At 21.3% G+C, this 57,671-nt stretch carries 48 protein-coding genes and 8 pseudogenes (2 of these 56 running past the window's edge); 29 read left to right on the top strand and 27 right to left on the bottom strand.

Translation table 11 applies throughout. The features are described 5' to 3' along the window. Positions 1 to 172: the beginning of a hypothetical protein gene (locus RS022_RS04055; RefSeq protein WP_268849874.1), read on the bottom strand. Its footprint begins 995 nt before the window's first position; the window shows 172 of its 1,167 coding nt (coding positions 1-172); it begins with the start codon at positions 170 to 172; its stop codon lies off the left edge, out of view. Positions 173 to 967: 795 nt separating this feature from the next. Here RS022_RS04055 and RS022_RS04050 point away from each other — a divergent pair. The 6 genes and pseudogenes from RS022_RS04050 to RS022_RS04030 form a co-directional block, all read left to right on the top strand. Beyond that, a pseudogene (locus RS022_RS04050) lies at positions 968 to 1,647 on the top strand (sigma-70 family RNA polymerase sigma factor). Between the two features lie 291 nt (positions 1,648 to 1,938). After that, positions 1,939 to 2,031 (top strand): annotated as a pseudogene (locus tag RS022_RS04295) (single-stranded DNA-binding protein); the annotation flags it as partial. Between the two features lie 35 nt (positions 2,032 to 2,066). Further along, positions 2,067 to 2,357: an HU family DNA-binding protein gene (locus RS022_RS04045; RefSeq protein ID WP_268849873.1), complete on the top strand. Its 291-nt coding sequence runs from the start codon at positions 2,067 to 2,069 to the stop codon at positions 2,355 to 2,357. A 15-nt stretch (positions 2,358 to 2,372) separates the two neighbouring features. Next, on the top strand, positions 2,373 to 2,513 hold the full coding sequence (locus RS022_RS04040) for a hypothetical protein (RefSeq protein WP_268849872.1): 141 nt from the start codon (positions 2,373 to 2,375) through the stop codon (positions 2,511 to 2,513). Positions 2,514 to 2,545: 32 nt separating this feature from the next. Next, positions 2,546 to 4,264 (top strand): annotated as a pseudogene (locus tag RS022_RS04035) (AAA family ATPase). Beyond that, a pseudogene (locus tag RS022_RS04030) lies at positions 4,248 to 4,590 on the top strand (phase variable surface lipoprotein); the annotation flags it as partial. The pseudogenes RS022_RS04035 and RS022_RS04030, both read left to right, overlap by 17 nt. A 643-nt stretch (positions 4,591 to 5,233) precedes the next feature. On the opposite strand, the gene RS022_RS04025 reads toward RS022_RS04030, so the two are convergent. The 7 genes from RS022_RS04025 to RS022_RS03995 all read right to left on the bottom strand — a co-directional run bounded on the left by RS022_RS04025 (position 5,234) and on the right by RS022_RS03995 (position 10,349). After that, the gene (locus RS022_RS04025; RefSeq protein WP_268849871.1) at positions 5,234 to 5,389 is read right to left on the bottom strand and encodes a hypothetical protein; all 156 of its coding nucleotides are present in this window, start codon (positions 5,387 to 5,389) and stop codon (positions 5,234 to 5,236) included. Positions 5,390 to 5,519: 130 nt separating this feature from the next. Next, a complete protein-coding gene (locus RS022_RS04020; RefSeq protein WP_268849870.1) occupies positions 5,520 to 5,903 on the bottom strand; it encodes a hypothetical protein in 384 nt (127 codons plus the stop codon). Positions 5,904 to 6,311: 408 nt separating this feature from the next. Then, complete coding sequence (locus RS022_RS04015) at positions 6,312 to 7,418, bottom strand: metal ABC transporter permease (protein WP_268849869.1); 1,107 nt, start codon at positions 7,416 to 7,418, stop codon at positions 6,312 to 6,314. Between the two features lie 2 nt (positions 7,419 to 7,420). Then, positions 7,421 to 8,320, bottom strand: a complete 900-nt coding sequence (locus RS022_RS04010) for a metal ABC transporter permease (RefSeq protein WP_268850217.1) — start codon at positions 8,318 to 8,320, stop codon at positions 7,421 to 7,423. Between the two features lie 35 nt (positions 8,321 to 8,355). Beyond that, positions 8,356 to 8,493, bottom strand: coding sequence for a hypothetical protein (locus RS022_RS04005; protein ID WP_268849868.1), 138 nt, complete (start codon positions 8,491 to 8,493; stop codon positions 8,356 to 8,358). A gap of 42 nt (positions 8,494 to 8,535) precedes the next feature. Then, on the bottom strand, positions 8,536 to 9,273 hold the full coding sequence (locus RS022_RS04000) for a metal ABC transporter ATP-binding protein (RefSeq protein ID WP_268849867.1): 738 nt from the start codon (positions 9,271 to 9,273) through the stop codon (positions 8,536 to 8,538). Beyond that, positions 9,270 to 10,349 (bottom strand): metal ABC transporter solute-binding protein, Zn/Mn family, encoded by a 1,080-nt coding sequence (locus RS022_RS03995; RefSeq protein ID WP_268849866.1) that lies wholly within the window; start codon positions 10,347 to 10,349, stop codon positions 9,270 to 9,272. The genes RS022_RS04000 and RS022_RS03995 overlap by 4 nt, the downstream gene beginning before the upstream one ends. A gap of 594 nt (positions 10,350 to 10,943) precedes the next feature. Between RS022_RS03995 and RS022_RS03990 the strand changes: the two genes are divergently transcribed. Continuing rightward, positions 10,944 to 11,657, top strand: a complete 714-nt coding sequence (locus RS022_RS03990; RefSeq protein WP_268849865.1) for a hypothetical protein — start codon at positions 10,944 to 10,946, stop codon at positions 11,655 to 11,657. Positions 11,658 to 11,795: 138 nt separating this feature from the next. Beyond that, positions 11,796 to 12,434, top strand: a complete 639-nt coding sequence (locus tag RS022_RS03985; RefSeq protein WP_268849864.1) for a superoxide dismutase — start codon at positions 11,796 to 11,798, stop codon at positions 12,432 to 12,434. Positions 12,435 to 12,515: 81 nt separating this feature from the next. Here RS022_RS03985 and RS022_RS03980 read toward each other — a convergent pair whose 3' ends face one another. Then, positions 12,516 to 12,734: a hypothetical protein gene (locus RS022_RS03980; protein ID WP_268849863.1), complete on the bottom strand. Its 219-nt coding sequence runs from the start codon at positions 12,732 to 12,734 to the stop codon at positions 12,516 to 12,518. 182 nt (positions 12,735 to 12,916) lie between these two features. Between RS022_RS03980 and RS022_RS03975 the strand changes: the two genes are divergently transcribed. The 17 genes and pseudogenes from RS022_RS03975 to RS022_RS03895 all read left to right on the top strand — a co-directional run bounded on the left by RS022_RS03975 (position 12,917) and on the right by RS022_RS03895 (position 33,046). Further along, positions 12,917 to 14,212 carry a DEAD/DEAH box helicase gene (locus RS022_RS03975; protein ID WP_268849862.1) on the top strand — a complete coding sequence of 432 codons (1,296 nt, stop codon included), beginning with the start codon at positions 12,917 to 12,919 and terminating at the stop codon, positions 14,210 to 14,212. Beyond that, positions 14,205 to 15,080, top strand: a complete 876-nt coding sequence (locus RS022_RS03970; RefSeq protein ID WP_268849861.1) for a deoxyribonuclease IV — start codon at positions 14,205 to 14,207, stop codon at positions 15,078 to 15,080. The genes RS022_RS03975 and RS022_RS03970 overlap by 8 nt, the downstream gene beginning before the upstream one ends. Positions 15,081 to 15,373: 293 nt before the next feature. After that, on the top strand, positions 15,374 to 16,087 hold the full coding sequence (locus tag RS022_RS03965) for a hypothetical protein (RefSeq protein ID WP_268849860.1): 714 nt from the start codon (positions 15,374 to 15,376) through the stop codon (positions 16,085 to 16,087). Between the two features lie 153 nt (positions 16,088 to 16,240). After that, positions 16,241 to 16,882: a YqaJ viral recombinase family nuclease gene (locus RS022_RS03960; RefSeq protein WP_268849859.1), complete on the top strand. Its 642-nt coding sequence runs from the start codon at positions 16,241 to 16,243 to the stop codon at positions 16,880 to 16,882. A 75-nt stretch (positions 16,883 to 16,957) separates the two neighbouring features. Next, positions 16,958 to 17,410 carry a dTMP kinase gene (locus RS022_RS03955; RefSeq protein ID WP_268849858.1) on the top strand — a complete coding sequence of 151 codons (453 nt, stop codon included), beginning with the start codon at positions 16,958 to 16,960 and terminating at the stop codon, positions 17,408 to 17,410. Positions 17,411 to 17,747: 337 nt separating this feature from the next. Next, a pseudogene (locus RS022_RS03950) lies at positions 17,748 to 18,353 on the top strand (hypothetical protein). Between the two features lie 67 nt (positions 18,354 to 18,420). Further along, positions 18,421 to 19,875: pseudogene (locus RS022_RS03945) on the top strand (replicative DNA helicase). 12 nt (positions 19,876 to 19,887) lie between these two features. Further along, positions 19,888 to 21,219: pseudogene (locus RS022_RS03940) on the top strand (toprim domain-containing protein). A gap of 1,167 nt (positions 21,220 to 22,386) precedes the next feature. Beyond that, a complete protein-coding gene (locus RS022_RS03935) occupies positions 22,387 to 24,048 on the top strand; it encodes a DEAD/DEAH box helicase (protein WP_268849857.1) in 1,662 nt (553 codons plus the stop codon). A 112-nt stretch (positions 24,049 to 24,160) separates the two neighbouring features. After that, positions 24,161 to 25,549 (top strand): TldD/PmbA family protein, encoded by a 1,389-nt coding sequence (locus RS022_RS03930; protein ID WP_268849856.1) that lies wholly within the window; start codon positions 24,161 to 24,163, stop codon positions 25,547 to 25,549. Then, positions 25,542 to 26,873, top strand: a complete 1,332-nt coding sequence (locus RS022_RS03925) for a TldD/PmbA family protein (protein WP_268849855.1) — start codon at positions 25,542 to 25,544, stop codon at positions 26,871 to 26,873. Before RS022_RS03930 ends, RS022_RS03925 begins: the two co-directional genes overlap by 8 nt. Before the next feature lie 162 nt (positions 26,874 to 27,035). Continuing rightward, a complete protein-coding gene (gene dnaX / locus RS022_RS03920; RefSeq protein ID WP_268849854.1) occupies positions 27,036 to 28,766 on the top strand; it encodes a DNA polymerase III subunit gamma/tau in 1,731 nt (576 codons plus the stop codon). Next, a complete protein-coding gene (locus tag RS022_RS03915; RefSeq protein ID WP_268849853.1) occupies positions 28,759 to 29,070 on the top strand; it encodes a YbaB/EbfC family nucleoid-associated protein in 312 nt (103 codons plus the stop codon). The genes dnaX and RS022_RS03915 overlap by 8 nt, the downstream gene beginning before the upstream one ends. Before the next feature lie 48 nt (positions 29,071 to 29,118). Further along, entirely contained in the window at positions 29,119 to 29,658 is a 540-nt protein-coding gene (rpoE, locus tag RS022_RS03910; RefSeq protein WP_268849852.1) for a DNA-directed RNA polymerase subunit delta, read from the top strand. 99 nt (positions 29,659 to 29,757) lie between these two features. Then, a complete protein-coding gene (locus RS022_RS03905) occupies positions 29,758 to 30,450 on the top strand; it encodes a CDP-alcohol phosphatidyltransferase family protein (RefSeq protein WP_268849851.1) in 693 nt (230 codons plus the stop codon). A gap of 91 nt (positions 30,451 to 30,541) precedes the next feature. Next, positions 30,542 to 31,366 (top strand): phosphatidylserine decarboxylase, encoded by an 825-nt coding sequence (locus RS022_RS03900; RefSeq protein ID WP_268849850.1) that lies wholly within the window; start codon positions 30,542 to 30,544, stop codon positions 31,364 to 31,366. Positions 31,367 to 31,417: 51 nt separating this feature from the next. After that, positions 31,418 to 33,046 (top strand): CTP synthase, encoded by a 1,629-nt coding sequence (locus tag RS022_RS03895; protein ID WP_268849849.1) that lies wholly within the window; start codon positions 31,418 to 31,420, stop codon positions 33,044 to 33,046. A gap of 77 nt (positions 33,047 to 33,123) precedes the next feature. Here RS022_RS03895 and RS022_RS03890 read toward each other — a convergent pair whose 3' ends face one another. The 9 genes from RS022_RS03890 to RS022_RS03850 all read right to left on the bottom strand — a co-directional run bounded on the left by RS022_RS03890 (position 33,124) and on the right by RS022_RS03850 (position 46,752). Then, positions 33,124 to 33,582 carry a hypothetical protein gene (locus tag RS022_RS03890; protein ID WP_268849848.1) on the bottom strand — a complete coding sequence of 153 codons (459 nt, stop codon included), beginning with the start codon at positions 33,580 to 33,582 and terminating at the stop codon, positions 33,124 to 33,126. A gap of 143 nt (positions 33,583 to 33,725) precedes the next feature. Further along, positions 33,726 to 34,340 carry a DnaD domain protein gene (locus tag RS022_RS03885; protein ID WP_268849847.1) on the bottom strand — a complete coding sequence of 205 codons (615 nt, stop codon included), beginning with the start codon at positions 34,338 to 34,340 and terminating at the stop codon, positions 33,726 to 33,728. After that, positions 34,333 to 35,019, bottom strand: a complete 687-nt coding sequence (gene rnc, locus RS022_RS03880; RefSeq protein ID WP_268849846.1) for a ribonuclease III — start codon at positions 35,017 to 35,019, stop codon at positions 34,333 to 34,335. Before rnc ends, RS022_RS03885 begins: the two co-directional genes overlap by 8 nt. 13 nt (positions 35,020 to 35,032) lie before the next feature. Beyond that, entirely contained in the window at positions 35,033 to 36,052 is a 1,020-nt protein-coding gene (plsX, locus tag RS022_RS03875; RefSeq protein WP_268849845.1) for a phosphate acyltransferase PlsX, read from the bottom strand. A 30-nt stretch (positions 36,053 to 36,082) separates the two neighbouring features. After that, complete coding sequence (locus tag RS022_RS03870) at positions 36,083 to 37,312, bottom strand: DEAD/DEAH box helicase (RefSeq protein ID WP_268849844.1); 1,230 nt, start codon at positions 37,310 to 37,312, stop codon at positions 36,083 to 36,085. A gap of 340 nt (positions 37,313 to 37,652) precedes the next feature. Beyond that, positions 37,653 to 37,955 (bottom strand): hypothetical protein, encoded by a 303-nt coding sequence (locus RS022_RS03865; RefSeq protein WP_268849843.1) that lies wholly within the window; start codon positions 37,953 to 37,955, stop codon positions 37,653 to 37,655. Between the two features lie 1,240 nt (positions 37,956 to 39,195). Beyond that, entirely contained in the window at positions 39,196 to 43,836 is a 4,641-nt protein-coding gene (locus RS022_RS03860) for an AAA family ATPase (RefSeq protein ID WP_268849842.1), read from the bottom strand. Between the two features lie 219 nt (positions 43,837 to 44,055). Then, the gene (locus RS022_RS03855) at positions 44,056 to 44,703 is read right to left on the bottom strand and encodes an adenylate kinase (protein WP_268849841.1); all 648 of its coding nucleotides are present in this window, start codon (positions 44,701 to 44,703) and stop codon (positions 44,056 to 44,058) included. A 606-nt stretch (positions 44,704 to 45,309) separates the two neighbouring features. Further along, positions 45,310 to 46,752 (bottom strand): ABC transporter ATP-binding protein, encoded by a 1,443-nt coding sequence (locus tag RS022_RS03850; RefSeq protein WP_268849840.1) that lies wholly within the window; start codon positions 46,750 to 46,752, stop codon positions 45,310 to 45,312. A 602-nt stretch (positions 46,753 to 47,354) separates the two neighbouring features. Between RS022_RS03850 and RS022_RS03845 the strand changes: the two genes are divergently transcribed. The 4 genes from RS022_RS03845 to RS022_RS03830 all read left to right on the top strand — a co-directional run bounded on the left by RS022_RS03845 (position 47,355) and on the right by RS022_RS03830 (position 53,036). After that, positions 47,355 to 47,630, top strand: coding sequence for a co-chaperone GroES (locus tag RS022_RS03845; protein WP_268849839.1), 276 nt, complete (start codon positions 47,355 to 47,357; stop codon positions 47,628 to 47,630). Between the two features lie 67 nt (positions 47,631 to 47,697). Then, complete coding sequence (groL, locus tag RS022_RS03840) at positions 47,698 to 49,314, top strand: chaperonin GroEL (RefSeq protein ID WP_268849838.1); 1,617 nt, start codon at positions 47,698 to 47,700, stop codon at positions 49,312 to 49,314. Positions 49,315 to 49,543: 229 nt separating this feature from the next. Further along, entirely contained in the window at positions 49,544 to 51,262 is a 1,719-nt protein-coding gene (locus RS022_RS03835) for an ABC transporter ATP-binding protein (protein ID WP_268849837.1), read from the top strand. A 1-nt stretch (position 51,263) separates the two neighbouring features. After that, a complete protein-coding gene (locus RS022_RS03830; RefSeq protein WP_268849836.1) occupies positions 51,264 to 53,036 on the top strand; it encodes an ABC transporter ATP-binding protein in 1,773 nt (590 codons plus the stop codon). Here the strand turns inward: RS022_RS03830 and RS022_RS04290 are convergent. The 9 genes and pseudogenes from RS022_RS04290 to RS022_RS03800 all read right to left on the bottom strand — a co-directional run. Beyond that, complete coding sequence (locus RS022_RS04290) at positions 52,989 to 53,309, bottom strand: hypothetical protein (protein WP_478210012.1); 321 nt, start codon at positions 53,307 to 53,309, stop codon at positions 52,989 to 52,991. The two genes, RS022_RS03830 and RS022_RS04290, sit on opposite strands and share 48 nt — an antisense overlap. Positions 53,310 to 53,331: 22 nt before the next feature. Next, a complete protein-coding gene (locus tag RS022_RS04285) occupies positions 53,332 to 53,484 on the bottom strand; it encodes a hypothetical protein (RefSeq protein ID WP_420885778.1) in 153 nt (50 codons plus the stop codon). A 28-nt stretch (positions 53,485 to 53,512) separates the two neighbouring features. Further along, positions 53,513 to 53,794 (bottom strand): 2-hydroxycarboxylate transporter family protein, encoded by a 282-nt coding sequence (locus tag RS022_RS04280; protein WP_420885777.1) that lies wholly within the window; start codon positions 53,792 to 53,794, stop codon positions 53,513 to 53,515. 245 nt (positions 53,795 to 54,039) lie between these two features. Next, positions 54,040 to 54,453 carry a 2-hydroxycarboxylate transporter family protein gene (locus tag RS022_RS03825; protein ID WP_268849835.1) on the bottom strand — a complete coding sequence of 138 codons (414 nt, stop codon included), beginning with the start codon at positions 54,451 to 54,453 and terminating at the stop codon, positions 54,040 to 54,042. A gap of 200 nt (positions 54,454 to 54,653) precedes the next feature. Continuing rightward, a complete protein-coding gene (locus RS022_RS03820) occupies positions 54,654 to 56,252 on the bottom strand; it encodes a YidC/Oxa1 family membrane protein insertase (protein WP_268849834.1) in 1,599 nt (532 codons plus the stop codon). Positions 56,253 to 56,273: 21 nt separating this feature from the next. Continuing rightward, positions 56,274 to 56,609, bottom strand: coding sequence for a ribonuclease P protein component (gene rnpA, locus RS022_RS03815; protein ID WP_268849833.1), 336 nt, complete (start codon positions 56,607 to 56,609; stop codon positions 56,274 to 56,276). 281 nt (positions 56,610 to 56,890) lie between these two features. Next, a complete protein-coding gene (gene rpmH / locus RS022_RS03810; RefSeq protein ID WP_268849832.1) occupies positions 56,891 to 57,025 on the bottom strand; it encodes a 50S ribosomal protein L34 in 135 nt (44 codons plus the stop codon). Between the two features lie 98 nt (positions 57,026 to 57,123). Beyond that, positions 57,124 to 57,384: pseudogene (locus RS022_RS03805) on the bottom strand (peptidase M28); the annotation flags it as partial. 32 nt (positions 57,385 to 57,416) lie between these two features. Then, positions 57,417 to 57,671, bottom strand: the 3' end of a protein-coding gene (locus RS022_RS03800) for a zinc-binding metallopeptidase family protein (protein WP_268849831.1). 255 nt of this gene lie beyond the right edge of the window; 255 of the gene's 510 nt are visible here — the last part of the coding sequence; its start codon lies beyond the right edge, outside the window; the stop codon is at positions 57,417 to 57,419.

Genomic DNA, 57,671 nt, shown 5'->3' with positions numbered 1-57,671 from the left:
TTTTATTTAAAAGATTTTTATTTAAGAATTCTAGATTAGTTTTTTGATCTTTACTTGATTTGTTTAAATTTATGTAAAAATTATAAATAAAATAAATTAATAACATAATTATTAAAAAAAATAAAAAATAATAAATAAATTTGGTTTTTTTTTTTAAAAAAGAAAATTTCATTTTATTTATTCTCCATTCTCCATTCAATCCATTCAAAAAAGAAATCATTTACAAAATAACTATTTGATTTAATTTTCAATATGTTATTGAACAAGAAAATATATTTTTATAAATAAATTTTTTAAATAAACTCAAATTTTGAATTTATATTCTTTATATAATTTTTAAAATTAAAATCATTTTCATTATATATTATTTTTACATCATTATATACTGTTTTTACATTAATTAATAATTATTTTTTTATTTTATAAATTTTTATGTAAAAATTTAATACATTTTTTTTAATTTTAATCATAATTTATTTATATTAATTTATACTTATTACAAGTTTTTTTTATTTAATATTTTTTTAAAATTTATATTATATTTATAATAATTTTCAAATATAAATATTTTTATTTGTTTAAAATTATTTCTTAAGAATATTATTAAAAAAATTGAAATATCAATAAATCATATTTATATTTAACAAAATATAAATATAACTTGTTTCATTTTAATCAAAAACCTTTAATCAAAAACCTATATAATTATGTTACATTAGGCGTTTTTAATAAAAACATAAAATATAAAGGAGATTTTTTTAAATGTTCTCTTTAGAGGAATCAACTACATTATTTATAATTTGTTGTCTTTTACTTTTACACGCACTGTACCCTAAAAGTATCACAACTAAATAATTTATTAATAATCATAAAGATCAACTTTTTATCAGTTGGTCTTTTTATTTTTTTAAAAAGAATAAAAAGTTAATTTTCAACTTTTCTAAAAATATTTTTAGAAAGGAAACTAATGAATAGAAAAACATTATTTTTACTTTTTTTAAAAGATAAAAATAATTTTAAGTTACGCGAACAATTAATAACATTACATTTACCTTTAGTACAACAAATTGCCCGTTTTTTTAAATATTATCCTCGTTGTTTAACATGAGCAGATTTAGTGCAAGAAGGAGTTTTAGGATTAATTAAAGCCCTCAATAATTATGAAGATTTTGGTTATGATTTTTTGGCTTATGCTAAACCACATATTAAGAAAGCGATTAACGAAGTTATTCGTAAAATCACTAAATTTACCTGTTTACCAAATTTTTCAGAAAATCATATCATGATCCTTTCATTCCATATTCTTTAAACCCTCATCAATTATGTTTAAAACAAGTTAATCATGAAATTTTTTTAAAAAAAATGAAAGCTAAATTAAGCGAAAACGAATTCAAAATTATCCATTTAAGTTTTGGTGTTCTTTTAGGGAATATCAATTAAGATTATCAAACTCATTATTCTAATCCCGAAATAGCTCAAATGTTAAATTTATCTTTAAAACAAATAGAAAATATTAAAAACATCGCTATCAAAAAAATTAAAAAAAACAAAAAAAACGTTAAAACCTATCGCTCGTCCGTAATGACGTTAAACTATAAGTCTTTGACGTTAGACCAAGAGGATGGGTGGAAATTTAAAGTCCCATAACGTACATAAGGTAACAGTTACACCAAGTGTAAGATAACTGAGTTAACGGAAAAATTCCGCTTTCCGTGAATCGATCAATTATTAAAAAAATAAAATTTTAATTTAAACAGAAACAAGATTACTTTCAAAGTAATCTTTTTTTATATCAAAACCAAGCATAAAATTTTTGAAACAATAGTAATAAACGATTCCAATATCAACAAATCAGATAGTCGTTAAATACATTCGTTTTCAAAAGTTTTATTGATGAATAAATAAAAAAGAATATATATTAAAAATAAGGAAAAATAAAATATGGAAGGTCAAACTAAAATTAACACTAAAGTTATTCTTCAAAATGTGATCTTTTTATACAATAAACCTCAAGAAACTTTACCTTTTTAAAAAAATAGATTCATAAATAAAGGAACAAAATAACTATGACAAAAAAAGAATTAATTAAAAAAATCGCTTTAGCTAACAAAACTTCCGTAACTAAAACTGAAGAATTTTATAATATCTGCGAAAATAATTTAATCAACGCTATCACTAAGAACGAAGAAGTAGTTTTATTTCCTAAAATAGGCAAATTTAAATTAAAATCAAGAAAAGCCTACATCGGTAGAAACCCTAAAACAAAGAAAAAATTAAAAATCCCTCCCAAAACAGTAGTCACTTTCAAACTTTCAAAAACCATCAAAGACAAAGTTAAAACTTTAATTTTAAAATAAAAAAAGAGGTCAAAAATGGAAAACCAATCAGCCCAAATCCTTTGTAGGATTGTTTCAATCATTAGTTTTTTAATTACTTTCTTGATTATCTTTTTCAACTTCCAAGAAAAACCCAAAAAAGATAACAATAATAAACCAACCAAAGAAAAAAAGTAGTAAATTAAACAACCTAAGAAAGGAGGTTATCTATGTCATTAAATAAAAAAATTTATTTGAGTTTGATAGGATTATTAAGTTTAAGTTTCTTGATTTTATTAATTTTTGACTTTATTAATTCTCACCCATCAACTAAAAATCCAACATTAACTAATCAACCTCCATCAACACAACAACAAGAGATCGACAACCAAATCAAATTAGAACAAGCCAAAATCCAAGAACTCCAACAACAAGATCAAACCTTAAAAAATCAAATTGATGAAAATGTCAAAACTTTAACTGAAATTATTACTAAAATTAAAACTCTGCAAACTGAATTAACTAATAACCCTCAATTAAATCCGTCAATCAAATCCCAAAAACAACAACAATTAACGGAACTGAAAAATCAACAACAAACCCAACAAACCTTAGTCAATAATTTATTAGAACAAAGGAAAGCGTTAAACCAAAATCAAAAAGAAAAACAAGAAGAATTAGAAAAATTAGCGCAAGAAAAAACCCAACTTCAAACCCAAGAAAACCTCCAACAACAAATTTCTCAATTAAATCAAGCCCTTAAATTATGTCGAAGCTAATCAAAAAAGAATTGAAGAATTAAAAACGCAAAAAGAATATCAAAAAAATCAAACTGAATTAAAAAATTTAAATGATTTTCAACTTTTTTTAACTGATTAAAAATTCGCTTTTGAAAAACAAAAGAAAAATTTAACTATCCAATTAAATCATTTAAAAGAAAACAAACCTCTTTCTCATAATAAAAAACAAGTGACATTCAAAGACGTTTACGGCATGGAAAGTGAAAAAGAAGAATTAGAAGATTTATTAACTTATTTTCGCACGAATCAATCCTTAATTAACTTCGATCAAGTCCGTTCGAAAGGTTATTTACTTTATGGTCCGCCAGGAGCAAGGAAAACCTTTTTAATCAAAGCGCTTTGTGGGTAAGCTAATGTTCACTTTATTAATTTAATTCCTGCTAAATTCCCACAAAAATATAGTCGGCGAAGGGGAAAAAGAAGTTGATAAAGTTTGGCAAGAAGCCGAAAATCATGATAAAAAGATTATCTTTATTGATGAAATCGAAGGATTAGAAAATCATAATGATTCCAACATTTCTTCAGGAGGAGTTAATGTTATCAATACTTTATTAGATAAATTAGATGGGTTTAATAGTAGTAATAAAAAAATTGTCTTAATGGGAGCTACTAATAACTTTTATAAAATTGATTCCGCTTTACGCAGTCGTTTCAGTAAAGAAATCTATATCGGTAATTTAAAAGATAATGAAATCGAAGGTTATTTAAAACATATTATCATTACTTATCAAATTAGTTATCATACTTTTTTAGCTTTAAAAGATATTACCCAATTATGTCAAGGTAAAAACCCCTCTAATCGTGATTTAACCACTATCATCGAAGAAGCTTACAAAAAACGGCTAAATGTACTCAACAAAAACCTGAAATCCATGAAGTATCATGTTGCCTTCGGATATTTAAGAAGTCTTAAAATTAAAATTAAAAATGAAACCTGATCATCACCAAGTGAAATAACGCCAAGCAGATTGTTAAAATCAATACGCCCAACGGCGTCAAGGATTCAACCAATATTTAGATAAACCCAAAGATGAAACTAAAATAGAATGTCACTATACCTTTGATGGGTTAAACGGAATTAACTATTACCATCGTCAATATTCTCAAATCCAAGTTAAACTATTACTTTCAAGATTTAATACCTCTTAAAAGCCAAAAATAACCCTCTTAAAAACCTCTATCCTCTTTTTCAAATCAATTATCAAAACGAAACTAAAAATTAACTTAAAGAATTAATTGGGAAAATTGATGTCAATAAATTAGAAACTTTACAATTATATCAATTAGATTTTCAAAAGCGAGATAAATATAATAAACCCATGAAAACTAACTATAAGAAAGTGTTAAACATCATCTATTATCGCGAAGAAGATTTAAAATATCTTTAATCCTTTTTAACGAAAACTAAATAAGGTTATTGGGTGAAAAAGTTACGTCCTGATTATAAAAGATATTTAAAAAAAGAAAAATCATAAAATAATTAACTTTCTTTTTTAACTCATCATTTTATCATCATTTGTCTTTTAAAATAATCTATATAAAAATTAACTCATTTAAGGAGTAATATTTTATATCGATAATTATAATGATACTCGATATTTGATATTATCGAATTATCATTTTTCATATCATTGTTATTTATCGATATAATAAAATTTCTTTTTTGAAAAACAATTTTATTTTTTTAATTTATTTCAATCATTAAATAATTTTAATTTTTAAATTAATTACCTTACCAAGTATTGATATTTATAATATGAAACAAAAAGATGAACGCGCTAAAGCGCTTATTTAATAACTATAAATAGATAAAATAAATTTATTTAATTAAACCCTTATTTTATTGTCAATAATTTGATTTTTTAAAAAAGTTAAGGGACTTTGATAATTAATTTTTTTAATTAACCATTTTTGATTATAAAAATTTTTAAATTCTTGAATTTTTTTAATTATATTCGTAAAAGAATGTGAATATTAATCACCATAACGACTTTTTAAACCAACCTTTCAAATTACTAAACCAAGATTCAATAGGGGCAAGCATTATCATTGGGACAATCAGATCGTGATATACTAATTAAAAACTCTTTTTTTTGTAAAGTTTGTTGCCAAACCCGACTAGTATAAAACCCCATTACGATCAGAATGAATAATATAAGGGCGTTTTAATTTAGGAATAACCTTAAAAGTAGCTTGGATTAATTTTAAATTAGGACGTAAACTGGTTTGGACACTCAAAATTTGTTGATGAGAACCATCTAAAATTACAGACACCCATAAGAATCCTTGGTTAGTATTAAAACAAGTTAAATCGGTATAAAGTTTGGTTAAAGGTTGATCGGTGTGAAAATGATTTTTAATTAAATTAGGTTGATAAGTGAGATTTTTTTGAAAAATTTTATTTTTAGTGTGGGGACGACGCCATTTTCATTAACCAATTATTTTGGCGTATTATTTTTAAAATTACTTTATGATTAACGTTTTCTGAAAAAGTATGACGATATAAAATGGTAATTTTACGATGACCACAAGCGTAATGATATTTTTGACATAATAAACTTACTCTTTTAGTAATTAATTGATAATTATGTTGACGTTTTCTTTTCGGTTTTTGACTTTTTCGCCAATAATAATAAAGATGACGTTTAATTTTTAAAAGTGTTAAAATTCTCGTAATGGTTAAAGTTTTTTGATAAACTTTGACTAAAGGTAATATAATTTTTGATAAATCAGGACGTTGATAAAGAATTACCGTTTGTAACAACTCAATTTGTTTTTTAATTAACATTCAAAACCTTTTCCTTTATTTAATAAAGCACCATTTTACTATCCTTATGGAAAATAAATTAGCTAAAATTGAAAAATAATTTATTTTGGAGACGATTTTTTTATTTTTTTTGGTTAACTAATAAGTGAGAGTTAAAATGGTTTCGTCTTTTGTCTTGAAAAAAAATTTAAAATTAGGAAATTAAATTCAACAATTTCCGTAGTTCAAAAAAGTTTTTTTACGAGAAAAGATGAGGTTATACGACTTAAAAAGTGGTTTTGGTGATTATTTACAAGTTAAAAAGTTGTAACAAAATATGGGTTCAGTGTGAGTCTTTTCGGTTATAAAAATTTATAACAATTAAATTTAAATTATTAAAAAAGTTCAAATTATTAAGTTGAACTTTTTTATAAAATAACTTATAAAATTTTAATTAATATGAATTAATCCAAATTTTTGATTTTTTTTATATAAATATTTTCTTCCATAATCAGTAATAATTAATTCTGAATTTTTATTTATTATATATCCTATTTTTATTGCTTTATTCAAACATTTTTTGTAACGTTCTGAAGACCATTTTAAATCTTTTTTTACATCATTTATATAATTTTTTTCATTTTGTTGAAAATGATTTTCCAAATGCATTAATAAAATAATTATCATAAAAGATTTTTTATAAAAATAATTTTTAATAATTTTAGCTATAATTCCATTTTTTGGTTCAAAATATAAAACAATTAAAAAAATAAATAAAATAACTACTGAAATTAATCCAGAAACAGGAAGATCAAAATAAATTCCTAAATAATAACCCAAACTAGTACTTACAAAAGATATCCATAAAGATAATCCCCAAGCTATTGATAATCTTTTAGTTAACAATATAGCTGTAGCAGCAGGTCCTATCATGCAAACAATAGCCATTATTGTACCGACTATATCAAAAGAAATAACAGCTGTCAAAGATGTTAAAGTCATCAAATTATAATTAATGAAAAGAGAAGAAAATCCTAAAATATTAGCTAAAGAAGGATCAAAAATAAAAATTTTTAATTCTTTATAAAAAATAATAACAAAACATAAATTTAATATGAAAATAGTAATTATTTTATATAATTGTGAAATATGAGCTAATTCGATATGCCCTAAAAGAGCAGCGTCAGTATCTATATGAATATCTCTAATATATATGCTAATAATAATTATTGCTAAAGAAAAGAAAAAAGTAAAAATAATTCCGATAGCTGAATCTTTTGATATTTTACTATTTTTACTTATTAATTCTATTAAATAAAAAGTTAAAATTCCTATTAAAGTTGCTCCAATAATTAAAAAAGGAGAGTTCAAATCTTTTACTATTAAATAAGCAATTACAATTCCTAATAAAACACTATGACTAATAGCATCTATAACCATAGAAACTTTCTTTAAAACTAAAAAAACACCTAAATTAGCTAAAGACAAAGAACAGAAAATTAAAATTAAAAAAATATCTATTTCGAAAGAATTTACAATTTTATCAATAAAATACATAATCAAATTTCACCATTTATTAAATTTTCTACTAAATTAATTCCTTTGGGAGTAATTTTAATTTCTTTAGATTTTTTTGTTAAATATTTCTCATCAAATAAAAAAAAATCTTTTTTTTGAAATTCATCGTATTCTTCCTTATGATAAAAATGTATTAATTTTTTAAATTTTTTAATTTTGTTTTGATATTTTTTTTGTTTCCAAAATTTTTTCAAAACTCCATATTTAGGAGAGAATAAACAAGTTAACAAAATAAAAAGAGTATTTACAACTATAATAATAGGTCCTGTTGGCATATTAAGTATATTCAGACTAATGATTATTCCAATAAAACTAGATAAAAAAGAAATTATAGAAACAATTATTATGTTTGTTAATAATTTATCACTTATATAACGTGCTATTATTCCTGGCATAATTAAAAAAGCACTAGTTAAAATAATTCCTGTTATTTTTAAACTAATTATAACTAAACCTATCAATAAAGTATTTAAAATTAATTTTAAAATAATATTATTAAAGCCTATAATTTGAGAAAAAGACTCATCAAAAGTAAAAATTTTTAATTCTTTCCATAAAAATACTATAGTTAAAATAGTTAAAAAAGTTATAATACTAACCATTATAACATGTGTTTGTGAGATTAAAGCGATTTGACCTAAAATAAATTTTTCTAAAACAGCAATAGAACAATCATTAGTTCCTTTTTGCGCATAAGCTATCAAAACATTTCCTAAACCAAAAAAAGAAGCTAGAATTAAAGATAAAATAGTATCTGATTTAATTTTAGAATATCTTTTGATAACTTCCATTAAAAATAAAGATACTAAAGAAGCTCCGAAAGCACCTATCCAAATAACCCATTCACTAGTTTCCCGAAAATAGATATAAGAAAGAGCAATCCCTGGAAGAACAGTATGTGAAATAGCATCCCCTATTAAGGATTTTTTTTTAAATTAATAAAAATACCCAATATACCAGATGTTATTCCTAATAAAAAAGAACCTATAAAAATTTTAAAAGTAGTATAAGTATTTAATAAAGAAAAAAATGATTTCACATCATCAATATTCATTTAATTTTAACTCCTTTCAAAAATATTATTTTTTTGCATTTTTTATTTAGTTTTTGGATTTATTTGATAATTTTTATAAGTTTTTTTTATATTTTCTGAATTAAATATTTTATCAGTTTCACCACTAGCTATTTTTTGAATATTTAATAAAATAATATGATCAAAATATTGTTTAACAGTTTCTAAATCATGATGAACTACAACAATAGTTTTTTGTTGTTTTTGTAATTCTTTCAAAACAGTTATAATTTTTTTTTCTGTTTGAATATCGACTCCTTGAAAAGGTTCATCCATTAAATAAATATCACCTTCTTGTGCTAAAGCTCTAGCTAAAAAAATTCTTTGCTGTTGTCCGCCAGAAAGTTCTGAAATTTGACGATTTTTAAGTTCTGTCATTCCTACTTTTTCTAAAGAATCTAAAACTATTTTTTTATCATAAAGAGTAGGTCTCTTAAACCATCCTAAATGTCCATATCTACCCATCAAAACAACATCAAAAACAGTAGTAGGAAAATCCCAATCTACAGAATTTCTTTGCGGTACATAAGATATTTTTTTTCTTATATTTTTATATTTTTCGTTATTAAATAAAACTTTTCCTGAGATTTTAGGAATCAATTCTATCAAAGTTTTAATTAAAGTAGATTTTCCTGCTCCATTAGGGCCTAAAATAGCTGTTAAAGAACTTTTATAAATATCGATATCTATATCCCATAAAACAGGTTTTAAATTATAAGCAACAGTTAAATCTCTAATTTGAATTGATATTTTTTTTTTCATGATAAATATTTTTCTATAATTCTCATATTATTTAAAAAAGCGCCTACATAAGTAGAGTGTTTATAAAATCGCTTATTTAATTCTTCTTTTCCGTCTTTTCCTAAAGAATCAGAATATAATTCTTCATTTTCAGGAATCAATATAGGACTCAATCCTTTTTTGTTTCTAGATTTATCAACTTCTTCTTTTAAACTTTGTAAGGAATCTTTTGGCATTGAACTTTCTTTAAAAATAGCTTTCACATCATTAAGAGCTAATTTTTCTGCTAATTCTATTATGTTTTTCATATTAGCTTCTGTTTGTGTTGAAATCCCTTGTATAGAATTTAATTCAAATTCACAATCATTTTCTTTAGAAAATTTTTGCCAATAAGAAAAAGCATCATGAGCTGTTACTAAAATTAATTTATTATTATTTTTTTCTTTTAATTTTTTTAAATTTTTTGTTCTATAAATAATATTTTCTTTTAAATCTTCTAATGATTTTTTAAATAAATTATAATTGTTGTCTAATTTATTTTTATCTTCTTCGTTTTCATTAGTTATTATTTTTTCTAATCTATCTTTCAATTTATCAACTGCTTTCTTCCATAAATCAATATCAAACCAAATATGCGGATCACAATCTTTAGAATTTTCCTCTGTTAATATATTTTCTTTTTCTAAATTATCACCAATTGGGAATAATGTATCTTTTTTTAAAAGTTTAAAAGCTTCGACCATTTTAGCTTCTAAATGTAAACCGTTAACAACTACTAAATCAGCTTTTTGAATTTTTCTGCGATCTGATAATTTAGTTTTATAATTATGTGGATCTATTCCTACTCCCATTAAAGGATCCTTGAAAATAATACTTTCTATTTTTTTGTATTCAACATTTTCTTCTTTATCTACTTCGCCTATTAAATGTCTTATTGCATCATCTAAAATGGTAGTTGTTGCGATAATAACAATTTTGTTTTCGTCCTTTTCAGGATCTTTTTTTGATAAAAAGGATAAAATAGGAATTGTTAAAATCAAAAAAGTAATAAGAATAATCAAAAATTTTCCGAAATTTTTTTTAAATATTTTTAACATTATAATAATTTCCTTAATTTATTATACAATAAAGAAAAAAGAGAAATTAAAGCGATTATACTTGATTTTATTTATTCTAAAAATAATTAGAATTAATTATAAAAAATTTATTAATTTTAATAAAAACATTTTATTTTTAAATAGTTTAAAAAATAAATTGATTAAAAAATTATATATTAAAATAAGAATTGAATTAAAAACTAATAAAAATTTATTTTTGTAACATTAAATATTTAAAAAATAAAATATTTAGAAAAATTTCAAAATAAAATAACAAAATTTCGAATTTATAATTGCATTTTAATTATAATATATTTTTGAATATATTTTCAAATTATATTTACAAAAAATAAAATATTTTAATTATTTTAAAAATGTAATTTTATTTTATGATTGTTTTCGTTAAAATTTTAGAAAAATATTTTTTTAAATTATAAAATAAAATAATTTTCTAAAATTTTAAATACTAAATTTATTATAAATGGTTAATAATATATATAGTTATAAATAAAAAAATATCTATTAAATATTTTTTCTTTATTTTTAAAAATAATTTTCGAAATAAATTTAAAATAATAAAAGAAGGTTTTAATATTGAAAATCAAAAATATTTTTTATTTTTTTATTATTCCCAGTTTTATTGTTATTTTTTTTATTTTTGTGAAACAAATAGAAAAAAAACAAACAATTAAAAAAGCAAAACAAGAAGCTGAAAAAGAACAAACAATTAAAAAAGAAGAACAAAACACAAAAGAAATTATTAATCATGAATATGAACAAAAAAATGTTTTTTTAACTCCCAAAGAATTATTATCCAAATTTGACAATTATTCCAAAGCTTTAGCTTATTTAGGATTGAATCAATTTATTATAGGTTTACAAAATAATATAGAAAAATATAGAAATATATGGATAGGTGATAAAGAAATATTTATAGAACAAATTTTAAATGGTACTTTAAAGACAGCATCCACTCCTTTAATATGCGGAATTATTGATTTTTTAGGAGAAAAATTGAATAAAAAAATAGAATTATATGTGAATGATAAATTAAATTTGGATTCTATAAATCAATCTGATTCAAACACGTCACCTTTAATATTAAAACTTAAAAATGATAAAAATCAAACTCATTTTTTTATAAATTATTCTGATGATACAGTAGGAGATGGATATTGTTTTTTTAATGCTATTATATTTTTATTAGATGAAGTAATAAATAATTGGAAAAATATAATTTTTTCAGATATTTCATCTACAAAAATTTTAACAGGTAAAGAAATTTTAGAAATTTCCCAAAAGTTCTAAATTTTTTTGACAATACAATTATTCTTTTATACATTATTTATTATATAATAAAGATGTTACGATTAAAAATTTGATTTAATTGTTTTTTAATAAAAGATAATTGAATTTATAATTGTGAAAGGAAATGGTCTTAAATTAATGACAGACAATTTATTTAAATTACCACAATTAAAATATACATATGATTCTCTAGAACCTTTTATAGATTCAAAAACAATGGAAATTCATTATATTAAACATCACAAAGCTTATGTTAATAATCTTAATGCAGCTTTACAAAAACACCAAATAAGTAATAAAGATTTAGAATTTTTATTAAAAAATTTATCTTCTTTGCCAGCAGATATTCAACAAACTGTTTTAAATAACGGAGGAGGACATTTTAATCATTCTTTTTTTTGGAATATTTTAAAATTAAATGAGATTTGTGATTATTATTTTAAAATAAATCATTTAATTAAAAAATATTTTGGTAATTTAGAAATTTTCAAAGATCGTTTTTCAGAAAGCGCAATAAATCTTTTTGGAAGCGGTTGGACATGGTTGATTTGCGATTTTCAAAATAATTTAAAAATAGTTAATACTCATAATCAAAATACAGTTTTAGATATAGGGCATCCTTTATTAGGTTTAGATTTATGGGAACATTCTTATTATTTAAATTATCAAAACCGTCGTTTAGATTATATAGAAGCTTTTTATCATGTTATCAATTGGAGTCAAGTAGAAAAATATTTACAAAAAGCTATCGAAAATAATTCATCTTCGAAAAAATAATTTTTTAATTTTAAAAAAATAAATAGATTTAAAAAAACGAGCTTTTTTTAAAAGCTCGTTTAATTATTTTGAATTTATTTTTTACATATTTTTATTATATATTTTTATTGCGATAAGTATAAATGGTGAGGTTAAAATTAAAATTAAAAATAAAAAGAAAATTTTTGATTTCCAAGATATATTTTGTTTCATAGACGGATGATTAATTTTTTCTTTTTTTGTTTTTTTATCTTTCAATGGATGATTAATTTTTTTTTTTTTTGTTTTTGTATCTTTTCGAGAATCTAATTTTTTTTTCACTAATAAACCTCTTTTTTTAAACAATTTTTTTATATCAATTTTTTATATTAATTCTTTAATTTTTTATATTAATTATTTAATAAAGAATTAAAAAAATATTTCAATTATATATTAATTATAATATAAAAAATATTTAAAAACTAATATTTTAAATTGTTGATTTTTATAATAAGGATATAAAAATGGAAAATTATATTAAACAAAAATTAAAACAATTAAAATTTGAAAAAGTAACACCTATTCAAAAAGAAGTATTTGAAAATTTTTCAAAACCTTTTAATTTGGTAGGAAGTGCTCCCACAGGTACAGGAAAAACTCATGCTTATTTATTGCCAATTCTAAGCCAAATTGATTGGGATAAAAATATTATTCAAGGGGTTATTATTGTTCCGACTAATGAATTAATTTTTCAAGTCTTTAAAATGATCAAAGAAATCGAACAAAGAACTTCTCAAGTAAAAATTTTTTACGGAGGCATGGATAAACAAAAAATTTTAAAAAGTTTAGAAAAAAAACAACCTCCTTTGATTATAACTACTTTAAATAAATTAATTGAATATATTACTGTTTTTAAAAAACTTAATATTTTTAAATCTTCTTTTTTAGTTATAGACGAAGCGGATACTTTATTTGAACAAAATTCATTAGCTTTATTAGATGTTTTATTAGCAAAATGGAAACCTAAAATTTTATTATTTTCTGCTTCAATTACCAAAAATATGAATCCTTTTATACAAAAATATTTCGGAAAATCATTATTTTTAGATGTTCATTCTCAACAAAAATTAAATTTAACATATTATCTTTTACAAAGTTTTCCTAATAAACGTTTGAACGATTTAATTCATTTCATGAAAAATTTAAATCCTTATTCGGCTTTAATTTTTGTTTCTAAAAAAGAAGAACAATCTAAAATATATGAATATTTAAAGGGTTATAATTTTAATATTTTAAATTTTTCTTCTGATTTAAGTGTAAAAAAAAGAAAATATTTAATGTCAGAAATTAAAAAAAATAAATATCAATATATTTTGACTAGTGATTTATGTGCTAGAGGTTTAGACTTAGATATTGAGTGGGTTATTCACTATAATTTACCTTCAAAAAATTTAGAATTTTTTCAACATCGTAGCGGAAGAACAGGACGAATGGGGAAAGAAGGTAAAGTAGTTCTTTTTTACGATGATAAAGAACAAGTTTCTTTAATAAAAATTCAAAAAAATTATAATATTGTTTTTAAAAAAATAGCTTTAACTGCGAATGGTTTTAGCGAAATAAAAATAACAAATTCTCAAAATATTAATAACAAGAAAAATCATATTAATAAGAAAAATAATATTAATAAGAAAAATAATATTAATAAGAAAAATAATATTAATAAGAGAACTTTTTCTTTTTCGAAAAAGAAAAAGTTTATTTCAAAAACAAATTCTGTAATTCATAAAAAGAAAGGTATTTTTTCAAGAAAAAATGATTAAAATAGGTAGTCATGTATCATTTAAAAAACCTTTTTTTTATTTAGATTCTTTTAAACAAGCTTTATCTTTTGGCGCTAATACTTTTATGATTTACACTGGAGCACCTCAAAATACTCAAAGAACAAATATATCTCAAACTTATATACAAGAAGCATTAAAAGAAATGAAAATAAAAAATTTTGAATTAAATGATTTAGTAGGGCACGCTCCTTATATTATTAATTTAGCTAATCCTTCTTTAGAAAAAAGAAATTTTACTATCTCTTTTTTAACAGAAGAATTAAAAAGATTTTCTCAATTACAAATTCCACAAATGGTTTTACATCCAGGAAATCATCTTGATCAAACTAAAAAAGAAGCAATTCTATTAATTGCTATAGGAATTAATCAAATTTTAAGAAATACAAATTCTTTAAAAATTAAAATAATTTTAGAAACTATGGCTGGAAAAGGAACAGAAATAGGTTCTTGTTTTCAGGAATTAAAAGAAATTATTGATTTAATCGATAACAAAGATAGAATAGGTGTTTGTTTTGATACTTGTCATGTTTTTGATGCAGGTTATGACATTAAAAATAATTTTCAGAAAGTAATAAAAGAATTTGATAACATTATCGGATTAAAATATTTAACTATTCTTCATATTAATGATTCTAAAAATGATTTAGGTAGTAGAAAAGATAGACATGAAAATATAGGTTATGGAAAAATAGGTTTTGATGCTCTTATCAAAATTATTTATTATGATTGTTTTTCACATTTGCCTAAAATATTAGAAACTCCTTTTATCAATAATATGCCTCCTTATCAAAAAGAAATTGAAATGATAAAACAAAATAAATTTAACTTTTGTTTAAAGGAAATTTAATATTTTTTATTTATAACCAAAAAATATTTATTACAAAAAGATTTTATTTAATATATCTCTATAAATTAAAAAAATATAAATTTTTTATTAAAATATTAAAAAATTATTATAAATATAGTCTAATTTTTTATAATATTTTTTTGATTAAGATTAAATTTGAATTCAAATTTAATCTTAATTATAATATTGAAGTTGTGTTTTAATTAATTTTTATTTAATTTAATAATAAATAATTTATTTTTTTATTATTAAAATGTTATTTATATTTTATAAAGATATGAGATAATTTTATTATGAAAAAAAATATAAAAAATATTCAATTAACAAAAATAATTTTATCTTCTCTTATAATTTCGACTTCATTAGTGTTATTTCAAATCAATTTAGTTTATTTAAGTAAAACTAATTTTAACAAGATGCCTATTGTGCGTTCTAATTATTGGAATTTTTGGCATCTTCCTTTAATTTTTTTATGTTTATTTTTTTCATTAAGAGATGTTTTGTTTTTTATTTTTGTATATATAGTAGCAGACATTATTTTATATTCTTTGCCTCAATATTTAATGAGTATACAATGGATTCCAGACAGAGGTCCAATGACAATTGCTTTTTTAGTTTTTTATGGTACCTTTATTCCTATTTTAGCTTATATTTTTATTGCTATTTTTATGGATCTTCGTAAAAATAATTATAAAAAAATAATAATTTGTTTTATTTTAATTGTTCTGTTACAAAGCATATCAAGAGTATTAAGTGGATATTTATATTGGTATGAAGGCATTAAAAAAGAAATATTAAAAACAGATTGTAAAATATTATTAAATTGTTTTAAGGATGCTTCTAAAATAATGCAATTTATGGTGATTTGGTTGTTAAATTTAATTCCTGTTTTGATATCTAATATTGTTAATTTTATTTTATTTTTTCTTATAAAAAAAAGAGTTATTAAAACTTATGATTTTTATTTTGAAAATTACTCTTTTAAACAAAATATTTCTAAAAGTTAATATTTAATTTTGGGTTTTTAGTTGGTGGGGTGGGGGTTGAACTGTTCCGTTTTTTTAGACAATTTTAATTTTTAAAATTGTCTAAAAAAACGGAACAGTTCATTTTTCATTTCTTTTATTATTTAAGAAAATATTTAAGAAAGAATAATTATTATGCGCATCAAAAACTTAAATCAACGCACTAAATTATGGTATCAACATCGAAAAAAATACATTAACGCTTCTGAAATTGCTTCTATTACGGGTTTAGATCCCTTTCGTTCCATGAAACAATTAGTTCATGATAAACTCTTTGGGACAACCTTTACCGTTAATCAATATACCCTCCATGGTCAAAAAATGGAACCAATCGCGCGTCAATTTTTCATGCAAAAAACTAATTTAACTTTCGAAGATGCCATTTTTGTAGATGATGATTGCCAACAATTTTCAGCTTCTTTAGACGGATACAATGAACAACATCAAGTTGTCTTAGAAATTAAATGTCCCTTTGTGAATGAAAACAAAGAAGTCTCATCCACTTGGACTAGTTTTTTAACCAATCCTCAAATAGAAAATATCCCTCAATACTACTGGGCCCAAGTTCAATGTCAACTTTATTGTTCGCAAGCGAATTTCGCTTATTTTTTAGTTTATTTTGATGACAAAAACTTTCATGTTGTTCGGATTTATAAAGATAAAACATTTATCATTAAAATGATTCAAGATAGTCAAAAATACTTAGCCTTTTTCACCAAAGCCGAAGAAGAATTAGAAAAAACCACTTATTTAAAACAATTAAGTAAAATCAAATAATTAATTAATACTTTTAGACCTTCAAATGAAGGTCTTTTTTTATGCCCAAATTAAAAATCAAAGGATAAAACAATCATGAAATTAATCGTTTTTGAATGGTTAGATGGTAGTGGGAAAACTTCTCTTATTCACACCCTTCAACCCCAATTAAAAATCCTGCATCAACTTTATCAAGGTTTAGGAAGTAGTTCTTTTGGAAGGGAAATTAGAAATTTATTTTTAAATTTTCAACAAGTAGATTATCTCACTTGTTTTTATTTAAGTTTCGTGAATATGTCTCAAATCCAAGCGGAATTAATTTCCCTCCAATTAAAAAATTACCAATTAATTATCTTAGACTGTTGGTTACCATCTACTTATGCTTATCAATTATTTCCTTTTTTCAAAGAAAAGAAACAACTTTTACCTTTAAAAAAAATCTTTAAAATAAATCATGAAACTATATTAAGAAAACCCAATTTATTAATTTATTTAGATATTGACCCTCTTATCGGAAAAACCAGAAAGAAAAAACAAAAAAATCATTAAAGAGATCTTATTGAAAGACAATCATTAACTTATTTTCAAACCGTTCGCCAAGGATACTATTATTATTTAACTCATTACGCTAGTGTGGCATTAATAAATTAATCTTAAACGGAAGTGACCCAATTCCATCCAATATCCAAAAAATTATGAAATATCTAGGAGAAAGATAATGGTTATTGTTATTAAGAAAAAATGTCAAAACAGTAATCGCTATTTTTATTACCATAATGGGAAAATTAAAACGATTAAATCTGATATGGGACCGTTATTGGAAAACGAAAAAAATTAAGAAGAAAAGACCTTCGAAAAAGGTCTTTTTTTTGAGAAAGGAAGTAAGATGTTAACTAACGAAGATTTTTACCACATTAAACAATTTAACATTAACACTCAATGTGTCGCTATTTTAAAAAGATTATTTGTTAAAACCAGTTTTTTACTGGCTTTTAATGAATATATTAATCATAACATCCATCTACTTAATCAATATTTAACTGATAACAACTATTATTCTCAAAGTCAAAAAGTGATCCTCGGTAAAATCAATGAATATCTCATTTTATTCTATTTTTAAAACCAAGACATCATTCATTTATATCCTCAAGCTTATTTATTCTTCATTTCAGACATTAAATTTGATTTAGTGTTATTTACGTAAACAAAAAGAATCATCGCCTTTAGTATTAAAACTTGTCTGCATGATCGTTATCATCAAGCGATTATTGAAGCCCAACAACTGAAAAAACTCGATACCCTTTTTGAGTTCTATTTATTAACTAACAACATCGTGGAAGCTCAAAGATTAAATAAGAAAATCAATCAAGGGAAAATCCCAGGAATTAACCAGGTGATTGATTGTTTTTCGCCTCAAGCGAACATCTTTTTAAAAACATTGCTTACTAACCAATTCCTCCCTTTTAGGGATATTAACATGATTAAAAAATAATAAAGAAGTTAAAATCATGAAACTTTTAACCAACGAATAAAAAGCTTTAAAACAAATCATTTCATATATGAACCAAAATAAAGTTAACCAATTAAGTTTTTATTTTCAACTGATTGATTTACAATATTTTTTAGATAAACAACATAAAAAAATATTTACAATCTTAAAATATTTATTTTTAGAAAAACAAACAACACATCCCTTTGATAAAATAAAATCTCAAACTGAGATAATCAAAGAATTATTCACCTATCTCCAAACCCATTTCCCCCAAGATAACTTTAATAAAAAATCATTATCTTTTTTAAGTGATGATTTTATTGAGGAAAATAACCTTGATTTCTTAGATAACTTAAAACATACTTATACCCAAGAAAAACTTTTTCAACAACTTTTAAAAATTATTAGTCATTCTTTTGAAAATAAAGATCCTTATCATAAACATTTTTATTATCAAGAAATCTTTGATAAATTAAGAAAATTTCTTTTTTTCATTTCCCACAAATCAGACCAAACCTTATTAACTTTAAACCAAATGTTCTCTGTCCATCCTGAATTTTTTGAAACCGATCAGCAATCCAAATAAAAAATCCAAGAAGAATATTACCGTTTATCAGAAACTTTCAAAGGATTAAATCATGCCACGAAAGGATTTAAAAAGGGTCAAATTATCACCATTGATGGGTAGGTAATACAGTAATTAGGCAAAACCAATTTTGTTTATAATCTGCTGTTAGATATCACCAAAACTAAGCATCAAGAAACTCACCATCATCCTCATCTCTTAGTTTTTTCTTACGAAATGACTTTAGAAGAAAATTTAAGTCGGTTATTAGCCTGCCAAACTCAAATTCCCTTAGATGTTATTTTAGATAAAAATTTAGAAGATTGAAACATCGCACCACTCAAATACACGGAAAGGATGAAAATAGCAAAACAATTTTTTGCCAACATAAATTTATCATTTAGTTATGATAAAAGCAAAAATATTGATTATGTAATTGATTTAGTTTATCGTTTTTCTTTGGAACAAAAAGCAGAAATTATCGTCATTGACCACCTTCAAATAACCAAAACCACAAACCACTTAGAAAATGACCGTCTAGCAATTGACGAAATTATGACTAAATTAAAACAATTAGCCATTGAATTAAACATCGTTATTATCATTTTATCTCAATTTTCAAGAGATACATACAACAATTACCAAGGTAAATCACCAGAAATAACAGCTTTAAAAGGAAGTGGTGGAATTGAAACTAACTCAGATATCGTCTTAATGATGTCTAAATTCCAACCCAAAATATCCAAAGACAAAGAAAAACCATTAAATATCTATAATCAAGATTTAAATCAATTATATTTAGAATCAAAAAATAACGAATCTCAAAAAATTATTGAATTATCTATTAAAAAGAATCGAAATGGCACCAAAAAAAACTTAATTTATCATTTTGAAATGACCACTCAAACCTTTCAAGAAATCGGTTATGTTTTACCTTATCCATTAGAAAGTTATTAAGGAGGAAACTCAATGAATTATCAAGAAAAAATAAAACACATCCTAAAACCATTTTCCGATGGTGGTTTTATTAAAAAAATTAAATATTTTACTGCTAAATTTCAACATCAAACAACGTTTCCCTTTTGGCCCCCTTCATCAAGGAAAGAATCCTACTTATTGTCATTTGACTTCAACTAATAAAATTCATTGTTGGAAATGTGTTCGCGATTATGATATTATTGATGTTTATATAGCTATCCGTCGAAATTAAATCCTTTCATGAAACAATTCAAAAAATAGAAGGATTTATGAATTCTTTCGAATTTAAAACCTTAAGTCAACAAGAAAAAGAAACAACGAAAACAACTACTAACCCTTTTCAACAGCCATATCAACCTATTAAATCAAAACAATCAATTGACGAAAAGGAAATTAATATCAAAAAGAAACAATTATTTAAAAAAATCTCACCCTTATTTAATCAAATTAGAGATTATTATTATTATTTATTGACTTCTAACCGAAATAACGAAAGTCAACCAGGATTAACTTATTTAACTCAAAAAAGAAAACTCGCTTTAGAAACCATTAAAGAATTTAAACTTGGTTTACACCCCCTTATCTGATAAACCTTTATCCTTTCGTCTCATAAATTACTGTCAAAAGAAAAATATTAATATCGATCAATTATTAGAATATGGTTTTATTAAAGAAAAAAATAATCAACAAGGAAAAAAATATTTTCATGATATTTTCCATGGTTCTATTATTATCCCCATTGAAAATGGTTATCATCAAACTTTTCATTTTTATCAAAATCATTTTCGCGAAGTTTTTTACTTTCTACCCAAATACCAAGCTTTAACTAATTTTAGTCAAACCCCAACCTTTCATTTTAGTTATTGTTTTTTTGAAGCTTTACCGTATATTAAAAAAACGAAAACCATCATCATTTATGAAGGTTTTTTTGATGTAATTAGTTGTTGGCAAAATAGTATTAAAAACGTGGTCGGTCTCATTTTTGTTACTCAATTACTTTCCCAATCTCAATTAGAAATTCTCTCAAAAGAAAAAATTAAGGTGATTATCGCCTTAGATAACGACGAAACAGGGCGAAAACGAAGCTAAGCCTTAGGAGAACAACTAACCTTAAAACAAATTCCTTATAAAATCAGAAGCATTTTACCCTCTTACGACCAAACTTGTAAAGATTTCGATGATTTATTACGGCAATACGGAAAAGAAGCTTATCAAAAATTTTTTTTAGACCCACATATCACTTATGAAGAGGCCAAAAAGAAAATCATAGTCGATTTAGCTGTTCATTTCTTTGGAGAAGATAAAGTCATCATCGAAGAATAAATTAGTTATTCATTTTACCTAAATTTAAACATTTAGTTTTTTTATTTTTTATCTAACAAACAACCTAAAAGGAGAAAAAAATGAAAAACAGAAGTGTTATAGATTTTTTAAAAGTTTAGAAATTTATTTACATAATCTAATAATTGATTGAAAACCAACGCCATAAAAACCAAACTCTTTTTGTAGGCCTTTAAACCTTAGAAAAATAAAAAAATATAGAATATAAATAATTAAAATCTATCTCCTTAAAGTGATAATAATATAATGCAGTTTTTTAAAAAAATGAAATATTTTTTTAAAAAACTGCGTTTAGTTATTCAAGTTATAATTAGTTTTTCAATTGAATAAACAGATTTTAAAATAATGTTTTTGAATTAAAAAATGAATTATTTATTTTAAACCTTATAAATATTTATTATTTTTTAAATTTTCTTTTGAAGTTAAATTTTAATTTAAGTAAAAAAATAAATCAAATTATTTTTTTGAATAAATAGTTTGATTTAAATATAATTTTTTAACTGATTCTATTTTAATAAGAGTAGTACATTTTAAAATTATTATAAAACTTAGTTTATGATAAACTAGGTTTTTTTATTTCATAAATGAAATAAAAAACTCAATATAAATATCTTTAATTTCTTATTAAATGAAAATATTTTAATTTTCTAGATAATAAAAAAATAAATAAATTCTAAATCAATATTTATCCATATATTTTAAATTATTATTGTGAATGTTGGAATTTATTTCCAAAATTTAATATTATATATTTTTGTTTTGCTAAAAAATAATGTATAATATAATGAAAGATATTTAATTAATTTAGAAATATAGAAATTGTAAATTTATTATTTTTTTGTTACCTGAAATTAATATTTTTAGATTATATCGATGTAGAGTTTGTTATTGGTTGATATAGAATAAATTTATTTTAAATTAAAACGAAATATATTATTTTTCCTAAAAAAATTTATTTATATTATTTTCAGAAATTCAATTTTAGATAATAAAATTTAATATTAATAAAATTTTATTTTTTTTTATTCTTTTTATTAATTAAAAGAATAGAAAATTTAAAAATAATTTTTTTATTACAAATTAATTACTAAATATTTTTAATGAAAATAAATATTTTTATTTTGAATAATTAGCAAGGGAAAAAATGAAATGAGTATTTTATTTAAAGATTTAAATTTATTAAAACCAATTGAAGATGCATTGACAGAGTTAAATTTTATAACTCCTACACCAATTCAAGCTTTAGTTATTCCAGAAATTATAGAAGGGCACGATATAATAGCTCAATCACAAACAGGAACGGGAAAAACTTTTTCTTTTGCTATTCCTATTATTGAAAAGATTGACGCTAAATTAAAAAAAGTTCAATCTTTGATATTATGTCCTACTAGAGAATTAGTGTTACAAGTTTTTTTAGAAATTCAAAAATTACTAAAATTTTATTCTGAAATTAAAGCGATCGTTGTTTATGGCGGAGAGAATTATATAAAACAATTTCAAGATTTAGAAAAAAAACCACAAATTATTATTGCTACTCCTGGAAGAATAATAGATCTATTAGAAAGAAAAAAAGTAGAATTATCATCAGTAAAAATATTAACTTTAGATGAAGCTGATGAAATGTTAAAAATGGGTTTTCAACAAGCTGTTGAAACTATTTTATCTAAAATTCCAACAGAAAAACAAACTATTTTATTTTCAGCTACAATGCCTAATGCTATTCGTGAAATAGCTTTTAAATATCAAAAAAATCCTAAAATTTTAAAAGCTAAACAAGATCAAATTGTTGTTAATTCAATTGAACAATTTTATTTTGTTGTAAAAGAATTTGATAAAAATAAACTTTTAGTAAGACTTTTAGATCAAAAAAATCCTGATTCAGTAATTATTTTTGCTAATACTAAAAGAGATGTAGATGCAATTTTAAATTATTTACAAGATAAAGATTTTTTAGTAGATGCTATTCATGGTGATTTAAAACAAAATCAAAGACAATATGTTATGAATAACTTTAGAAAAAAAAATATTAAAATTTTAGTTGCTACCGATGTTGCTGCTAGAGGTATAGACATTTCTGATATTAAAATGGTTATTAATTATGATTTACCTCATGAAGAAGAAGTTTATGTTCACAGAATTGGTAGAACAGGTAGAGCTGGGAAAACAGGTTTAGCATATACTTTTGTTGGTTTAAGAAAAGTTTTCCAATTTAAAAAACTAATGAATTATTTAAAAGAAAAAATGACTTATTTAAATATTCCAACAGTAGAAGAAATCCAACAAGAACAAAATAATTTTTTTGAAGAACAAATTTTGCATTTAATAAAAGAAAATTCAAAAACAGAAACAAAAGAAAATCCTTTCGTTGATACTTTGTTAAAAGACAAAGAACCTAAAGAAATTATTTCGGCTCTTTTACAACATTTAGCCCCAAAAGATAAAAATTACGAATATATATCAGAACCCAAAATTTATAAAGGAAATGATTTGAAAAATTCTTATTCTAAATCAAATAGTTTTTCGAATGGTTTTAATAAAACAAATGGTAATTATAACAACAGTTACAATAAATTTAATAAAAAATCAATAACAGAGTTAATTATTAATTTAGGAAAAAATGATGGTATAAATCCTTCATTGCTTTTAAAATTATTAAAAGATAAATTTAATATTTATGGTAAAAATATTGGAAATATTAAACATTTCCATAATAAGACTGTTTTTGAAATTCCTGTGAATTTAGCTCAACAAGTTCAATCTCAAAATAATGTTTCTTATAATAATAAAGTTTTACAAATTAAAATGAAATAAAAAATACTATTTATTTAAAATAATTAAATTCATTTTTAAGATTAAATAAAATGAAAATATTATTTATTTATAAAAATAAATAAAATTATAAAAATTAAAGGAAATTATTTTTATGTTATCAAAAAGTGAAATTCAAGATATTTTACAAATAGGATTGAATAAAGGTTTTGATTTTATTGAATTGTTTTTTGAAGATAATATTTCTAATTACTTAACAATTATAGATAAAGAAGTAGAGAAGTATAGTACAAATTATATTTTCGGATTAGGAATACGTTTATTAAAAGAAACGGATGAAATATATATTTATACTAATAAAATAGAATATAAATATATAGTTTCTTTAATAGAAGAACAAAAAAATGTTAATAATGATGGAAAAATTAAAAAAATAATTCCGCTCGGAGAATCTAAAAAAATAAACAATAATATAAAAATTAATTTTAATAGTTGGACTATTTCTGATAAAATTAACAAAGTGATGAAATTATCTAGAATTATGAAAGAATATGATTCTAAAATTATTCAAAGTATAGTTAATTTTGAAGAAAAAGAACAAAAAATTTTAGTTGTTAATTCTAAAGGTATTTATCAAGAAGATTATCGACCTTATATTATGTGTTCTATGACAGCTGTTGCTAAAGATAACAAAAATATGGAAGAATTCAATGAACACCGAGGTCGTTCTATGGGTTTAGAAATTTTTGATTTTATAGATTTAGAAGATATAGCTAACAAAACAGCTAAAAAAGCAATTATGTTATTAACGGCCGAAACAATTAAACCTCAAACTATGACTTTAGTTATTAAGAGCGGTTCAGGAGGAGTTATTTTTCATGAAGCTTGTGGTCACTCTTTAGAAGCGACTGCTATTGCTAGAGGATTATCTCCTTTCTGTGATAAAATAAATAAAAAAATAGCTTCAGATGTTGTAACTGCTTATGATGATGGTACTATTCAAAATTCTTGGGGAAAATTAAATTTTGATGACGAAGGAACTCCAACACAAAAAAATCTTTTAATTGAAAATGGGATATTAAGAAATTATTTAATAGATTATCGTAATAGCTTAAAAATGAAAATGAAAGTTACTGGTTCATCCAGAAGACAATCTTATAAATATTCGCCCACTTCTAGAATGAATTCTACTTACATTGCTGCTGGAAAAGATACTCCAGAACAAATTATTAAAGATACTAAAAATGGTTTATATGCCGAAAGTTTTGGCGGAGGAACAGTTATGCCTACTACAGGAGAATTTAATTTCATGGTTAAATCTGGATATTTAATCGAAGAAGGAAAATTAACTAAGTTTGTTAAAGGAATGATATTAATAGGAAAAGGGCAAAATGTTTTATTAAAAATTGATCGTGTCGCTAATGATTTAGATTTAGATCAAGGATATTGTGGTTCTGTTTCTGGATATGTACCTGTAGATTTAGGTCAACCAACTATTAGAGTTCAAGATATGATTGTTGGAGGAAGTCAAAAAAATGATTAAAAATGATAATATAAATTATAAAAAATGGTTTAAAACAGCTTTATCTCAAAATTTTGAAGCTTTAGAAATTTTAACTGATAGAAGCAAAAGTATAACTGTTAATTTAGAAGATGGTAAAATTCACGAACATGTTCAAAATGATGTTTTAGGAACAACCATTAAAGGTTTGTTTCAAAATAAAAAGTCTTTTATGTATTTAGAAAAAATAGATGAAACTGAAATGGAAGATATTTTAGGAAATCTTAGAAATCAAATTTCAGTTTTAAATATTAAAGAAAAAGATATTATTTTTGAAGGTTCTCCTTCTTATCCTATGGTAAATAATTCTAATTTTGATTTTTCAAAAATTGATATTCAAAAAAAATATTATTTATTATTTCAATTAGAAAAAGAATTATTAAAAAGTGTTTTATTAAAAAAAATTGATACTATTTCTTATAAAGAAACTTATTTAGAAAAAAGAATAGTTAATTCTAAAGGGTTAAATTTAGAAGACAAATTAAGTTTTTTAACTATTTCTGTTTCTTGTGTTTTTCAAAAAGATAAAGATATAGAAGAAATTTATGAATATTTTGTAGTTAAAGAATTTGAAAAATTCGATATTAAAAAATACGCTAAAAAAATAATATCCTTAGGAGAATCAAAATTAACATCTCGATCTTTAAAATCTAAAACTTATCCAGTTGTTTTTTCAAATAAAATCTTTGCTAATTTTTTAAAAAATTTTAGTTGTATTTTTAACGGTATGAACGCTTATCGTAATTTAACTAAATTAAAAGATAAACAAGGTACAAACATAGCTTCTTCAAAAGTTACTTTAATTGACGATCCTTTATGCAAAGAAGCACTTTTTCAATATAAATTTGATGATGAAGGGGTTTCTTGTTATACTAAAAAAATTATTGATAAAGGTATTTTTAAACAATTTATCCATAATTTAAAAACATCACTTATTTTTGATGTTCCGCCTACTGGTAACAGTTTTGATAATTCTATTTCCATGACTAATATGTATTTAGAAAAAGGGGAACAAAATTTCGAAGAAATGATTGTTTCTATTAACGAAGGTGTTTATATAGATTATATAATTGGTTTTCATGCAGGAATTAATTATATAAGTGGTGATTTTAGTCTCCAAGCGGCTGGTTTTAAAATAGAAAAGGGTAAAATTACTAAACCTGTTAAAATGATTATTGTTTCTGGTAATTTTTTTGATATTTTATTAAATTTAAAAGGGATATCTAATGATTTAGTATTTCAATTTTCAGGGTTTGGAAGTCCTAGTGTTTATGCTGGAGATTTAACAATTGCTGGTGAAAATTAATTAATCAAGTTTTTTATAAATTTTAATTTTTTTAATTATTGATATAAATTATGTCATAGTTTAATATGTAGTTTTTTAAAAAAACATTTTATAAATTGAAATTAAAAATGTTTAAAAGATTTTTTAAAATTATTATAAAAGGATTTTTTTCTAAAAAAAGATATGAATTATCAAGCCTTATATCTAAAACATAGACCTAAAAATTTTAAAAATATAGTCGGATTAAATATAATTATACAAATTTTAAAAAATTCTATTAAATATCAAAAAATTCATCATTGTTATTTATTTAGTGGCAATAAGGGGATCGGCAAAACTACTTTAGCTAAAGTTTTTGCCAAAGTTATTAATTGTTCTTTTTTTCTCGAAAAAGAAGATTGTTGCGAAGATAATAATAAAGATTGTTGTGAATATTGCGCCGTTATTGATAAACAAGCTACTTTAGATGTTGTCGAAATTGACGGCGCTTCTTATAGTGGCGTAGATGATATTAGAGAATTAAAAAATAAAATACATTATAAATCTAATTTATTAAAATATAAAGTTTATATTATTGATGAAGTTCATGTATTATCTTATAATGCTTTTAACGCTTTATTAAAAATATTAGAAGAACCATTTTCTAATACAGTTTTTATTTTAATCACTAGTGAATTTAATAAAATTCCTAAAAATATTTTATCTCGTACTCAACATTTTCGTTTAAATAATATTTCTTACGAAGATATTCAAAATAGATTAAAATTAATAGTTTCTATAGAAAATATAAATATATCAGAAGAAGCTTTACAAAAAATCTCTTTTTATTCTAATGGTAGTTTAAGAGATGCTATTAATTTATTAGATCAAGTTAGTTCTTATAAAAATGATATTATTGAAGAAAAAGATATTATAGAAATATTGGGTATCATTTCTGAAAAAAATTTAGCACAATTATTTCATTTTTTATTTCAAAATGATGTCAAAATTCTTATTTCTTTTTTAAAGGAAATTTTAGACTCTAATATAAATTATGTTCTTTTTTTAAATGATTTTATTAATTTCGTTTCAAAAAAAATAATTAATTGTTATGAAAATTACGAAGAAAATTTTAATTTTTTAAAAAAATTAAATTTTCAAACAAAAGAAAAATTTTTTAGAAAATTATTAGAATTACAAAATAATTTAAAAATATCCGAACATAAAAAATATTTATTAATTATTTTTTTCATTCAAATTCATGATTTATTAATAGCACAAATAAATGTTCCTAAAATAGAAAATTTTAATAAAATTAATAATAATTTATCAATAAAACCAAAAGATGAAAATTTGAAAAAAGAATTATTTTCTAAAAATAATTACAATTATGATAATAAAGACAAAAACGAAACAAAATTTAAACAAGATTTTTTAAACGATATTATTAATATTTTAATTGGTTCTAATAATTTAGAAATAAATTTAATTTGTAAAGGATGGAAAAAATTAGAAAATTATCCTATTCCGAAATTAGCTGGTATTGCGAGATTATTATATCAATCAAAAGCATTATTAATAAATTTTAATAAAGATTTACTTTTATCATGTGAAAATGAAGAAGATTATAAGATATTATTAAAAAATGATACTAGAGAAAAAATTAAACAAATTTTAAATGCTAAAAAAGAATTAATTAATGAATATTTTGTTATTTTAAATAAAGATTGGGAAGAAATAATAAAACCTGTTTATTCAAAATTTTTAGAAACTAAAAATAAGGAAGATTTAAACTTAAATTTTTTTGAAACTAATTTTTATGAAAAAAATTCAGTATTAAAATTAAATGAAGAATTTTTGATAGACGAAAGATTTTTGATAAAAAAAGCTGAAACATTATTTACTAGTGAAAAAGTAAAAATTATTTATGAATAGGAATTTTAATATGAAAATTTTTGATAAATTAAAAAAAATTCAGGAAAACATAGATAAAGAACAAAAAAAATTAGAATTAAGAGAATTTACTTCACAAGTAGGTGATATTGTTATTGTTATGCAAGGAACAAAACAAGTAATTGATGTTTTTATTAAAAATTTAGATTTAATGAATAATTTAGATTTAATTCAAGAAAGTATTTTATTATCTTTTAATGATGTTTTAAAGCAAGTAGAAAAAGCTTCTAAAGATTTACTTATTAAAGCGGCAAAATATTATGATTTGAAAGATTATGATTTTTAATTTTTATAAAATAAATAAAAGAATAGTTTTTAAATGAGGTTATTAATTTTGGAAAAAAATAATAAAAATATTGATTCATCAAGTGCTATGATTGATATTTCTTATCAAATATTATCTCAAAACAAAAAACCTATGAATATCCAACAACTAATAGAAGAAGTTTTTAAAATTAAAAAATTAGATATAAATAATAAAGAAATTTGTATTCAATTATATTTAGATATTGTTTTGAGCGGTTGTTTTGTTTTTTGCGGAGATGATTTGTGGAATATTAAAAAAAATAATTTGAATTTTTGGGATAAAGATTTTTTTATTAACCCAAATGAACAAAAAATAGAAATTAAAAAAGATTTAGAAAAAGAAATTTTAGATTTTAATGAATTTGATTTAAAACCAAAATCCAATGAAGAAAATGATGAATACGAAGAAGAAAAATTAAATGATATACCTTTAGATAATTTAGATATAAATGATGAAAAAGAAGAATTAGAAATTAATGAAGAAGAAATTGATGATATTGAAAAAGATAAAAACAATGAAGAAGACGATGAATATATAAATGATTATGAAGAATATTTTTATAAATAATAATTGAAAAAATTATAATTTTTTCAATTATTATTTTTTATTTACTTGATTCAAAACAAATTATATTTAATTTTAAAAAATAATAATGGAGAATTTATTATGTTTTTAGGTTTTTATAATTATACTGTTTATTTAACTTATTTAAATACCTCAATTGGTTTATTAGGAATGTTTTTTCTTGTTAATGGAGAATTCAATACTAATTCTATAAAATTCGCTTCTATTTGTATATTATTATCTGGTATTTTTGATATGTTTGATGGAAAAGTAAGTAATTTTAAAAAAAAACGTTCTATACAAGAAAAAAAATATGGTATTCAAATAGATTCTTTAGCAGATATTATTAGTTTTGGTATTTTACCTATTTTTATAGGATATGGATTGTTCCATAATACAGAATTACCAAATAATCCTTTCTTATACTTATTTATTTTTATAAGTATTTGTTACATTTTAACGGTTTTAATTAGATTAGCTTATTTCAATGTTCTTGCTGAAGAAAATTATGATGATAAAAAATCAAAAGAAAATTTAAATGTTTTTTTAGGTGTTCCAGTGACTTTATCTTCTATTATATTTCCTTGTTTAATTTTATTTCAAAATATAATGATGAAAAAAGGAACTGATGTTAATAATATTAAAAATATATTTTTCACAATATATTTATTTATTATGTGTTTATTGTCTTTTTTATTTATTTTTGCAAAAATTAAATTTCCTAAAATTAAAAATATTATTTTTTTAATATTTTCATGTTTATTATCTTTTTTAATAATTTATTATCTTTTGTAATAATTTATTATCTTTTGTAATAATATTAAATTTAATGTTATTTAAACGAACATAAGAAAGAGGATTAGTTTTTTATAAAGAAAACATAATTATGAAACCACATTTTTTATATTCTAACTTACATAAAAGTTTTTGGAAAAGACTATTTTTGAGAATTTGTGTTTCTAAAATAATTACTTTTTTAATGGGGGTTTATTTAAGATCTTTTTTTTCAAAAATACATATTGGAAAAGTAGTTAAAAGAAATAATATAGATTTAAATTTATTTCGAAAAACAAAATTTTCTTCTTATAATGATTTTTTTATACGTCAATATAAAAATATAACTTTTTGTAAAGAAAATTTTATTTTTATAAGCCCTTGCGAAGGAAAAATTACTATTCTGCCGATTAATAAAGATAGTATTTATTCTATTAAAAAAGTTAATTATCATTTAAGTGATCTTTTAAAAAATAATACTTTACCATCTTTATTTATGGATGGTTATTTTGTAATTTTAAGATTGAGACCTATCGATTATCATCGTTATATTTTCATTGATGAAGGTATTCAAAAAAAAGAAAATTTTAAAAAAATTAAAGGTAAATTTCATACTGTTAATCCTATTGCTTTTAAATATTTTAATGTTTTTTGTGAAAATACCCGAGAATATAATATTTTAGAAACAAAAAATTTTGGTAAAATAATTCAAATTGAAATTGGAGCTTTATTAGTAGGAAAAATTAATAATCATTCTATTACTAATTTTAATAAGGGGCAAGAAAAGGGTTTTTTTTCTTTTGGAGGATCCACTATTGTTTTATTAGTTCAAAAAAACAAAGTAATTTTTGATCCGATTATTATGGAAAATAGTCGTAATAAAATAGAAACAAAAATCAATTTAGGAGAAAAAATAGGTTTTAAAATAAATGTTTAATTAATGTTTTTTAAATTTTTATTTTAAAATTTTTTAAGAAAGAAATTAAAAATGAATAATAAAAAAAAAGAGCAAAAATTTATTTTTATTACTGGAGGAGTAGTTTCTGGTTTAGGAAAAGGTATTATTGGTGCTGCTATAGGTCAAATTTTAAAAAAACGTGGATTAAAAGTTTTTATGAAAAAAATTGATCCTTATATCAATATTGATTCTGGTACTATGAATCCTATTCAACACGGAGAAGTTTTTGTGACTAATGATGGAACCGAAACAGATTTAGATTTGGGCCATTATGAAAGATTTTTAGATGAAAATTTATCAAGAGAATCTAATGTGACTACAGGACAAGTTTATCAACATGTAATCAATAAAGAAAGACAAGGGGAATATTTAGGACAAACTATTCAAGTTATTCCTCATATTACTAATGAAATCAAAAAAAGGATTTTAGAAATAAAAAGTAATAATAATGATTATGATATTATTATTGTCGAAATTGGCGGTACAGTAGGTGATATCGAATCATTACCTTTTTTAGAGTCTATTAGACAAGTTTGTTATGACTTAGGATTTCATAATACTCTTTATATTCATAACACTTTAATTCCTTATTTAAAAACTTCTAAAGAAACAAAAACTAAGCCTACTCAACATAGTATTAAAGAATTAAGATCTTTAGGTATTAAACCTCAAATTTTGATTTTGAGAAGTGAACAAACTATTTCTTCTGAAATAAAGAAAAAAATTTCTATTTTATGTGATGTAAGAGAAAATGCTATTTTCGAAAATATTGATGTAGATATTTTATATAAAATTATTATTAATTTAAATGAACAAAAAATAGATGATTTTATTTTAGATCATTTTCAAATAAAAAACTTAAAAAAATTAGATATATCTTCGTGGAAAAATTTAATTTATAAAATTGAAAATTTAAAAAATAAAATTACTATTGGTTTAGTAGGTAAGTATATTTCGGTACATGATTCTTATTTATCTATAATAGAGGCTTTAAAACACGCTTCTTATTATAATAATACTAATATTAAAATTAAGTGGATTGATGCAGAAAATGTTAATGATAATAATATAGTTTCTTTATTAGGCGATTGTCATGGTATTTTAATTCCAGGCGGTTTTGGTGCAAGAGCTTATCAAGGAAAAATACAAGCTATTCATTATGCTCGTATAAATAATATTCCTATTTTTGGTATTTGTTTAGGAATGCAATTAATGGTTATTGAATATGCTAGAAATGTTTTGAAATTAGACAAAGCTAATTCTACAGAAATTGATATTAATACACCACTTCCTTTAATAACTCAAAAAATAAAAGATCCTTTATTAGGAGGAACTTTAAGATTAGGATTATACTCTTGTTGTTTAAAGAAAAATACTAAGAGTTATCAAATTTTTCAAAAAGAAATCATTTATGAAAGACATAGACATCGTTATGAGATGAATATGGAATATATTTCACTTTTTGATAAAGATGATAATTTTATTATTTCAGGAATTAATAAAGAAGAACAATTACCTGAAGTTATAGAATTAAAAAAACATATTTGGTTTATAGGAGTTCAATTTCATTCTGAATTTTTATCAAGACCTTTTAAACCACATCCTTTATTTAAAGACTTTATAAGAGCATCTTTAAAATTTTATTTAAATATAAAATAAAAAAAACATTCAAAATATTAAATTTTGAATGTTTTTTTTATTTTTAAATAATATTAATTAATATTTTATTGTTTAAATTATTCTTTAATGTCTTCTTTGAAACTATTTATGAATGTATCAACGTTTGTTTTGAATTTTGTAGCTTCATCTTTAAATGCTGCTTTTGTTTCTTTGCCTTTTAATTTGCCAGCTTCTGTTTTTAAATTGTCTATTTTTTCTGTTTTAATTTGTTTGTTGTCAGCTCTTTTTTTATTAACCTTTATCACTTGTGTTTTCAAATCGTCAATTTTTTTTTCTACTTCTGTTGCTATTTTGTCATTTTCTAATTTAACATCTGTTTCTTTGTCTGTTACTAATTTTTCTACATCTGTTTTAAATGTTGTTAAATCTTTATTAGTAATTGATGGACTAAATGGCCAAATTGATACAAAATAAGCAATTATTAAATATAATACTAAAACACCAACAACTGAACCAACTGAACCAAAAACTATTTTGCCTTTTTTAGTTTTTAAAAAACTTTCTTTTTGTTGCATTTTCTTCTTTCCTCTCATTAAAATTATAATTTATACGGTATTTAATATACAGTATTTAAAATGTAAATACATTTTATTAAATCTTTTCTTAGATTCAACTATCAATATTATAACATATTTTATTATATTTGTTATATTTTAAATTATTTAATTTTATTAAAAATTTTATGAAGAATTTTATCTGTTTTATCGTTATTTTCTATTTTTAAATTATTTTCTTGGCCTAAAATTCTCTCTATATAATAAATTGATTTTTTTTGATTTGTGTAAGCTATATTTATAGATCTTTTTATATCTTTGTCAGAATATTTTTTTTCCAAATACCAATTTTTAATAATTTCGAGTTCATATGAAGCTAAATTTTCGCCTTTTAATTTTTCTATTTGTTCTATAGTTTCGCTTATATATTTATTTTGTTTTTTAATTTGAACATTTTTATTTTTTTCTAAATAAATTTGTTCTAATTTTAAAAAAGTATTATCTAAATTAAAAACTTCTATTAATTTATCATTTTTTTTCTCTTGTGATAAGAAAAAAAAATCTTTTTGAATTAATTCTTCTAAAATATTTTCTACTTCATTTTTAGACAAATTCATTTTTTTGGCTAAAAATACAGAAGAAAAATGTTTATGTTCATAACAATCAAATAAATAAATTAAAATCATCATTTCTTGAAATGTTAAATTCATTTTATGATATTCGTGAATTAAAATTTTTTCAATATTTAAATAACCTTCTTCATAAAGAATTTTAAACATTTGGTATATTCCTTTCTTTTTCTATTTTAAGTAAAGCTTCTTGCGCTGCTTTTTGTTCAGAAGCTTTTTTAGTTTTTCCTAAGCCTCTTCCTAAAAAAATATTTTCCAAATATACTTCAGTTATAAATTCTTTTTCATGGGCTAAACCTTTTTCAGCAATAATTTTATAATGGATATTTTGTTTATTAGTTTGAATTAATTCTTGTAATTTAGTTTTAAAATCTATAATATTGATAATTTTTTTTAAATAAGGCAGCACAATATATTGAAAAGTTTTTTCTGCTTGATCATATCCTAAATCTAAATAAATAGCTCCAAATAAAGCTTCGAAAGTGTCTGCTATGATAGAATAATTATTATCATATCTTTTCTTTTCTCCTTTACCTAACAAAATATAATTCTTTAATTCTATTTCTTTAGCATAAATTAATAAAGAATCGATACAAACAGCTTGCGCTCTTTTTTTAGTCATAATACCTTCATTATCTTTATTTTTTTTATATAAATAACTAGCCATTAAAAAATTAATAACAGAATCTCCTAAAAATTCTAATCTTTCGTTATTATTTTTTCTAAAATGATGTTCGTTAGCATAAGAACTATGAGTTAAAGCCTTAATATATATCTTAATATTTTTAGGTTTAATATTTAATCTTCTAAATAATTTTTTTAAATGCATAATTACTCTTTTTTTATATTAATTTTTTTGTAATTTTAGTTAAAAAATTTTTTTCAATTAAAATTTTAGCTTGAAAAATTGCTTTGCAAAAAGCATATTCATTAGAATCGCCATGTGCTTTAATCACAATTTTATTTAAACCTAACAAGATCGCTCCACCTATTTCTTTAGAATCTATTTTTTGTTTTATTTTTTTTAATTTTTTAGAAAATAAAATTTTGCTCATAATTTTTTTGAACCAATTTTCAGTCATAACTTCTTTAATTGATTGAAATAAATTTTTAAAAGCTCCTTCATAACTTTTTAAAACCATATTAGATGTAAAAGCATCGCTTAATAAAATATCTGCTTCAGTATTGAAAACATTTTTAGACTCTTCATTTCCTTTAAAAATTATTTGATCATCTTTTTCTAATAAATCATAAAGCTTTCTTTCAAAATCTCTTCCTTTATTTTTTTCAATCCCTATATTTAATAATTTTACTATAGGTTGGTCAATTTTTAAAAATTCTTTAGCTACTAATGAAGCATAAACAGTCAATTTTAATAAATTTTCTGGTTCTATTTCAATATTTGCTCCTGCATCTATTAAAATTTTTGTTTTATTATCAAAAGTTTTAAAAAAAGGAGCTAAAGCTATTCTGGAAACTGACTTCATAGTTCTAATTATTAAAAAACTTGATAAAACTAAAGCTTGAGTAGGTCCTGCCGAAACAACTCCATCTACTTTTTTTTCTTTAGCTGCTTTTAAAGCTAAAAACATAGAATGGTTAGGACAATCTCTAAATTCTTCTCTTATATTTGTTATATCCATTTTAAGAAAAAAAGGAGTATGAATAATATTTATTCGATCTTTGACTGTTTTATAAACTGAAGAAGAAATTTTATTTTCTATTATGTAATTTATTTTTTCTTGATCACCATACAAACAAATATATAAATTTTTTTCTTGAGATAAAGCCATTACAATTCCTTTGATCACTTTCTCAGGGGCTAAATCTCCACCCATAGCATCTATTGCTAATTTAATCATTTTTATTAATATACCTTTTATTATTTAATTTTATAAATATTCAAAATCTTTTTTAATTTGATTTAAAATCATATAATCTTTTGTTATATTTAAAAATTGAAATTTAAAAAAACCACTTTGTTCTTTACCTAAAAAATCTCCTGGTCCTCTTTTATAAAGATCAAAATCACTTAATTTAGATACATTATTTTCTTTTTCTAATATTTTTAAACGTTCGTTATTTTTTTTAGAAACTAAAAAACAATAATTTTGTTTATTATTCCTTCCTACTCTTCCTCTTAATTGATGCAATTGACTTAGACCAAAATATTCCGCTCCTAAAATAATAATAGTTGTAACGTTTTCAATATCAATTCCTACTTCAATAATAGAAGTGGCTAACAAAATACCTTTTTTATTTTTTATAAAATTTTGAATATTTTCTTCTTGTTTGTCTGTTGTTTGTTTGCTGTGCAAAATATAAAGATGCTCTATTTTTTGTTTCTCTAAAAAAATATTCATATTTTCAATATTAAAATTTTTTTTATTATCTTTTATAGCAGGAACTGTAATATAACTTTGTTCATTACGTGACTGATTTTTTTTTAACAAAGGTATAATCATTTCAAAAGAACATTTTTTAGTAATAATATTATGTTTATTATAAGGTTGTTTAATTAATAAAGAAATATTTAATAATCCAGAATAAATAAGTGCCAAAGTCTTGGGAATAGGCGTCGCTGTAAGATATAAAATATCTGATGTTAAATCTTGAGCGATAGTTTTATTTTTTAGATCTGTTCCGAATTTATGAGTTTCATCTATTATAATCAAACCTAATTGAAAAAAATCTATATTAGCTAATAAATGAGTTCCGAAAATCATTTTGTATTTATTTTGTTTAATCTGTTCTTGATCAAATTTTTTAGTTTTACTTTTAGAAGTTATAATAATAGAATTTATTTCTGGAAAAAGTTTTTTAAAATTTAAATAATGTTGTTTGGCTAAAATTTCTGTAGGAGCCATCATTAAAACTTGTTTATTTAAATTAATTATTCCTAAAGCGGCTATAAAAACTGTAATTGTCTTTCCAGAACCAACATCCCCTTGAATTAATCTTTGAGTAGGATAATCTTTTTTAAAATCAGAATAAATTTCATTAACTATTTTTTTTTGATTTAAAGTTAATTGAAAAGGAATTTTTTTAATCATTTGCTTTACATAAATTATATTACATTTTATAGGAATTTTAGAAGGTAATTGTTTTTTTTTCGAAACCATTTTTTCATTATAATAAAAGCTTCTTCGTATTTAAATCTTTGGATTGCTTTATACAACATTTGTTTATTTTCAGGAAGATGAAGATTTCGGAAAGCCTCTTTCCTATTTATTAAATTATATTTTTTTAAAATTCTTATATCTAAATTTTCTTTAATTTTAAATTTAGGAGATTGAAAAATTTTTTTTATTAATTTTTGTAAAGACTCATTAGAAATATTTTTTAAATTATAAATAGGTTTAATTTTGTTTTCTATATTAACTTCTAAAGTAATAAAAGAAGCTATAATTGTATTATATTTATTATAATAAGTACCTTTAATAAATATTTTTTTATTATATTCTAAAATTTTAAAAAAAAATTATTAAAAGTAATTACTTTTAATTCTGTATTTTGACTTGTTAATATATGGAACATTTTAGCATTTTTTTTAAAAAAATTTCTGACAACAATAGGTGCTTTTATTATAATTCCGTATAAATTTACTTTTGTTTTATCTGCTATTTTATTTAATTCAGTTAAAGTAAAATCTTGATATTTTTTAGGTTTTTTGAAAATAAGTTCTTTTATATTTTTGATATTATTCTTGAATAATTTAGAATATAAATTAGAATTTTCAAAAATTTGTTCTAAATCAGATGTCATTTATTCACCTCAGTTCATTAATTATATTTTTGCATTTTAACATAAATTAAATTATAGCATTTAATTATAGAAATTATATTGTTAAAAAAGTAATATTAATTTTATTAAAAAATTTAGAAATGTTAAAAAAATTAATATTATTTTTTTAAACAAAAAAATTTATTTATTTTTTTGAAATATTATATTTCTTAATAAATTATAACATATTTAAGATTTTTCTTTTTCTCCTTTTTATTAAATTTTTCTTATTTTTTTGAATAAATTGTTACAAAAAATAAAAAAACTTATAAAACCTGTCTTATAAACTAGGTTTTATAAGTGTGAATTAATTTAAATTTTTTTTGACAATATTTCGTTTAAATTACCAAAATCTCTTTTATAAAATTAAATTTTTTTTCGGAAAAAATATTTACAACCAAAAACGATGAAAACAAATTTTAACCAATAAAAATTTTCTGAAATTATCGAAAAGAAATCTTTTGAATCTGTCTTCTCACTTATTTTATAATTTAAAACAAAAGATTTTATTTTATCATGTATGACGATAAATCAACTACGTTTAAGATACGAATCTTTTATTACAGTTGGTCCCGTCCCAAACCGTACAAGCAAGTTTTCAAGCATACGGCTTTCCATAATTTTATCTCTAGAATTACTGACTATTTTCACCCTTTAAAGGTTGTTAACCTTCGACTTGGTTGGTCGATTGAATTAAGTATTCCATCTTTATTTTTACTCCAACGATTACTAAATAGTCTCTTTTTCCTTGCCTCTAAGGGCTCAGATAAATGAAGTTTTATTCAAATACCCTATTCTTATTTGTTTCCAAAAAAACTGAGGTTTAGGAATCTACCAGTTACTTTAAATATCTACCTTTTGGACTTAGGTGAAGTTTGACCCAGCTTGCGGAATTAACCTTAGACAAGAGTTGCTTTGTCCAGCTATGGGTGGAGTCTAGGTTTATTATGATTTCACTGCGAAACACAAAGACAATTTCCAGCTATCTAGATTAACGGATTTACACAGTTGCCGTTAAGTTAGAAGATTACCTCACTTTATTCTTCTTAGGGTTTTTCATCCTTATCCATATCCAAATTTGCTTACGGAATCTTTTTGACTATACTGTTTCGTCTCAATTCGCTTTTACCTTCTGCTTTAATCTGTTATTCTTTCGTTTAACAAACCGAAGATATGCATTCAGGGGAAATCTTTCCTGGCTATTGGTTAAATAGCATGATATTTAAGCCTCTTGGTCGCCCATTTGTTCTTCTTTAATATTTTCTTGTTTTAATTCATCTTTAGCGATAACAAAAGCTGTTTCTTTAATTAAGTCTATTTCTTGATTAGATATTTTTTGATTCAATACATTATCTATTAATATATATTTATTTATATTATCAGATATTTTTTTATTTAAATTATTTTCTAAATTTTTAATATTCTTTTCAATTTCTTCGTTAAGCAAATTAATTATTTTTTCTAATTCTAAATCATTATAAAATAATTCTTTTTTTGTTTTTTCTTCTAATAAATTTATTATTTTATCTTTTTCTAAATTACAATTAATATTTAATTGTTTTAATATAGTTTTCCAATATTTATCGAAAAGTTTTTTATTAACTTGTTTTTCTGTTTTATAAATTTGATTTTGAATATCTTTTAAAGAATATTTGCTTTGTATTACAAAATAATCATAAACATTTTGATTTATTTGTTTTTTAATTTTATCTATTTCTAAATAATTAAATATTTTTGTATTAAAAGTTATCGAATTTATTAAATTTACAATTTTTGCTTGTAAATTGTTTTCTTTATTTTTTATTAATTTGTTTTTAATATTAGAAAAAATTTCATTTTTGATTTCTTTTAAAAATAAAAAATCATTTTTTTGAAATATTTTGTTTATTTGTTTTGTAATATCTCTTTTTAATTCGAAAGAATCTTCTAAAATAATTAGCTCATTTTGTCTAATAATTTCATCATAAATATTATTAGTTAATTGTTCTTTAATTTCTTCGATATACTTTAATATTATTTTTTCGAATTCTAATTCATTATTTTTTGTTACTTGAGATATTTCTAATAATTTATTTTTTAAATTTTCATCTGATTTTAAAAAATTAAATTCATTTGTATATTTTTGCATTAAACCTTCTATTTTAATTTTATTATGTTTAATTTTTTCAATATTCCAAATAAAATAAATTTGTTTTACTTTTGCTTCAATTGCTACATTTAAAATTGATTCTAAATTAGAAGTTTTTGTAATTTTTTTTATTTCTTTGCTTTCGGTTCCTTTTTTAAAATAAAATCCTAATAATTCTTCAGGAAAAGGATTATCCGAAGAATAAAATGTTTTTATTCTTTCTAAATTATTTGAATCAACTTCAAATTCTACTGTTTTTTCTTGAGAATTTTGATTATAAACTAATTTTTTATTTAATATATAATTGTCTTTAATTAATTGAAAATATTTTTTTTCTTCATCAGTAAAAGAACTATCAATAAAAAGATGTTTTATCGGAGTATTTTTGTATTCTTGGACTGTATATAATTGTTCTGCGGAAGGTTTTATATGTTCATGTTCTTGCCAATTAATAACATTTTGTTTATTTATCAATCTATCTATTACTAATTGTAAATCTATTGGTAAAATATTCAAATGTTTATGTTCGTAAAACGCAACATTTATTGATTGTTCAAACAATTCTATCATTTTTCTAGGTGTTCTTAATTCATCTATTCCTGAATCAATTATTTGTTTTGATATTTTATCTAAATATTGATAAGTTCTTATATCTAAATTATATTTTTTAGAAATTTGTTTTAAAAACATATTTACATTTTCTTCATTCCAAAAATCAATTTTTATTAATTTATTAAATCTGCTTAAAATAGAATTATCAATATCGTCTTTAAAATTGGTCGTTGCTATAACAAAAACTGGTTTTGTTTCGTCTGTATAAATACCATCTATTTGAGATAAAAAAGAAATAACAAGGTTTCCATGATCGGAATTTAAACCGTCACTGTTACGTTTTTTAAATGCTGCTTCGCATTCATCTATTAAAATAATACTCGGTGAGTGTTTTCTAGCTTCATCAAAAATACTTTTGACTAATCTTGGAGATTCACCAACATATGTTTTAGAAAAATCAGCAGATGTTATAGAAAAAAAAGGTAATCCAGATTCTTTAGCAAAAGCTTTAGCTAAATAAGTTTTTCCTGTTCCAGGCGGACCATATAATAAAATACCTTTAGGGGGTTCGCTATTACCCATAGTTTTATATTCTTTTATATCATCAGTTAATTGAATTAAACTTTCTTGTAATTGTTTTTTAGCTTCTTGGTTTCCTATAACTTCTTTAAAAGTCGGGAATTTATCTGTTTTTTTGAAAAAAATTTTTGCATTTGCAGATTCATCTTTTTTTTTAATTTCTTGTTCTTGTCTCATTTTTTCAAGAAAATCCAAAACTTCTCTATTCATTGTCTTCATATGAGACATACCTTCTATAAATAAATAATTCAACATATTGTTATTTTTTAAAGATATTTCTATTTTTTCTCTATATTTATCTAATTTTGTTTTTAAATTTTCTAAAGAGTTTATTTGTTTTTTGATATCTTGTTGTAATTTGTTTTTTTCATTTTGATTTAAAATTTGATTTTGTTTAATTTGTTCTTCTTTTATTTCTAAATTTGTTTGTAAATTATTAATTTTTTTATTAGATGACTCAATAAATTCTTCTTTTTGAGACATTTGTTCTTTTAAATTTTTTATTTGTTTTCTCATTTGATTAATGTCTTCACTTAATAATTTTTGAGTTTCTTGAGATAAAAATTTATTTTCTATTAATTCTTTAGTTTTTGAATTTATATCTTGTTCTAAATTTTCTATTTTTTTAGATAAATTTTCTATACTAGATTCTTTTTGTTCAATATCTTTTTTTAAAATGAAAATTTGTTTTTGTTTATTATTAATAATATCTGTTTGTTCTTCAACTGTTTTTTTTAATTTATCAATATTTTTATAAGCAATATCTAAATCATTTTCTAGTATATCTAAATATTTTGTTTGTTTTTTTATATCATTTTTTAATTCGTTTTTTTCTTCTTCGTTTAAATTTTTAATAAAAATAATCTCATCTTTTTGTTCTTGCAATTGATTTCTCAAAATATTAATTTCTTCTTGTGCTTTAATTAAAAAATTTTCTTTAGAATATAATTGGCTTTTTAAATCTAAAATTAATTTTTCTTTTTCATTAATTTGATTTTGTAATTTTTGTTTTTCTTGTGTCGATAAAAGTTTATTTTCTTCAAGTTTTTCTTTTGTATTTTTAATTTCTTGTTCGACTTTTATAATTTGATTGTTTAAAGAATTTATAATATTTTCTTTTATTTTAATATTTTGTTTTAAATTTTCAATTTTATTTTGTTTTTGTTCGATAATATTTTTTTGTTCTTCGATAGTTTGTCTTAATTCAGTTATTGTATTTTCTGCAATATCTAAATTATTTTTTATTTTTTTTAATTGTTTTTTGTTATCTTCTATATCATCTTGTAATTTTTGTTTTTCTAATGAATTTAAATTTTGCATTTCGCTTATTTCTTTATTTTTTTCTTCTAATTGTTTAAAAAGATTTGTAATTTTTTCTGTATTACTTTCTAAAACGAACTTTTGTAAAATTAATTTGTTTCTTAATTCGCTAATATCTTTTTTAAGTGATGAAATTTCTATATTCGATATTTTTTGTTGATTTTCGGATAATAACTTATTTGTTTTTATTTTATTTTCTAAATTTTCAGTTATTTTTTGAATTTCGTTCTTTAAATAAAAAATTTGTTTATTATCATTTTCAATGATTATCTCTAATTCTTTAATCTTTTCGTTTTTATTTTTAATTATTTTTTGTTGTTCTTCTTTAGTTTCAGCTAATTTATCAATATTTATTTGAGATGATTCTAATTTATTTTTCAAAACATTTAATTGTTCGATTTTATTTTTTAAATCTTTTTGGAATTCTAATTTTTCTGTCTCTTGTAATATTTTATCATCATTAATTTTTTGATTATTTTTTTTTAATTCCAAAATTAAAAAATTTATTTTTTGTTCTTGGGTTTTAATTAATTCTTCTTTTTGTTGTAAATCCAAAAATTGACCATTTTGTTCTTCGATATTTTTCTTTAAACTTTCAATTTCTTTATTTTTATTTAATATATTTATTCTTTGTTCTTTTAATAAATCAATATATGTATTTATTTTCTGCTTTAATAAAGAAATTTGTTCCTCTATTTGTTTAATATTTTTTTGTTTATTCAAATTCGTTTGTTTTTCAGTTTCTAAAATTATAATTTCTTCGAAAGTATCGATTAAAAATTGAATTTCTTTTCTAGATATAAATTCAAGATTTGAAGGAGACCATAGTTTCCATGAATAACCTCTACTTCCTGGAAAATTTTGTTTTTTATAATTTAGATATGTTCTATAATTATCAAAATCTATTTTATTTCCTGGAAATACAAAGCAATATTCGTTTTTATCGAAAACAGTTTGTACAATTGTATTTTTAAATTCATCTATTATATTATATTTTTCTAATAACTTAATTCGATCTTCAATAGTTGTTTTCGTTTCATGCATATAATAAGGTTTATCGAATTCTTCCAATATTTTAGTTAAAACTTTTTTTAATAAATTATCATTTGTTAATTTAGGATAAATTTGTTTTAATTTTGAAATAATTTTATAATTTTTATATTCTTCTTCTTTTATATTATTGACATTAGAATTAATAGCTTTTATAGCAAATTTTATATTTAAAAAAATTAATATTATTAATGTTAATAAAATATTTAATAATATTTTGTTTTTTGTCTTCATTTTAGAAAACTTTCTAATTTAAATTACTTTGTTAAAATAATTTTTTTGATAAATATCAAATACCTTGATAAGAAAAAATTTTATTTAGGCATTTTATATTATTTTCTTTTGTTAAATTAAAATTTATCTTAATTTCTAAATTATTAATTCTTTTTTATAAAAAAATTTTTTCTATTTATTTTTATTTAATAAATAGAAAAAATTTTTTTATTTTATATTTTATATTTCTTTTAATATTATTTCAGTAATATCTTTAATTGATTTAGTATCTTCGTCTACTTTAATTTCTGTTAATTTGTTATTTTTTTTATAATATTCAATTAAAGGAAAAGTTTCTTTTTTATAAATTAATAAACGTTTTTGAAAAGTATTTAAATTATCATCTTTTCTTTGAATTAAATAAGTATTATCGTTATCACAAAAACCATATTTTTCAGGCGATTTATTTTCTTTATGATAAATTTCTCCGCATTGAGGACAAACGATTCTTCCTATAATTCTTTTTTTTAATAATTTTTCGCTAACATTAAAATAAAAAACTTTATTTAAAACAATTTTTTTTTTATCTAATTCTTCAGTTAAAAAACGGGCTTGATCTAAATTACGAGGATAACCATCTAAAATAAATCCTTTTTTAATATTTTCATTAGTTAAATATTTACTTATCATAGAATTGGTTATTTTATCATTAACCAATAAACCTTTATTAATATAAGATTTAATTATCTTCCCTAAATCTGTTTTATTTCTTAAATTTTCTCTAAAAATATCTCCTATTGAAATATGAGGGATATTTAAATTTTTTGATAAAATTAAAGATTGAGTACCTTTGCCAGAAGCTGGAGGGCCTATTAAAATTATATTCATGTATTCACCCTTATTATATAATTAAATAATAGAATTATGAAAATTAAAAAATAATTTTTTATAATTTAATTTAAATTTAAAATTATATTCATGTATTCACCCTTATTATATAATTAAATAATAGAATTATGAAAATTAAAAAATAATTTTTTATAATTTAATTTAAATTTAATTATTTTTAAAAATAAATTTTTAAAATTGAAAAACTTTTTAAAAAATTATATTTTCATATAAATTATATTTTATAAATATTTTATTTAAAAAAATATTCGAAAATATAAAAAAATAATACCTAATACTCTAACATATAAAACGTTATAATTTTTAATAAAAATTTCGAATATTTATTAAATTTCGTAAATATTATTGATTTATAATTTGTTTATTATTTCTTTAAAAGGAAATTATTATATATCTTTTTAATTTGATGTATATATTCGCAACCGCATCAACCATAATTAATTAATATAAAAAAATATTAGTTTTGAATCCGATAATGATTTTATTCCGTATTTTTTTATAAATATGTGTAATAATTTTAGCTTTATAACTTACTAATAATTTTATTAATTTTTTTATTATTTAAAATTAAAATATAACAAAAAACTATTTTCGATCCAAAATAATACTTAAAGGATAAGGATTTTGTCTAAATAATTTATTTATTTGGTATTTTATTGTTGCTATATTTATAAATAATGGATATAAATAAGATAATAAAAAATAAACTATTAAATTGATTTTAAAATGTCGATATATTAAACTTTTTAAATCATTAGAAAAAGAATCATTAGAAGAAAAAGAATAATAAATAAAGACCAAAGATAAATGTACTCCTAGACTTTGAAAAAATGATAATTTAAAAGCAAATATTTTAAATATTTTTTTAATATCTTTTTTAAAAGCACCTAATGATTGCAAAATACCAATTTCTTTTTTTTTAAATTCTATTCTGTTTTTTATAATATAATTCAATTGAAAAAAAGAATTTAAAAACAAAAATAAACAAATAACAAAAAATAAAAAACAAGAAAAAATGTTAAGATCACAAAAATTTTGATAAATAAAAAAATTAAAAAATAATATTGTCAATATAATTAGTAAACATCCAGGAAAACCCATAGCCATAATGGCTCTAAAATATAATTTCTTATTATTTTTGAAAGTATTTTTTGTAAAAGAAATAGCTGATGAATATGTAAAATAAGATCGATAAGAAACATTATCAAGTAAATTAGAAAAATCTTTTACATCAGAAGAAAATATTTTTGTTGTTGTTTTTTCGAAATTTGCTTTTTCTTCTAAAATATCTTTATTTTTTATTAATTCTAACATTTCTTCTTTAGTATAATATTTTTTATCATTATCGAAAATAGGTTTTAAATTTAATTTTTTCGAAATATCTTTAATAATAGAACCATTTTTTAATTCTATTAAACGATCTCCATATTTAAGAGCATTTTCTTTGTCATGAGTAACTATGATAACTAACTTTTCTTTAGATATTTCTTTTAATAAATCAAAAACTTGTTTTTCTGTTTGTTCATCTAAATTACAGGTAGGTTCATCAGCTAAAATCATTTTAGAATTTTTAATTAAAGAACGTGCGATACCTACTCTTTGTTTTTGCCCTCCAGAAAGTTGATTAATTTTCTTTAATTTTAAGTTGTTTATTTCTAATTTTTCTAATATTTTTTCTACTTTTTCAGTATTAATATTTTTATTTTGAATTTCGCATGTTATTTTAATATTATCGTAAACAGTTAATTCTTCTAAAAGATAAAATTCTTGAAAAATAAAACTGACAAAATTATTTCTATAAGAACCTAATTTTTCATTATCAAATTTTTGAGTAATGTTTAAATCATGAACATAAATATCACCTTGATTAGAACTATCTAATCCGCCTAATAAATATAATAAAGTAGATTTTCCTGAACCAGATTTCCCTGTTATACAAACCAAACCTTTATCAGGCAAATTAAAAGAAATATTTTTTAATGTTTGTTCTTTTTTAAAAATTTTGTATAAATTTTGTATTTTTAACATATTATTGATTTTATTAATGCCTTTTTATATCTTTTTTGACGTCTATGTCTATTTATAACAAATATTAGTTTATTATAAATTTTAATTTATTAATGTTTTTCTAATTAAAACACAAAATTTTTAATTTTTAAAAAATTGAATTAAATAAAAAAATAAAAATTATTATGAATTAAAAAAATTCATAATAACAAATAACAAAAAAATCAAAATTTTTTTAATAAAATTAAAATAATTAACCATATTAATTATAACATATATAATATAAAAAAATTTATAACAAGAATATATAGTAAACTATAAAAAAATATTAAAAAAACGTTTTTTAATAACAAAATAATAAAAAGAAATTATTTTATTATTATAAAAAAATAAAGAATAAATATCAAAAAGTGTTTTAATTTTAAAATAAATTAATTAATTTAAAAGTATCAGTTTTATTCCAATTTCGTAAAAATAAATTTCAATATATAAAATTAACTTTTTATAAATTTGATGTATAATATATTTGTTAATTATGTTTATTAATGAAATTATATAGACTAAATAAATTATCAATTGATAGTTTATTTATTTCATTTTAGAATGATAGAAAGGAAATATTTATGTTAATTAAACCTTTAAAAGATTATGTTGTTATAAAACATGAAGAAGAAAAAAAGAACGAAAGTTCAATTATTTTAAATTTAAAAAATCAAACACAAGAAAATAATTGTAATAATTGTACAGGTATTGTTGTAAGTTGTGGTCCTGAAGCATCCAAAGAAATTCAGCCTAATTATAAAGTAGTTTACGAAAATTATGCTGGAACCAAAATTACAATTGAAAAAGAAGAATATTTAATTCTAAAAACTGATAAAATAATAGCTTTATTAATTTAAATTAAATAAAAACTAATAATTTTCAAAATGAAATAAAAATTTAATTAAGGAGATGTAATTTAATAATATGGCAGCTAAATCGATTCTTTTTGGCAAAGATGCCAGAAAAGAAATTTTAAATGGAGTAGATATTTTAGCAGACACTGTTAAAGTTACTTTAGGTCCTAACGGAAAAAATGTTGCTTTAGAAAAAAGCAATGGATTGTCTTTTATTGTTAATGATGGTGTTACAATCGCTAAAGAAATAGAGTTAACAGAACCTTTTCAAAATATGGGAGCACAATTATTACGTGAGGCTGCTACAAAAACTAACGATAATGCTGGAGATGGAACAACAACAGCAATTGTTTTAGCTCAAAGTATGATTCAAAAAGGTTTTAAATTTGTTAATTCTGGTGCTCAATCTGTTCTAGTTAAAAAAGGAATTCTTAAAGCTTCACAAAAAGTCATAGAACAAATTTTAGAAAAATCTAAACCAATTTCTACACAAGAAGAAATAGCTAATATCGCTATACTTTCTTCAGGTAGTAAAGAAATAGGAGAAATTATAGTTTCTGCAATAAATAAAGTTACTCAAAAAGGAATAATTAGCATAGGAGAATCTAAAGGTTTAGAAACTGAATTAGAAGTTGTTGAAGGAATGCAATATGATAAAGGTTATTTATCAAGTATTTTCGTTAATAAATTGGCCAATATGTCAGTCGAATTCGAAAGAGCATTAATTTTGGTAACTGATCATAAAATTAATAACATTAATGAAATTAATCATTTATTGGAAGAAGTTAAAGCAAAAACTCAATCTTTGTTAATTATAGCTAATTCGTTTGATAACGATGTAATTAATATTTTGGCGCTAAATAAGTTTCATGGTATTTTAAATATTGCTGCTACTGAAGCCCCTGGTTTCGGAGATAATCAAAAAGAATTATTAAAAGATATCGCTATTTTAACTAAAGCTAATTTTATTTCTAAAGATTTAGATATGCAATTACAAAATATAAAAATAGAAGATTTAGGCCAAATTAAAAGAGCAATTATCAAAAAAGATAATACAATATTAATGGGGGCGGATAAAAGTCCCTCTTTAACCAAAAGAATTGAAGAAATAGAAAATCATATTCAAAATACAAATAATGAACATGAATTAAGCAATTTAAAATCTCGTTTAGCTAAATTATCTGGTGGAGTAGCTGTTATTAAAGTAGGGGCAGCTACAGAAATAGAACTAAAAGAACGAAAATTAAGGCTTGAAGACGCTTTAAATGCTGCTCAAGCTGCTGTTACTGAAGGTATTTTAGTTGGCGGTGGAAAAACTTTAGTAGAAATTTATAAAGTTTTAAAAGAAACTTTAAAAGATTCTAATTCGGATATTCAAAAAGGAATAAATGTTGTTTTAGATAGTTTATTAATTCCAACTTATCAAATTTCCAAAAATTCAGGTTTTAATGGAGATTTAGTTGTTAAAGAACAATTGAAACAAAAAGAAAATTTTGGATTTAATGCTGAAACAGGAGAATATGTTGATTTATTTAAAGAAGGAATCATTGATCCTACTAAAGTGACAAAACAAGCTATTTTAAATTCTGCATCTATCGCTTCTATGTTTGTTACTACTGAAGCAGCTGTTACTTCTGCGAAAGAAAAAAAAGATTTTTCTCAGATTTCAGATAATAATCTTTTTTAAAAAAATAATTATTTTATAAATTTTTTAAAAAAATAATTATTTTATAAAATTAAATTAATAACCTTAAATAGTTTTCTTTATAAAAAGAAAACTATTTTTTTATTACAAATAATAAAAAATGTTATAATTGCTAATAATATACGATTTATTTAGTTTATTAATTTTTTATTTTTTATTTTAATTTGTTTTACATATATCAAAAGAAAGTAAGTTTTGAAGTATTAATTATATGAAATTAATTTTGAAATATATTTGTAAACATAAAAAGCTTCTTTTATTGAATATTTTTTCTTTTTTATTAATAATTATCGGAGAGTTATTGATTCCCTATGTCATAGGTAAATATATTATAAATCCTCAACCTGCAAGACCATTTATAAATGTTTTTTTATTTTTATGCATAATAGTTTTAATGGTTATTTTAGGAAATTTCTTTATAACTTTTTGTATTTCCAAAATTACATCTTTGGTTTTTAAAGATTTAAGTACAGATTTATTTAAAAAAATACAAACTTTTTCTTTTATAGACATGCAAAAATTAGGAGTTTCCGCTATTGTAAGCAGAATGACCTATAATGTTTATCAAATAATGAATTTTGTAATTGTTTTTTATAAAACGGTTGTTTCTACCCCTATTCTTTTAGTTTCTTGTTTTATTATAGTTTGCAAGATTGATCCTTCATTATCTTATGGTATATTAGCTATAATGTTTTGTTTTATTTTTCTTTTAATTTTTATTATTTTGAAAAATTATTCTTTATCAATTGAACAACATAATCTTTTAGAAGAAATGAATTATAAAATCAGATCTAGCATTACAGGAGTAAAAATAATTCGAACTTTAAATCAAGAAAAAAATGAAGAAAAAAAATTCGAAAAAATAAATGTATTTTTTAGAGATTCGATTGTTAAATTATTTAATTCTATTCTTTCAATTGAACCTTTATTTTATTTCTTATTAAATCTGTCTATTATTATTACTATTAAACTTGCTTCGGATCTTATTCTAGAAGGACATATGGATATTGGTCATTTATATATTTGTATAACTTATAATGTTCATATTTTATCTTCTATTTTGAGTTTTTTATTATTATTTATGATGTTTCCGAAAACTTTAGTAGCTTTAGCGAAAATTCAATATTTATTTAATATGAAACCTTGTATTAATAAAAATGCACTAAATTCAGAATTTTTAGAAAATATTCAAACATTAGAATTTAAAAATGTTTGTTATCGACATACTGATAATTCTAAATTAATCTTAGAAAATATTAATTTTAAATTGAATAAATCAGAAATAGTTGCTTTTGTAGGAAAAACAGGATCAGGAAAAACTACTTTAATGAATTTAATTCCTCGTTTGATCGATCCTACTCAAGGAGTTATAGAAATTAATGGTATAGATATTCAAAATTATTATGTTAAAAATTTAAGAGATAAAATTGGTTTTGTTTCCCAAAAAAATATTTTATTTAAAGGCACTATTTTTAGTAATTTGTTATTCGGTAAAGAAAATGCGGATAGCGAAGAAATGTTCGAAAAATCTAAAATAAGCCAATCATATCAATTTATCCAAAATAAAACTTATAAATTAGAAGAACCTGTAAGTGAATTAGGAGCAAATTTCTCTGGTGGTCAAAAACAAAGACTTTCTATTACAAGAGCTTTATTAAAACAACCAGATATTTATATTTTTGATGATTCATTTTCCGCTTTAGATTATGAAACTGATTTAGCTATTAGAAAATCTTTTTTAGCTCAAAAAAAGAAAGAATCTATAGTAATAATAGTGGCACAAAGGTTAACGTCTATTTTGAATGCTGATAAAATTATTGTTTTAGATAATGGGAAAATAGTAAGCATCGGAACACATAAAGAATTGATGAATAAATGTCCTGTTTATCAAAAAATTGCTTTTTCTCAAAAAATTCAAGAGGTATTGTAAAATGCAAAAGATGTCTAAATATTTAAGTCCTTTTAAAACAAAAATAATAATTAGTATTGTTTTAATTTTTTTGATTGCTGCAATTCAATGTTATATTCCATTATTTGAAGGAAAACAAATTTTAGACTATATTAATAATAAAGAAAATCATAAGGACAAACAATCTTATCAAGCACATATTTTGTTTTTTTTAAGTATAAATGTTATTTTATATTTATTATGTGCAATAGGTAAATTTATTTATAATAAATTTTTGATAAATTCCATCCATAAAGGAATTAAAAATTTGCGTCAAGATATTTATAAAAAAATTAATAGATTACCTATTAAATTTTTTGATCAAAATACTGTTGGCGATGTTATGAATAAAATGACTAATAATGTCGATATTATTTCTAATGGATTACAACAAACTTTTGCTTCTATTATTTGTGCTTTTTTTAATATAGCTATTTTATTATTTTGCATGTTGTTAGTTAATTGGCGTTTAGGTTTTGTTATTTCTTTAATGATTCCTTTTTCTCTTATTGTGATCTTTATTATTAACAGAAAATCTCGTCATATTTTTATTCAAAGATTCGATAAAACATCTGAATATAATGGTTTTTTACAAGAAAAATTTAACGGTCATAAAGAAATTATTTTATATAATCAACAAAAAAATATTATTAAAGAATTTAAAGATATTAATCAAGATTTATCTAAAATGATTTTTAAATCAAATTTTTTTTCTAGTTTAGCTATTCCTATTATTAATTCTTTTACATATATTATATTAACTATTGTTATTGTTATGGGGTATTACTTAATGCTTCCTATTGATAATAAAGGTTTTTTATTTACTTTGGGTTTTTGTACAATTCAATTAGGGATGTTTGAAGCTTTTATTCAATATGTTTGGCGTTTAGGAAATCCTATTAATGATTTAAGTCAAATTTTTGTCGTTATTCAATCAACTAAAGCCGCTATCCAAAAAGTTTTTGATTTTTTATATGAAACCGAAGAGAAAGAAGATGAATCTAATTGTATTACTTTAGATAAAGTAGAAGGTTTTGTTTCTTTTTCGAATGTTTCATTTGGTTATTATAAAGATTCGCCTGTTCTTAAAAATATTAATTTAGATGTTTATAAAAATCAAACAGTAGCTGTTGTTGGTTCTACTGGTTCAGGAAAAACAACTTTAATCAATTTATTAACTAGATTCTATGATATTGATGAAGGTTCTATAACAATTGATGGAGTAGATATTAGAAAATTACAAAAAAAATATTTAAGAAAAATTTTAGGATTAGTTTTACAAGATGTTTGGCTTTTTAAAGGTACTATTTTAGAAAATATTCAATACGGCAACGAAAGTAAAACAAAAGAAGAAGTTATAGAAGTAGCAAAACAAACTCAAATTCATGATTTTATCATGGCTAAAGAAGAAGGTTATCAAACTATTATTAATGAAGAGTCAGATAATTTATCACAAGGTGAAAAGCAGTTAATTACAATAACTAGAACTTTATTAAATAACCCTTTTATTTTTATTTTAGATGAAGCTACGTCGGCTATTGATACTCAAATGGAAATGATTTTCCAAAAGTCTATTCAAAAATTATGTGAAAATAAAACATCTTTTATAATTGCACATCGTTTATCCACAATTGTAAATGCTGATGTTATTGTAGTATTAAAAAACGGTGTTATAATTGAAAAAGGTAAACATAATGAATTAATTGAATTAAAAGGATTCTATTATAACCTTTATCATAGTCAATTTAAACAATAATAATAAAAAATATACATTATCTTTTTTACATAAAATATTAAAATAAAAAGAAGAAAAAATAAAAATTCCTGTAATCCTAGTAATTATTATTACAAAAGGTAATAAATACATTTTATTATTAATATATATAACTCCTATATTGCCATTAATTTCAATACTATGAGAAGAAATTCCTAATATTAAAGAAGATTCTAAAGTATTAAAATTAAATAATAAAGCTAAATAAAATGAAACGGTAATATCACAAAAGGTCATCAAATACACGAAAACCATAAATATAATGTGTGATAATTGGTTATAAACTGATAATAAACTGAAAATTAGTATTTAAACTTAAAGCGACTAACGCGGGGGTTGTAAAATTAATGCTTATAAATTTTCCATTTTGCACTATATACTTTTGATATTCATCAGGAATCAAATTAAACACTTTTATTATTAAAGATATAAAAATAATATATCCTTAGTATCTAAAACTAATGTTTTATCTTTAAAAGATAATATTTGGTTAATATTATATTACATAAAGAATACATTCCTAAAATAATTAATAACCCAATATCAATATTTTTATAATCTAAAATATCTTTAGAAATATTCTTTACTATATTATTTTGTTTTTGTTTTTCTAAATTACCTTTACTGCTATATTTAGTTTTATTAAAAACTAAATATAGTGAACCAGTTAAAAAAATACTTAAACATCTAGCTAAAATAAGAGGAGCTAAAAAAATACTTTTAAGTTTATTTTTTTCTATAAAGGGTGTTCTGCTAAACTATTAATACCTAAATTAGTTCTCTTCCATTAGTCAAAGGAATAAAAATAAACAAATGCCATAGAATCTATATAGAATCTATAAAAAAGGATCACGAGATTTTTTTAATTTAACTGGTCAGGTTTATAACTTAATAGATAACCTAAAAACCCTGTTGTAAGAAAAGAAATTAAAATAGTTAATAAGGATAAAGGGATGTGAATTTTACAATCACTTTTTTTAATAAATTATGTTCTATATTTATAATACTGCCTTGTTACAAAAACAACAATAATAAAAATTTTAGCAAAATTAATTCCTTCTTTTTTAAAAATAAAAAACTTTAATTTGTCATGTATTTCTTCACATATAATTTTTTTATATACTAAAAAAGAAGGAATCAAAATACAAAGTAACAAACCTAAACCTAATTTATTAAAAAAAGGATTTTGTTGCCGATAAAATTCAAACCAAGTTCCAAATATCATTATAAAAAATAAAGAAGTTAAAAAAGAATTTCGTAACTGTTCAGTTATATTTTTTCTTTCGTTAACAGGAAAAGATTGAATATAATAAATATTACAAATAAGAATAAAAAATAATATTAAAATTATAATATGATATAAACCAAAAATTTTTATTTTCTTCTTTGCATTAATCATAATAATAAATAGTTATATAATAAAAACCTTTCATTTTTTAAACTTAATTTATTATAAAAAAAATCTAAAAAAATAAAAATTAAACTGTTTTATTTCAAAATATTTTTGAAAACAATTTGATTTTTATTCTTATATTAAATTCCAAAATATTCGAAATTTACTTAAATTAAATAAATTATTATCAAAAAATTAAAATTTTATCAAAAACTTTTATTTTTTAATATATTATATTTTTTTTCCATCTTTTTACGATTCATTGTTATTTGTAAAATAGTATAAAGATTTCCAGTTATCCAATATAAAGATAAAGCTGAATCATTAAAAGCATTTATAACCATAAAAATAATCATAACATAATTAACTATTTTCATAGTCATTTCTTGATTTTTTTGTTTCATTTTTTGTTCATTGTTTAAAATTTGAACATTTTTTTTTAAATAAGAAGGTTTTTGTAAATTAATTTTATTTAAAATATACATACTAATTCCAACTATTAAAGATAAAACAATTTTCGATAAATTCAACCAAATATTATTATTTGTTTCTTGGCCTAAATTTATACATCCTAAAAATAAAGTTTTACTTTCGATAACAGGGAAAATACCACCAGGATTACGAAAACGATTTAAAGTACGAAATATTGCTATCAAAATAGGCATTTGTAAAAAAGATATAAAAATACCAAAAATGCTAAAATTATGTTTTCGATATACTTTAAAAATTTCCATCTGCATTTTCTGCATAGATTCTCTATCTTTTTTTAAAGCGTATTTTTCTTGTATTTTATTAATTTCTGGTTGAGCTAAACTCATATTCATACTGAAAGTACTAGCTTTTGTATAAATAGGCCATGATAAAGTTCTTATTAATAAAGTTGTTAAAACAATACCTAATCCTAAATTTCCAAAAAACCATCCTTCTCCAATAAACATAAACGAGAAAAAATATAAAAAATAACCAATAAAAACAACTAAAACATTCCAGATATAACCCCAACCTAAAAAAAAGTACCATTCTATTTTATTAGGCCATTGGATAGGTAAATTACCTGTATCATCTACAAAAATTTCTAAATATTTTTTTTCGCCATTTTCTGATCCATATTCTAAATTAAAAACATTTATTTCATTATTATCTTTATTTATTTTTGTTTTAATTATTTCATTATAAGATTTTTCTTCTGTAATAAATTTTTTATATTTGTCACAAATTTTTACTGAATAATTTTCTTTAATTTTAATTTTATTATCTTTTATTTTTCCAATTTTTAATTTAGAATTATTTAATTTTTTATATTTATCATGAAAATCTTTCTGATTTGTTCCTGTTTTAATAGTTAAAAAATCTTGAATTTGAGATTTTTCTTCTTTAGGTGACAATTTTTCTGTAAAATAAAAAACATCCTTTGTTTCTAATTCTTCTTTAATTTTGTTTTTTACTTTATTTATTATTTGTTGTGCTTCTTTTGAATTTTCTGAAGGTTTTTTTTCCAATTTTTCTAAAATAATATTTTTAGATTTTTTATCGAAACCAAAAAAAAATATACTAACACGATTATCTTTAAAAGCGAAATCTAGGTTATTATTTGATTCTATATTTTTTTTGAATTCTTCATAATCTTTAATAGATTCGCATTCATTTTTATTAAAAATAATTTTGATATTTTGATCTTGTAATTTTTTATAATTAATTTGTTTAGGACCGAAACTTCTTATAACAAAAAGTAAAATTAAAGATAAAATTAAAACAATAAAAAAATTTTGAAATAATTTCATTTTTTTATTTTGAATATTATTCACAATCAACTACCTTGTTTTATACTAATTCAAAGAGGACTTTTTTAATAAAATTAAAAATTTTTTTTCTAAATTATAAAAATTTAACTCTTTGGCTGTAAATTTAATAACAAGAACAAAAGACATATTTTTATCTATCAAATGAATATTATTATGGATAATCATTCTTAACCTTCTTTTTATTAAATTTCTTTCATATGCTTTCCCATATTTTTTGTTAATACTTAAAGCAAATTTAAAATTTTCTAAATTTTCATTTTTAATGTAATATAATATAAAAAAATAATTTTTTACATTTTTTTTAAATTTAAAAATCAAATCTATTTCTTTTTTTTTTTTTAAAATAAATTTTTTTTTCATATCTAAAAATTTATATATATAATTCCTTAAATTTTATCAAAACTTATTTTAAAAAGAAAATATTTAAATTTAATTGTATTTTTAAAAATTTCGAATAAATAAAAATAAAAAAAACGTATTATTATAGTTTATCATCTAATAAAAATATACAAAAAAATAAATTTACTATTTTTCGAAAATATAATGGACTATAATTTATTACGTTTTTTAAAAATTTTATTAATTTTGTATTAATTTAAAAATTACAAAAATGAATATAATCTTTTAAAATATTCGAATTATTAAACAGTTAATCTAATACGACCTTTTCTTCTTCTGTTAGAAAGTATACGACGTCCTTCAGAAGTAGACATTCTAGTTCTAAAACCATGCGTCCTAATTCTTTTTATTTTACTAGGTTGATATGTTCTTTTCATAAAAATAAAACCTCTTCGATTTGTTTAAAAAATAGCTATAAAAATAAAATAAATCTTTTTTAATAATTATATTCTATTTTTATTAATTGAAATTATTATTAATTAAATAAAATTTCTTTAACTTTTTTATCGTCTAATTGTTGAACTAATAAAACTAAAAGTTTAATTGTGTTTTGGATATCTTTTTTATTAACAATATAAGTGTGAGAATGAAGATAACGAGTCGGAACACCAATAACAATAGTAGCAAGAGCGCCTTCGTTTCTTAAGTGTATTGCTGAACCATCAGTTTCCCTACCTTTTGGTTTAGGTTCTTGAAAAGGAATATTATTATCACGAGCTGTTTTGATGATTAATTCTCTTAAAAGCTTTGTGAGGAATTAAACCGCCATCATAAAAAACTAATTTGCGGACCTTTTCCTAAAATTTGAGCACTAGTATTAACATCATCTGGAACATCATCAGCAATTCCAGTATTAACAGCAACAGCTATAACAGGTTTAATTTTATTTGTACTCGTTTGAGCTCCTCTTAAACCTACTTCTTCTTGAACTTTGAAAGTGCCTACGCATTGGTTAGGATTATTTTTTAAAGCTTCAAGTACTTTCATAATTATTAAAGCGCCTACACGATTGTCAAGAGCTTT

The sequence above is a fragment of the Candidatus Phytoplasma rubi genome (assembly GCF_026821955.1).
Taxonomy (GTDB): domain Bacteria; phylum Bacillota_I; class Bacilli_A; order Acholeplasmatales; family Acholeplasmataceae; genus Phytoplasma; species Phytoplasma vitis.
Note: the sequence above shows the minus strand (reverse complement) of the source record. Positions and strands in the feature narration are given on the sequence as shown.

What these genes read in the sequence shown, in the direction of transcription:
- RS022_RS03830 (WP_268849836.1), top strand. Translation starts at nt 51,264, where the DNA reads ATGCAAAAGATGTCTAAATATTTAAGTCCTTTTAAAACAAAAATAATA.
- RS022_RS03975 (WP_268849862.1), top strand. Translation starts at nt 12,917, where the DNA reads ATGGAAAATTATATTAAACAAAAATTAAAACAATTAAAATTTGAAAAA.
- RS022_RS04000 (WP_268849867.1), bottom strand. Translation starts at nt 9,273, where the DNA reads ATGAAAAAAAAAATATCAATTCAAATTAGAGATTTAACTGTTGCTTAT.
- rnpA (WP_268849833.1), bottom strand. Translation starts at nt 56,609, where the DNA reads ATGAAAAAAAAATTTATTTTAAAAAAAAAAAAAGAAATAGATTTGATT.
- RS022_RS03985 (WP_268849864.1), top strand. Translation starts at nt 11,796, where the DNA reads ATGACAGACAATTTATTTAAATTACCACAATTAAAATATACATATGAT.
- RS022_RS04005 (WP_268849868.1), bottom strand. Translation starts at nt 8,493, where the DNA reads ATGAATATTGATGATGTGAAATCATTTTTTTCTTTATTAAATACTTAT.
- RS022_RS04015 (WP_268849869.1), bottom strand. Translation starts at nt 7,418, where the DNA reads ATGTATTTTATTGATAAAATTGTAAATTCTTTCGAAATAGATATTTTT.
- rpmH (WP_268849832.1), bottom strand. Translation starts at nt 57,025, where the DNA reads ATGAAAAGAACATATCAACCTAGTAAAATAAAAAGAATTAGGACGCAT.
- rnc (WP_268849846.1), bottom strand. Translation starts at nt 35,019, where the DNA reads ATGCATTTAAAAAAATTATTTAGAAGATTAAATATTAAACCTAAAAAT.
- RS022_RS04045 (WP_268849873.1), top strand. Translation starts at nt 2,067, where the DNA reads ATGACAAAAAAAGAATTAATTAAAAAAATCGCTTTAGCTAACAAAACT.
- RS022_RS03900 (WP_268849850.1), top strand. Translation starts at nt 30,542, where the DNA reads ATGAAACCACATTTTTTATATTCTAACTTACATAAAAGTTTTTGGAAA.
- RS022_RS03865 (WP_268849843.1), bottom strand. Translation starts at nt 37,955, where the DNA reads ATGACATCTGATTTAGAACAAATTTTTGAAAATTCTAATTTATATTCT.
- RS022_RS03890 (WP_268849848.1), bottom strand. Translation starts at nt 33,582, where the DNA reads ATGCAACAAAAAGAAAGTTTTTTAAAAACTAAAAAAGGCAAAATAGTT.
- RS022_RS03835 (WP_268849837.1), top strand. Translation starts at nt 49,544, where the DNA reads ATGAAATTAATTTTGAAATATATTTGTAAACATAAAAAGCTTCTTTTA.
- RS022_RS04040 (WP_268849872.1), top strand. Translation starts at nt 2,373, where the DNA reads ATGGAAAACCAATCAGCCCAAATCCTTTGTAGGATTGTTTCAATCATT.
- RS022_RS03915 (WP_268849853.1), top strand. Translation starts at nt 28,759, where the DNA reads ATGAATAGGAATTTTAATATGAAAATTTTTGATAAATTAAAAAAAATT.
- RS022_RS03855 (WP_268849841.1), bottom strand. Translation starts at nt 44,703, where the DNA reads ATGAATATAATTTTAATAGGCCCTCCAGCTTCTGGCAAAGGTACTCAA.
- RS022_RS03845 (WP_268849839.1), top strand. Translation starts at nt 47,355, where the DNA reads ATGTTAATTAAACCTTTAAAAGATTATGTTGTTATAAAACATGAAGAA.
- RS022_RS03965 (WP_268849860.1), top strand. Translation starts at nt 15,374, where the DNA reads ATGAAAAAAAATATAAAAAATATTCAATTAACAAAAATAATTTTATCT.
- RS022_RS03960 (WP_268849859.1), top strand. Translation starts at nt 16,241, where the DNA reads ATGCGCATCAAAAACTTAAATCAACGCACTAAATTATGGTATCAACAT.
- RS022_RS03885 (WP_268849847.1), bottom strand. Translation starts at nt 34,340, where the DNA reads ATGTTTAAAATTCTTTATGAAGAAGGTTATTTAAATATTGAAAAAATT.
- RS022_RS03930 (WP_268849856.1), top strand. Translation starts at nt 24,161, where the DNA reads ATGTTATCAAAAAGTGAAATTCAAGATATTTTACAAATAGGATTGAAT.
- groL (WP_268849838.1), top strand. Translation starts at nt 47,698, where the DNA reads ATGGCAGCTAAATCGATTCTTTTTGGCAAAGATGCCAGAAAAGAAATT.
- RS022_RS03905 (WP_268849851.1), top strand. Translation starts at nt 29,758, where the DNA reads ATGTTTTTAGGTTTTTATAATTATACTGTTTATTTAACTTATTTAAAT.
- RS022_RS03850 (WP_268849840.1), bottom strand. Translation starts at nt 46,752, where the DNA reads ATGTTAAAAATACAAAATTTATACAAAATTTTTAAAAAAGAACAAACA.
- RS022_RS03935 (WP_268849857.1), top strand. Translation starts at nt 22,387, where the DNA reads ATGAGTATTTTATTTAAAGATTTAAATTTATTAAAACCAATTGAAGAT.
- RS022_RS03955 (WP_268849858.1), top strand. Translation starts at nt 16,958, where the DNA reads ATGAAATTAATCGTTTTTGAATGGTTAGATGGTAGTGGGAAAACTTCT.
- RS022_RS03995 (WP_268849866.1), bottom strand. Translation starts at nt 10,349, where the DNA reads ATGTTAAAAATATTTAAAAAAAATTTCGGAAAATTTTTGATTATTCTT.
- dnaX (WP_268849854.1), top strand. Translation starts at nt 27,036, where the DNA reads ATGAATTATCAAGCCTTATATCTAAAACATAGACCTAAAAATTTTAAA.
- RS022_RS03860 (WP_268849842.1), bottom strand. Translation starts at nt 43,836, where the DNA reads ATGAAGACAAAAAACAAAATATTATTAAATATTTTATTAACATTAATA.
- RS022_RS04020 (WP_268849870.1), bottom strand. Translation starts at nt 5,903, where the DNA reads ATGTTAATTAAAAAACAAATTGAGTTGTTACAAACGGTAATTCTTTAT.
- RS022_RS03870 (WP_268849844.1), bottom strand. Translation starts at nt 37,312, where the DNA reads ATGGTTTCGAAAAAAAAACAATTACCTTCTAAAATTCCTATAAAATGT.
- plsX (WP_268849845.1), bottom strand. Translation starts at nt 36,052, where the DNA reads ATGATTAAATTAGCAATAGATGCTATGGGTGGAGATTTAGCCCCTGAG.
- RS022_RS03925 (WP_268849855.1), top strand. Translation starts at nt 25,542, where the DNA reads ATGATTAAAAATGATAATATAAATTATAAAAAATGGTTTAAAACAGCT.
- RS022_RS03895 (WP_268849849.1), top strand. Translation starts at nt 31,418, where the DNA reads ATGAATAATAAAAAAAAAGAGCAAAAATTTATTTTTATTACTGGAGGA.
- RS022_RS04290 (WP_478210012.1), bottom strand. Translation starts at nt 53,309, where the DNA reads ATGGTTTTCGTGTATTTGATGACCTTTTGTGATATTACCGTTTCATTT.
- RS022_RS03825 (WP_268849835.1), bottom strand. Translation starts at nt 54,453, where the DNA reads ATGATTAATGCAAAGAAGAAAATAAAAATTTTTGGTTTATATCATATT.
- RS022_RS03970 (WP_268849861.1), top strand. Translation starts at nt 14,205, where the DNA reads ATGATTAAAATAGGTAGTCATGTATCATTTAAAAAACCTTTTTTTTAT.